The following is a 57,671-nucleotide window of genomic DNA, read 5'->3' as shown; positions in this document are numbered from 1 at the left end:
GAGTCTACAGCTGTATTTAAACATGTATCAACACCAATTGCCATATCTGTATCAGGTATATCGTTATCAATAGAAGCAGGAATTCCAACAATTGGTATTTCATGTTCTTCATATAATAATTTAGCACCTGTTAAACTTCCTTCACCACCAATTACAATTAATGCATCTATACCCAGTTCTTTTAAATTTCTTGCTGCTTCTGCTCTAATATTAGGATCTTTAAATCCCGGTACCCTCGCAGTTCTTAAAATAGTTCCGCCTTTTTCCATTATTCCTCCAACAGATGCATAAGTCAATTCAGTATATTCCTTATCAAGAATTCCTGCATAACCTTTGTAGAATCCTATTACTTCCAATCCATTTGAAGTTGCTGTTCTTGTTACAGCACGTACTGCTGCATTCATCCCCGGAGCATCTCCACCACTTGTTATAATACCTATTTTCTTAATTTGAGGCATTTTGTCTCTCCCTCCTTAAAAGTTATTAAACATGAAAATCTATGAATATATGAAATTTTTTTCAATTATCGCCGTTTATTGATATTATACCATGTTTTTTATAAAATTTCTTTTCTTTATAAAAACAAATTTTAGATGTATAATAGAATTTGAAAGAAGGTGTGAAAATGTGGAAAATTTTAAAATCTCACATTAATGACTTTGAAGCTCAAATGATAAAACAATTGCTCGAATCAAATGGAATAAATGTATTATTAAAAGCTCCTAAAGAAATTGGTATTGGGAGCGAATTTTTTGGTAATGGCACAATAATGAATCTTTATGTAAATGAAGAAGATTATAATGTTGCAAAACAAATTCTTGAAAATAGGGAGGCAGAGTAATGGAAAATTTAAAAAGAACACCTTTGTATGACGAACACGTAAGGTTAGGAGCAAAGATGGTTCCATTTGGTGGTTGGGAAATGCCAGTATGGTATTCTTCACTTAAGGAAGAACATAATGCTGTAAGAAATAACGTTGGAATTTTTGATGTTTCTCATATGGGTGAAATTGATATAAAAGGTAAAGATGCTGTTAAGTTTGTAAATTATTTAATAACCAATAATGTTGAAAAAATAAAACCAGAAGAAATCGTATATTCTCCAATGCTTAACGAAAATGGTGGAGTTATAGATGATTTATTAGCTTATAAGTATTCTGATGAACATATATTGTTGGTTGTAAATGCCTCTAACATTGAAAAAGATTATAATTGGATTGCTGAAAAAGCAAAAGATTTTGAAGTAGAAGTTAAAAATATTTCTGATAATATTGCACAAATTGCTGTTCAAGGACCAAAAGCTGAAGAAATGTTACAAGAAATTTCAGGGGTTGATTTGAAAAATATTTCATATTATAATTTCACTGAAGGAAGAATTAACGGAATTGAATGTTTAATTTCAAGAACAGGTTATACAGGCGAAGATGGTTTTGAAATTTATCTTGATAAAGAGGCAGCAGTTCCAATGTGGAGAAAATTATTGGAATTACTTCCTAAATACGATGGAAAACCAGCAGGACTTGGTGCAAGAGATACTTTAAGATTAGAAGCAACATATTTATTATACGGAAATGATATGAATGAAGAAATAACAGCTTTAGAAGCTGGATTAAAATGGGCTGTTGACTTCGAAAAGGATTTTATTGGAAAAGAAGGTTTATTGAAGGAAAAAGAAGTTGGCATTAGAAGAAGATTAAAAGGAATAGAAATGCTTGAAAAAGGAATTCCAAGACATGGTTATAAAGTTTTTGTTGGTGATGAAGAAGTTGGATTTATTACCAGTGGAACAGTTTCTCCTACATTAAATAAGCCAATCGCATTAGCAATGTTAAATAAACCATATTATAAGAAAGATACAGAAATTGAAGTTGAAATAAGAAATAAAAGGGTTAAGGCAAAAGTAATAAAAATACCATTTTACAGAGGTAGTGTAAAAACAAGAAAATAACTTTAGGAGGGTATGAGAATGAAAAAGTATACAAAAACACATGAATGGGTAGAAGTAGAAGGTAACATTGCAACAATTGGTATAACAGCACATGCAGCAGAAGAACTTGGAGATATAACATATGTTGATTTACCAGAAGAAGGAAAAGAAATCAAAAAAGGCGAAGCTCTTTGTGCTGTTGAATCAGTAAAATCTGCAAGTGATGTTTACTCTCCTGTTTCAGGAAAAGTAATTGAAGTAAATTCAGAACTTGATGCTTCTCCTGAACTAATAAATGATGATGCAGAAAATGCTGGTTGGATTGTAAAAATGGAAATCAGTGATGAAAGCGAATTAGACGAATTATTATCTGAAGAAGAATATAAGAATTCTCTATAATTTCAGGCCCGGTTTTCCGGGTCTTTTGAAATTTTAAAAGTGAGGTGACATTGGTGAAAAAATATCCATACATTCCACATACAGAAGAAGATATTAAAGAAATGATGGAAGTTATTGGAATTAAAAATATTAAGGAATTATATTCAGATATTCCCAAACTTTTTGAAGGTGATTTAAATATTCCTGAATCAAAATCAGAAATTGAAGTAAGAAGAGAAATTATGGAATTGGCTAATAGAACAATAAATCTTGATGAATATGCAATGTTTAGGGGCGCCGGAATTTATAAACATTATATTCCTTCAGCTGTATATCAACTTGCAACCAAAAGAAATTTTTTAACTGCTTATACTCCTTATCAAGCTGAAGTTTCTCAAGGTACATTACAAGCATTATATGAATTTCAAACTGCTATTTGTGAATTAACAGGTATGGAAGTTGCAAACTCTTCAATGTATGACGGAGGAAGTGCTGTAGCAGAAGCTATTTTAATGGCTTCAAGAATAAATAAAAAATATAAAACTTTAGTAGCTTCTTCCTTACATCCTGAATATATTGAGGTTTCAAGAACATACATAGAATCACAGAATCTGGAATTAGAAACTGTAAAATATGATGAAAAAACAGGAAGAATTGATATAGAAGATTTAAAATCAAAATTAACAGAAGATATAAGTTCCGTAGTAATCTCATATCCTAATTTCTTTGGTGTTGTGGAAAATATAAAAGCTATAAAAGAAGTATTACCAGAAAAAGTATTACTTATAGTTAATGCATATCCTATTGCACTTGGATTATTAGAAGCACCCGGAAAACTTGGTGCTGATATTGTAGTTGGCGAAGGACAATCTATTGGAAATTATATGTCTTTTGGCGGTCCAACATTTGGATTTTTTGCTTCTAAAAAGCAATACATAAGACAGATGCCTGGAAGAATTATAGGTGAAACTGTAGATGCTGATGGAAATAGAGGTTTTGTTATGGTTCTTCAAACAAGAGAGCAACACATCAGAAGAGCAAAAGCCACTTCAAATATATGTTCTAACCATGCTTTAATGGCTGTTTTATCTTCCGTTTATCTAAGTGTTGTTGGAAAAGAAGGTTTAGCTGAAATCGCATATCAAAACTATCAAAAAGCACATTATCTTGCTAAAAAATTAATGGAAACAGAAAAGTTTGAACCTGTATTTGAAGGACCTTTCTTTAATGAATTTGTTTTAAAACCAAAATTCGATCTTGATGAATTTAATAAGAAATTATATGAAGAAAAATTTGTTGGTCCATTAAATCTTGGAAAATTCTATAATGAATTAAATAATTATGGTTTATTCTGCGCAACTGAATTAAATACAAAAGAAGAAATTGACTACTTGATTTCTAAGGTAGGTGAAATCGATGAAATTAATCTTTGAAAAGTCAAAAGAAGGAAGAACATCATTTTCATTGCCTAAATTAGATGTACCAGAACAAAAAATCGAAATGGAAGATGAATTAATTAGAAAAGAAAAACCAAATCTTCCACAGGTTTTTGAACTTGAAGTCGTAAGACATTACAATGATTTAGAAAGAAAGAATCATTCTGTTGATAGTGGATTTTATCCATTAGGTTCATGTACAATGAAATATAATCCTATGATTAACGAAGAAATGGCTGGATTATTTAACAACATACATCCATATATAGATGAAGAATATACTCAAGGTGCTCTTGAATTAATGTACAATCTTCAGAATTACCTTGGCGAAATCACTGGTATGGATGCTGTTACATTACAACCTGCAGCAGGTGCTCATGGTGAACTTACAGGAATGCTTATTGTAAGAAAATACATCGATGATAATGGATATACAAATAAAACAAAGGTTATTTTGCCTGACTCAGCTCACGGAACAAACCCTGCATCAGCTAAAATGGCTGGTTTTGATGTTATTGAAGTAAAATCAGGTCCTGATGGAAGGGTTGACCTTGAAGAATTTAAAGAAAAAATGGATGATACTGTAGCAGCTATCATGCTTACAAATCCAAATACTCTTGGTTTATTTGAAAAGGATATTCTTGAAATTGCAAAATTAGCTCATGAACATAATGCCCTTCTTTACTATGATGGAGCTAACTTAAATGCAATAATGGGTAAGGTTAGACCTGGAGATATGGGATTTGATATAGTTCATGTTAACCTTCATAAAACTTTCTCAACTCCACATGGAATGGGTGGACCTGGAAGTGGGCCTGTTGGAGTAAAAGCTAAATTAAAAGATTATTTGCCTAAACCAGTTGTAGACTTAAATGAAGATGGAAAATATTATTTAAACTATGATATCCCTAAAAGTATCGGAAGATTAAGAACATTCTATGGAAATTTCTCTGTAATGGTAAGAGCTTATACTTATATTCTTTCAATGGGTCATGATGGATTAAAATTCGCAAGTGAAATGGCTGTATTAAATGCAAATTATTTAAGAAAGAAATTGGAAAAAGAATTTAAAATTGCTTATGATGAAGTATGCAAACACGAATTTATCATCGATGGAACATTCTTAAAAGAATATGGAGTAAAAACTCTTGATTTTGCTAAAAGGTTGCTTGATTATGGCATTCATCCACCAACAATTTATTTCCCATTGATTGTGCATGAAGCTATGATGATTGAGCCAACAGAAACAGAATCTAAAGAAGAATTAGACCATTTTGTAGATGTTATGCATAAAATATTAGAAGAAGCAAAATCAGATGCAGAAATTCTAAAAGGTGCCCCTCGAAATACACCTGTTAGGAGATTAGATGAAAAGGTTGCTAATAAAGAGTTAAAAGTAAGATTTTAATATAAAATATAGGGAATAGTCAAATGGCTATTCCCTATATTTTATAACAACTAAATTTTTTATTTTTTATTTTTATGGTATAAGTTTATTATAAGTTTTATCTCACCTGATCCTTTATCAAGCATTTTTGCAATTTCCTGTATGCTCATTCCTTTATCATAATATTCAATTATTTTTTCTTTTAAAATTTGTTCCGGACTTTTTTCTTCTTCAATTTCTTTTTCAATTACATGTGTTTTATAATTTTTTTCAATATTTTCTCTGTTGTATCTAATTGATATTTCACGTTGCTGATAATCTATTTTTGGGATATGTTTCTCTTTCATAGGCGAAGACGATTCCGCTAATCTTCTTTTTTCCTGTTTTATCTTTAAATTTGTTCTTTCTCTTTTTAGCTCATCTGTTTTTTTCTCAAGATCAGTAAGCATCGAAAAAGATTTCATATATGCTTCATCGGCATCTTTTATAAGTTGATCAAGAATTTCGATTTTGTTATCTAAAGCCCTTAGTCTTGACGAGGTTATTTTTTGAAAACGTGCTAATAAAGTATTTGTTTGATCCTCAATGGAAGAATCAATTGTTATAGAAAAACTATTAAATTTTTTCCATAATGAAATTAATAAGGAGAGATTAATAAGAGATATAATAGATAATCCTATTAACCATATAAAAATGATTAGCGTTATCATTTTTCAACCCTTTCTAATTTTATTGTTGGAAATTCAATTTCGCCAGCATCCTTCCATAACAAATAATCTTCAGTAATTTCTGTTGGCTGAGGATATGTTTCAATAAACTCCCAATTTTTAGGTTTATAAATATATAATGTAGAATTTGCCAGATTCATTTTTTGTGAATTAAGAGAAAATTCATATTTGTTATTACCTAAATCTTTAATAAATCCAAAAATCACAGCTTTTTCATTGACATATATTGTATAATTATTATTGTTTGTAGTCAATGATGATTCTAAAGATACTAATTTGAAATCACGCCCTGTATTTTCTGTTAATTTTGATAAAAATTGTTCATATGCCTTTCTTTTTTCTTCATCAGGTTTATCATAATTTTCAATTAATCGGTTATAAGATTTTTCATCTTCAGCCTGAATTTCAACTTTAGAAAACATTACAACGCTTTTATCGTCATTTATATAATAATAATTATCGCTTTTTATTACCTTGAAATTTGTTTTCATATTTTTAACCATAAAAATATTTACAATACTTATTGCCAGTATAAATAATAAGGCTATCAAAATAAAATTATTTGAGAAACCTCTTTTCTGTTGAGCATTTGAATCTTTCATTTAAGTTACCCCCTTGAATTTTTATTTTTCATAGTATATAATACCACAAAATGTGGTAAAATAAAAAGAGTAAACGGGAAAAAAGGAGGGTTTTATGTGAGAATTTTAAGTGGTATGCGTGCAACTGGAAAATTACATCTTGGTCATGTTTTGGTGTTAGAAGATTGGAAAAGATTGCAGGATGAAGGAAATGAAACTTTCTTTTTTGTTGCAGACTGGCATGCATTGACCACTCACAAAGAAGAAAGTCATAAGATATACCAATCTACAATTGATATAGTAAGAGGCTATCTTGCTGCTGGAATTGATCCAGAAAAATCTGTAATATTTGTTCAATCTGCGATTAAGGAACATGCCGAATTATATCTTTTATTAAATATGCTCGTTTCTGTTAGCAGATTGGAAAGAATACCAACTTATAAAGATTTAAAAGAAAATCTTGAAAATAGGGATTTATCAACTGCTGGATTTTTAACTTATCCAGTTTTGCAAACTGCTGATATTATTTTATATAAAGCAACAGGCGTTCCGGTTGGTGAAGATCAGGTTTATCATATTGAATTAAGTAGAGAAATTGTAAGGAGATTTAATAATTTATATAAAGAAGTATTTCCGGAGCCAGAACCAATTGTTACAAGAATACCAAAATTGCCTGGTACCGATGGTAGGAAGATGTCAAAGAGTTATGGAAACATTATAATGATAGATGAAGACCACGAATCATTGAAGAAAAAGATAATGCCAATGATGACAGATCCTGCAAGAATGAGAAGAACAGATCCTGGCACTCCAGAAAAATGCCCTGTTTGGGAATATCATAAAGCATTTACTTTAAATCAAGAAGAGCTGGATTGGGTTGTAAAAGGATGTACAACTGCTGATATTGGCTGTGTTCAATGTAAAAAATTATTATTAAAAAATATGGAAGAACGTTTAAAACCAATATGGGAAAAATACGAAAAAATTTCAGATGAAGATGTTTTAAATGTGATTCATGAAGGTAATAAAAAGGCCTCCGCTGTAGCGAAAAAAACTATGGAAGAAGTTAAGGAGGCTATGAACCTCAGGTGGTGATTATATGTTTTCCGACATAAATATTGAATTGGATATCTTTTCAGGCCCTTTTGAAGTTTTAGTTGACCTTATAAGAGAAAAAAAGATACCGGTGCGTATGCTACCGGTATCTTATATTGCTGACATATTTAACGAATATATAGAAAAAAATTATGACAATTTAAATGATATTGGTGAGTTCTTAAGAATTGCATCTTATCTAACTTTATTAAAATCAAAAGAATTATTACCAAAAGCCAATGAAGATAAAGAGTTTACACGTCAAAAAAATACATTATATAATATTATCGAGGATTATGATCAAATAAAGAAAGCTATGGAAAAACTTAAGGATAATTTTGGAAAAAATAATACTAAGAAACCCATTAGAGTTAAGGCTATGAGATTTGATAAAAAGAAAATTTATGAACAGTTAGACTTATATATGACAGATTATATACGGCTTCAGCATAAATTAGAAATATTACGTGAAGGTTTTACAGTAGAAGAAGCTATAGAAGAACTTGAAAAAATGGAAAGATTTACTTTACAAGAATTGTATATCCTTTCAAACAAAAATAGATTGAGATTTATAGTTTATTTTCTTGCATCATTGACACTTGTAAGAAATGGCATTCATTATATTAATGAAAATTACGAATTTATTCGTTCTAAAAAAGAGGTGACATTAGGTGCAGAATAAGCATCTTATCCCTATAGTTGAAGCTATGTTATTTTCAAAAAGTTCCGGCTTTTCTGTAAAAGAAATTTCAGAAAAATTGGAAATTTCAGAAGAAAAAGTCAATAGCATTTTAATTGAAATTTGGAAACATTATAATTCAGAATTTCATGGAATAGAACTGGAAATGTTTGAAGGAAAATATAGATTTACTATAAAAAGTGAAATAAAATCTATTTTAAAACCACGCCCAAGAACATTTTCTCTTACTGAATCACAATTTGAAATTCTTGCTATTTTACTTTTAAACGGTCCATCCTCTACAACAGAAATAGAAAAATCACGCGGAAAATCATCATACCATCAAATAAAAAAACTTATGGAAATGGGATTAATTGTTAAAAAAAGAAAAAACAATACAAAAAATAGATTTGTTTATGATCTTTCAGAGACTTTTTTTGAATTATTACCAGAAAAAACTATAGAAGAGTTAAGAGGTGCTAAAATTGATAAAACTTCAGACATTTCTCCAGAAGATAGGTGAAGGTTCTCGAAGAAAAGTTGGAGAAATGATTATCTCGGGAAAGGTAAAAGTAAATGGAAAAACTATCAAAGAACCCTGGTTTTTGCTTTCAGATAAAGATATTATTGAAATAAATAATAAAAAAATATATGTCAGAGAAAAAATAAACGATATAGATAATTATGTATATTATTTATTGCATAAACCTATAGGATATTTATCCTCTCTTTCCGATGATAGAGGAAGAAAAACTATTACTGATCTAATAAAAGGAAAAATACCTGAAAAGGTTTTTCATGTAGGAAGATTGGACTATAATACTTCCGGATTAATGCTCCTTACTAATGACGGAGAATTAGCTAATTTACTTTTACACCCCAAAAAAAAGATTTATAAAACATACAAAGTATTAATTAATAAACATATAAAAAACGAAGATATTGAAAAACTTAAAAATGGGGTAATTATAGAAAATTATAAAACTCAACCTGCCAAAATTGAAAAAATTAGAAAAAAAGGAAAATATTCAGAAGTAATTATTAGTATCCATGAAGGAAAAAAAAGACAGGTAAGATTAATGTTTAAAGTATTAGGATATAATGTACTAAAACTTAAAAGAATTAAGTTTGGTCCTTGGACTGTAAATGAAGTTCCTAATCCCGGAGATATAAAAAAAATTGATAATAAAGATATAAAAAAATTAAAAGATTATTTACAAATGAGAACGAAAAAAGATTAATAATAAATTTTAATTTCGTTTAAATAAAGTAGTTGACTAAAATCAATGTATATGATAAAATATTATGGAAATTAAATATGCTGGAGAGGTGGCCGAGCGGTCGAAGGCGCACGCCTGGAGAGCGTGTGACGGGCACAACCCGTCCGTGGGTTCAAATCCCACCCTCTCCGCCATAATATAAAAAATAGGAGCTTAAGCTCCTATTTTTTATATTAATATCTCCTATATAAGTTCACAACTTTTCCAATTATTTTCCATCTTAAATCTGGAGTTAAAATAATTGGTTCATACTTCGGATTTAAACTATATAACATTATAGTTCCATCAAATGTTTTCCTGAATACTTTAACCAATGCGTCTTCACCATCATTTAATAATGCTATTACCCTATTTCCTGAATCTATATACGATTCCGGATCAACTATTACGTAGTCACCTTCTTTTATTTCTGGTTCCATACTATCCCCAACAACTTCAACTGCAAATGTTCCTTTCCAACCTTTTGGTATATAAATTTCATCAATAGGATAATCTACTGGTTGTGCTGCACCACTCACTCCTGCAGCAACTTTTTCATATACAGGAATTTTTTTCATTTCCACTCTTACATAAGTGTCATTACCTGATATATTATCCAATCCTAGCAAATAATCTGTGCTTACATCAAAATATTTTGCCAATTCTATAATTACTTCAGCTGAAGGCTTGTTAATACCCGCTTCAATTCTATATACACTATTTCCCGCTATTCCGATAATAGCTCCAAGTTTTTCTCTTGATATTCCTTTTCTTTCCCTTAATTTTTTTATTCTTTCTCCAATTTCATTCTTCAATTTATTCACCTCACTTTTTTTATATCACTTATATTATACACCATTTTCTACCTTATAGTAGAATTGTAACATTAAAGTTACTCTTTCTTAATTGTATTAATGAAAAAAATATAGTAATATATAAATGTATTGATTATGATGTAGTAATTAAAAAGTATAAAAATACTAAAAGGAGGAAATAATATGATAAAAAGTGGTGAATTAGTAAAATGGTATGAAGAAAAAAAGCATTATTTTAAAAAATTCTTTATTAATCCAGATAATAATAAGTTTTACCTCGAATTAATTGGTCTGGAAAATGCTATCACAGAAAAAGATTTAACTTCTATTAATTCAATTGAAGAATTAGAAAGATATATTAAATATATTTTCGATATAGAAATTAAAAATATTTTTAAAAATAAAAACAAACAACCTCTTTCAGCATAAACGTAAAAAAAGCGGCTTTAAAAGCCGCCTTTATCTTATTGTGGATATTTTACAAAACCTATTAAATAATGTTGATATGGCATTATAGGATTATATGGAATAACTCTTACATTCCAGCCATACTGCCCTCTTTCATCTATTTCAAATTCACCTTCATACAAATATGTATCTTTATTTACTTCTTTTTTCAACTTCATATCAAACGATTTTAATGTAACTATTTTGTTGTCTTCCAATTTTGCTACAACAATTTGTGTAAGTACAGAATCCGGCCCAATTCCCGGTAAATAAACTTCTGCTTTTACTTCTATTTTTCCACCAGTTGAATATTCAATGTCTTCAGTTACATTTGAAAGAACTTTTATTCTAATATTTCCCCAGTTTTTCTCCAATATTTCTACCCAAGCAGAGAATTTCTTAGCTATTTCAAAATTATCTTTTACAAACTTTTCTCCTAATTCCGCTGCAGTCATATATAATTTTTGTGTATATTCTTTGAGCATTCTATGTGTATTAAAGAATGATGTAACTGATTTTATAGATTCTTTCATTATTTTTATCCATTCTCTTGAAACTCCCAATTCTTCATTATGGTCATAATAAAGAGGTACAATTTCTTTTTCAAGAGTATTATACATTGATGAACTATCTATTCTATCCTGTAATTCAAGGTCTGTGTAATCTCTTTCATCACCTATAGCCCATCCATTTTTTCCATTATAACCTTCAACCCACCAACCATCAAGAACACTAAAGTTCGGAGAACCGTTCATACCAGCTTTTTGACCACTTGTTCCACTTGCTTCTCTTGGTCTTCGTGGATTATTAAGCCATACATCAACACCGGCTACTAAATGCCTTGCAACATTCATATCATAATTTTCAATAAATACTATTTTATCTTTAAATTCAGGCATTCTTGAAATTTCGTAAATTCTTTTTATTAATTCCTGACCTGGTCTATCTGCCGGATGTGCTTTACCCGCAAAAATCAATTGAACAGGTCTTTCTGGATTATTTAAAATTTTACTGAGCCTTTCAAGGTCTTTAAAAATTAATGTAGCTCTTTTATATGTTGCAAATCTTCTTGCAAAACCTATTGTTAAAGCCTTTGGATTAAGAATATTTTCTATTTCTTCAAGTTGTTCTACTGTTTCACCATGTCTCATTCTTTGTTCTTTAGTTCTTTGATGTACAAATTCAATTAATTTTTTCTTTAAAGATTTTCTTACATTCCATAATTCTTCATCTGGAATCTCATCAATTTTTTTCCATAAATCAGGATCATCAATCTTTTCATGCCAGTCTTTTCCAAGATAATGAGCAAATAAATCCTGTAATTCTTTGGAAATCCATGTTGTTGCATGAACACCATTTGTTACATGTGTAATTGGAACCTCAACTGCTTCAAGTCCTTTCCATATGTCTTTTGCTAAATCTCGTGATACTTCACCATGTAATTTACTTACTCCGTTTGCTCTTGAGGATAAATTTAAAGCTAATGTTGTCATTGAAAATAATTCAGAACCATCAGCCCTTATTTCAGCTCCTAAGTCAAGAAATTCCCTTCTTGATGCTTTAAGTTGTGGCCAATAATCTTTGAAATATTTATCCATTAAATGAAAAGGAAATGCATCATGACCTGCTGGAACAGGAGTATGTGTTGTAAATACCGCACCAGCTTTTGCTGCTTGAACTGCTTCTCTAAATGTTAAACCGTGTTCCTGAACAAATTCTCTAATTCTTTCTAAACCTAAAAATGCAGAATGACCTTCATTCATATGCCATACCGATGGGTTATATCCAAGAGTTCTTAATGCTCTAACTCCTCCAATACCCAAAAGCATTTCCTGCCTTATTCGCATTTCCTGATCCCCGCCATATAATTGGTAGGTAATCATTCTATCTTCAGGATCATTTTGCGGAATATCTGTATCAAGATAAATTAAATTTATTCTTCCAACGGATAATTTCCATATCTTCGCATAAACTTTTCTATTATCCATTTCTACTGTTATATAAATTTCATTTCCTTCATCATCTTTTACTGGAACTACAGGAAAATTATCAAAATCATAAGGATTAAAAATAGCTTCCTGCCAGCCTTCAGAATTAATCCTTTGTTCAAAGTATCCCTGTTTATACAAAAGTCCAACAGCAACCAATGGAATTCCCAAATCACTTGCTGATTTTAAATGATCACCAGCTAATACACCTAATCCTCCAGAATAATTTGGAAATGATTCATGTAATCCATATTCAGCACAAAAATATGCAAATTCTCCACCTTTATATTGTTTATGTGTGGATTTAAACCATGTATTTTCAGCTTTCATATAATTTTCAAATTTTTCCACTACCTGAGAGTATAAACTCAATATAGCCTGATTTTGCGCTGCCTCGTTCAATTTTTTCTGGCTTACCTTTTTTAAAAATGCAACAGGATTTCTATTTACTTCAACCCATAAATCTTCATCAATTCTTTCAAAAATCTCCTGTGCATCATAATTCCAGGTCCACCAGAGATTTCTACTTAATTCTGGTAATTTTTTTAAATTTTCAGGCACTTTTGGTAATACATTTATCCTTGAAATAAATTCCATGGAAAGGCCTCCCTCCAATTTTTAATTTTAACAATACATATTATACCAAAAAAAGGTGTCTCAATTCAATATCTAAAGAAAAATTAAAATAATCAGGTTTATTTACTGTTTTTCAACTTTAAAAACGCAAAATTTTCTATATGAAAAGTATTTGGGAACATATCGAAAGGCTTTATTTTTTCTATATTATAGAATTCTTGCATTTTTGATAGATCTCTTGCCAGAGTGCTTGGATCACAGGATAAATAAAAGATATATTTAGGTTTCAATTCTGTTATCTTTGTTAAGATTTTCTTACTCAATCCACTTCTTGGCGGATCAAGAATGATTAAATCCAATTTTTTATCATAATTTTCTATAAATTTTTCCACATCTTCTTTTACGAAACTAACATTTTTTATGTTATTTATGTTCGCATTTGCTTTGGCGGCTTTTACAGACACATTATTACTTTCAACACCTGTAATGTGTTTTAATAGTGGGGCAAGATATATTGAAAATAGTCCAACTCCAGAATATAAATCTAATGCTGTTCCAGAAATTTTTTCAGATTTTACTATTTCAACAAACTCCTCTAAAATTTTCTTCGTTATAAAATAATTATTTTGAAAGAATGCTGTTGGTGGAATTTGATATTCAAAACCATCAAAATCCTCTTTTATTACTCCTTCACCTCTTAATGTTTTATATGGTCCTCTTAAAACAACAGAATCAGAACCATTCATGACATGGATAAAAGAATCTGCTTTTATATTTTTTAATATTAATTCCTTAAACTTCTTATAATTAGAAATGTATTCTGTTTTTGTTATAAAGATAGCCATAATCTCATTTTTTGAAAATGATTTTCTTAATACAAGATGTTTAAACTCTCCTTTTCTTCTTTTTGGATTATATATTTTCATATTTAAAGCTTCAAATATTTTTTTTACCTCTGTAATTATTCTATTAAATTCTTTTGGAGCTAATAAACAATTTTTTATATCTATAATTTCATTACTATTTCGTTGTTTTAATCCTAATTTTACTTCACCATTTTTATAAGCAAATGCAAATTCCATTTTGCTTCTATAATGGTTTATTTCATCAGATGGCACTACATTTTCTACAAGAGATTCATCGATTTTACCAATTCTTTTCATTTGTTCTTTTACAATGCTTTTTTTTATTTCCAATTGTTTTGAATAATCCATATCCAATAATTGACAACCACCACATTCATAAAAATGCGGACATACCGGTCTATTCCTATATGGTGCCTTTTCAAGATATTCAACAACTTCTGCAAAATACACATCTTTTTTATTATATTTTGTTTTTATCCTTACAAACTCACCAGGATATGCATGTTCAACCATATAAATTTTATTGTCATATCTGGCAAACCCATATCCTCCATATACCATTTTTTCTATAACAAGATCAATATAATCCATATCTCTCACCTCATTTTTATTTTTTATATTTAAATTATTATTTTTATTTCATTTTTACGCCTTTTTTTGATAAAATATAGTAGGTAGTTTATTGAGAATAAGTTTTGATATTCTACTATAATAAAATTTTATACTAATATATGCACCAGCTCCAATTAACGGCCAAAGATATCTGAATATTACTACATTAAAAAAAGATTTATACATAAAATAGGAAGACGCCACTGGTACGAGAAAAAATAAAATGTGGAGTATTTTCTTTTTTTTATCAACTACCAACCCCAAAACCGGCGGAAGTAAAAATGTGGTAAAAAATATCATTCCAAAAAGATCATTTATCATTAAAATTAAAAAACCCGTAGTTATTACAGAAATAATAAAATATTTCATATCCGTCAATTCATATACCAATACAAGCGGAATTAAACTAAAAAAAGAAATTAAAATACCAAATACAGGTATAAACATTTGAGCTGAAAATAATAATACCGCCAAAACGCTTAGTATAGCTGAGTAACTTATACTTTTCCCCATTTTAATACCTCTCTTTCTAAATATATATTATGAAATTATTAATAAAACAAAATAAGATAGGAGGAACATTATGGAAAAAACAAGAGTTCAAAACTTCGAAAAAATTATACGCGATATATGTTTCAAAGTTAAAGTTGAAGGAAGAAAAATTATAAAAAACAGTGATATTTCCCCTGCACAATTTGATTTACTCCAAATTTTATATTTCAGAGGTCCAAAAAGAGTCACAGATATCAGCCTTATTTTAGGAATTACTAAAAGTACTACAACAGGTCTTATTAATAGATTAGAAGCTTCTGGCTATTTAGAAAAAGTAAAAGATAAAAGAGATAAAAGAGTTACTACAATAACTATAACAGAAAAAGGTAAAAATGTTATTGATGAGGTTATAAAAGCTCGTGTTGAATTTATGCAAAAGGTTTTAGATAAAATGAAAAAACCAGAAGAAGTTATGGATCGTCTCGAGTGTCTTGATAAAATGATAAATGAGGTGAGGGAAAATGAAAAAGAATAAAATATTCCTGCTTTTATTTTTTATTGTCTTTAGTATATTATCCTTTTCATATCAATTAAAAATTTTTGCTCCAAAAGGTGCTTTAATCTATATCGATGGTCAGTATATTAAAGCTGTAAAAAATACTTTTGAATCCATCGATATTTCATCTGGAACTCATACAGTTACTATAAAAAAGTTTGGATATGAAGATTACATCAAAACCATGGATATTTCTTCTGATACCGAACTTAGGGTCTCTTTAATTCCTCTTGCCTCATTAAAAATTATATCAAATATTGAGCAATTTTATGTACAATATAACAATAAAAAATTCCTGGTAAATAATCATGATACGATAACAGTTCCAGTTAATATTAAAGATTTTTATTTTACTTTTGACAATTATAAACCTCAAAAATTACAAATTGACTTAAAACCTTTCGAAACCAGAGAATTATATTTAACCTTTATACCTGAAGGCATGATAAAAATAACTTCCAATCCAACATCAATATTATATATTAACAATGTAAAGATTGGTGAAACACCTTATTCTACAGTTTTAAATAAAGGAGTAAACTATAAACTAAAATTTGAGCGTAAAGATTATATCACTATTGAAAAAAACATTAATATTACTGAAAAAGTTAAAGATATATCTGTTCAATTAAAAAAGGGAATTAATTTATATGTGGACTCTTCACCAAGAAATGCTCTTGTTGTTATTAATAATAAAAAATACGGATATACACCTGGTAATTTCGTAGTCCCAGAAGGAACATTAAATATTGTAGTTTCTAAAATTGGATATATTTCAAAAAGACTAACCATAAACCTTGATAAAAAAACAAAATCCAAACAGTTATTTTTCGAATTATACGAAAATAGCAGAACTGTATTCTTTAAGGATGTCAAAAATTTAGAATTTTATCTTGATGGAAAATATATTGGCAAAGAAGTTGAGGAATTAGAATTAGATGGGATGCCGCATATTATAGAAATTGTATCTAAAAACGATAAAAATCTCTTTTTTAGATATATTATACATAAAGACGATCCAAAACAAATTGTTTTAAATCCAAAATTATATACATCTATAGAAGTTTTATCTTCAATTGATAAAGTCTTAACCTACATAGGTGATAAATTCGCATTTACTCCTTCAACAATATTGATAGATACAATGCAGGAAACCAAAAAAATTGATATTTATTATTTAAACGCAAAAAAAATGACAACTATTAGAAAAAATAGATCACAAACTGTATTTTTAACAGAAGATAAAAATGTTGGGGCGCTTTCATTATTTACAACATCTTCCAGAGCTTTAATATATATAGACGGAAATTATGAAAATACTGGATATCTAATAGGAAAAGTTTTAAAAACTGGAACACATAACATCACTTTTAAATTTCCTGATGGAAATATATATAATATAGATGTTTCTATTTCACAATATAATCATAAGGTTGTTTTCTTCTCGAGAGCAAATCTTGTACCCGTAAAAATATACAATAGAAAAGGATATGATTTATTTGTTGATGATGTAAAATATACAGGTTCAGAAGTAAATTTAAGGTTGGAATACGGTGTCCATAAAATTGCATTATATAAAGGAAATTTAAAAATCAAAGAAAAATACATTTATTTCACCGACGAAGGAAAATTTATTAACGTCGATAATTGGTATTAAGGGGGCTTTTATATGAAAAAAAGTTTTGTTATAGCATTAATTATTTTATTATTAAATACTTTAATTTTCGCTGAACTTGTTGATGTAAAACCTGCATCTCCTGTTTATCCACATGTACTAAAAGTAATAAATGCTGGTATTATGGATACGGACACTCAGGGAAAATTTAATGGTGCAATATCTGTTTCAAGATATGATCTTGCTATTTTTGGTTCTAAATTTCTTGATTATTTAGATGAAAATTATAAATTAAAAATTGAAACTATGGATGCTTCATTATCCAAGTTATTAAACGAAAAATTACCCGACAGAGTATACACTCTTGAAAATTTTATTTTTTCTCTTGATACTGATTATAAAAATACAAAAAATACAGTTTCAGAACTCAGTAAAGATGTATATTATTTAAAGCAGGCTATATCTATTAACTCTACTGAAACTAATAATCCAATTTTTAAAGCTATAGCTCAAAACGCTTCTATGATAGCCCAAAAAAAATCAGAAGAAACAATTAAGCAGTTATATGAAACAACACTTGCTACAATGATTACTTTTAGCAACAGAATGGATGAATTTGAAAAAAGCGTTGAACAGCTGGCAGAAGAATTTTCAAAAACCAAAGAATATATGATTAATACTCTTGATGATTATTTAAACAAAGAAAAAAATTATTATAAGTCATATATAGATGAACTATTTGAAAAAGAAAAAACCGGTCTAAAAGTTTATATTACAAATGAAATTTCTTCTCAAATTAGATGGAAGGGTAATACCGATGAAGCCACAATAACGCAATTGATGAATGAAATCAATACATTAAAAAATCAAATTGCCTCTTCAAATACATATGTAGATGATATTATCCAACAAAAATTTGATTTTGAAGTAAAACCTTTAATGGAGCTTACTTCAAAAATTCCAGAACTTGATAATCAAATTAAAATATTAAACGATAAAATAACAAAACTTGAAACTTCTGGAGTAAACATTTCAAATTCAGCAACTCTTTCAAATGATACGTTGTTATATAAAAAATTAAGAGATATTGATATGAAAGTAAATTCTTTACAGTCCTTACAAATAAAAGTTGAAGAACTTGAAAAAGCTGTAAATTCTTATTCCGCTATTTTAACTGATACAACTAATAGACTTAATAATATTGATAATAGAATCTTAGATATTCAAAAAAATATGAGTTCTTTAAAATCTGGAAATGGTGGAACTGTTCCTTCAGAAATTATCGATAGAATTGCTGTATTGGAAAATAGAGTATCCAATATAGAACGTCTTGAAAATGCGGCAGATGAAATTGATAAATTTAGTAAACAATTACAAAATTTCGATCAGAGAATAGGGTTACTTGAAGGTGCTGCTTTTGGTAAAGAAAATGAAAGCCTTTCAAATTTATTCACACGTCTTGACCAGATTGAATCAAGAATTAACACAAATGATTATGCTGTTTCTAATTTAACAGCTCAAGTTTTGAATATGTCAAAAGATCTCGATGCTTTCAGAGAAGCAGTAAAGGCAAGTGGCGTTAAAGACTCCTCTGAACTTTTAAAACAAATTGCTGAAGCTTTACCAAAAATAAATAATATTGAGGAATTGAGCAATAAAAATTATCAGGATATTCAGAAAATCAATGCTGATTTAAAATTAGTCTCTGAATTATCAGAACAGGTAAGAAATTTAAATAATATTGTTCAGTCATTGGCAATACAACCACCAACACAAAAATTACAAAATGAGGTTATTGCGAATTCAAAAACACTTTTTGAATTAAAAAGCGATTTCGATAAAAAATCAACAAAAATCGATACATTAGAAAACAGATTAAAATCATTAGAAAAATCCATCTATACACTTGAAAATCTTCCTTCAAACAATCAAGATGCTTTAATAAATATAATAGATGATATGGTTTCACAGGAATTAATGAAAAAATCTGACGACATAAAAAATTATATTTATATGCAAATAAAAGATGATTTAATTAAGGAAAACATGAAATCATTAGAAGCTATAGTAACAAGATTAAACAACTTAGAAAATAAAGTAAACATGTCTGTTGATTCTTCTTATCTTGGCGATAAAATCTATAAAATAGAAGATGATATAACTGCTTTAAAAACTAAAAATAATCAGCTGGAAAATGAAATTCTTGAAATGAAAAAGAGCGAAATGTCTAATGATGCTTTAAATAGACGTCTTCAAAACCTTGAAGAACAATTACATTCACAAAATTTAATGTCTAACGTAATATATGCATTAATAGGTGGTGTAGTAGGCGGAATTGCAGTTTATATCCTATTAGGAGGGTTCTAATGAAAAAAGAATACGGATTAGCGCTTGGAAGCGGCGGAATAAGGGGAATGGCACATATAGCATTAATTGAATATCTTGAAAATAAATATGAAACGCACCCAGTTGTAATAACTGGGTGTAGTGCTGGTTCATTAATAGGTGGATTATATGCTTTAGAACCAGATATAAATTCAGTATATAAAAAACTTTCTTATTCATTAAAAAATTTTGATACTGAAATAAAATCTATGAAAAAAAGTCTTGATTCAAAAATTTCTGGATTTACAAAATTGCTTTCCTCCATGGGAATTATGAAAAATGAAGTTCTATTTAGAATGTTAAAACCTTTGTTTTATAAGAAAAAATTTTCTGATTGTAAGATACCTTTTGGTGTTGTTGCTCTAAATATTGAAGAAGAAAAAACAGAAGAAATCACAGAAGGATATCTATTAGATGCCATTATGGCATCTTCAAATGTTCCTGGTGCTTTTACACCTACATTATTAGGGGGAATGGAATTATTAGATGGCGGAGTGCTTGAAGAAGTCCCAATACAACTTTGCAGAAAAATGGGAGCGAATTATGTTGTAGCTTCACATATTCCTTCTACGAATAAAAGTTTAAGTAGTGGATTTAATTATATAAATTATATTTCATCATTGAGTATAGATTTAGTTACAGATTTAAAACTTTCAGATGCTGATGAACCATATATATTTGAATCACAATATTCATGGTATGAGTTTGATAAATACGAGGAAATTTACAACGAGGCAAAGGCCAAACTAGCCCAACAAAAGAGTGGTGAAATAAATGTCGCAAATTAAAATTGCTTCTGGTGATTTTAAATACGGATTGTACTGGAATGCTGGAGTTGTTTCTTCTTTTTATGAAAAAAAATTAAATCCATTCTTAAAATTATCCGGTATAAGCGTTTTAATGCCGTTCTTTATTTCGAAATATAAAAGAAATTTTTTTGGAAAAATGATTGAATTCATTGAAAATACAAAAATTTTAAATAAGTTTGTGTTTAAAGACAGAATATATGAAAATTTATATAATCAAGCAACTGCGTTATTAAAATTAAACAAAAAAAAGCAATTTGAGTTCGAATCACATACAGAACTCACTAAAGAATTAAAAGCATATTTTGGAAATACAAAATTATCAGATTTAGGAGATTTTTTTCTAATCGAAGCATATGATATAAAAGATAATACAATATATTATTTTCAAAGAGAAGAATTATTTGTTGATGCATTAGTAGCCTCATTATCTTCACCTCCATATTTCAAATACTATGAATATAATGACAAATTTTTAATACCCAGTGCAGAAATTTCACTATCGCCATTAAATATAGAAAATTATGACATAATAACCTCTTATGAATGTTCAATAAAATTACCAAAACCAAGAAATGGTGCTGAAATATTACTTTATTCGTTCTTTTTGAGAAAAAAGGAATTATTTGGTATAATTACTAAAGATAAAGATGTAATCTGCCCTCAAAAAGTAGAATTCTCTGCTTTAAATGCAAAAACTTATATGTACGCAAAAAGATTAGCTGACAAATGGATTAGCGATAAATTGGAGGGAAACAAATGAAAAAATGGTTGTTTTTATTAATCAGTGTTCTTTTATTTTCCATTGCACTTGCTGATACTATTCATGTAAGTGCAATAACCGTTAATGGTGGAGATGATTTTTATGTACTAAAAAATGATGTAAAGGTTATTAAAAATGATTTAGAAGTATTAACAGACCTCGCTACCGTAACTTTAGTAAATGAAGAATGGCGAAACCTCGAATCTTCAGGTGATATTTTTATTAAAACAGATACTATGGAAGCAACTTCTAATCTTTTAAAATATGATTTAAAAAAGGATATAGGTACTCTTTCAGGCGATGTTGAAACTACAATAAAATTAAAAGAAGACAATAAAATTATATATATTTTTTGTGATAAAATTGAATTTAATAATAAAGATAAAACATATTCTGGAAATATGAAAAGTGATGATGGTTTAGTAAAAATTTTAAAAGATGATTATGTAATTTTCGCAAAAAGTTTTGAATACGATGAAAATACAAAAATTCTTGTATTAAAGGATAATGTAACAATAAAAAATGATGTAAAAAAGATAAATATGAAAACATCAAAAGCTACCTTTAAAACAGATAAAAACGAAATATCTGCACAAAGAGTACAATTAACTCTTGAAATAAAAAATGATAATGAAAAAGAAGAGGAGGAAAATAAATGATAGATATAAAATTAATAAGAAGAAGTCCTGAAATTATCATTGAAGCTTTAGAAAAGAGAAATCATGAAACCGATTTAATCAATCGTATAAGAGAATTAGATGAAGAAAAACGTGAATATCAAAGAGAAGTTGAAGCTTTAAGAGCTGAAAGAAATACATATTCTAAACAACTTGCTAAATTAAAAGCAGAAGGAAAAATGGAAGAATTTGAAGAATTATCAAAAAAATCCAAAAGAATTGCTGATAAAATCAAAGAACTTGAATCAAAAATGAATGAAATTGAAGATAAAATACATATAAAATTACTATACATTCCTAATATTCCTGACGAAAGTGTTCCCGTGGGAAAAGATGAAAAAGATAATGTCGAGATAAGAAAATGGGGAACCCCTACAACATTTGACTTTAAACCAAAAGCACATTGGGATTTAGGTCCTGATTTAAAAATGCTTGATTTTGAAAGAGCTTCAAAATTAAGTGGTTCAAGATTTTCAATTATAAAGTCTCAACTTGCAAGATTAAATAGAGCTTTAATCAACTTTATGCTTGATGTCCATACACAGCAACACGGTTACACTGAAATTGTTCCACCACATCTTGTAAAACGAGATACAATGCTTGGAACAGGCCAATTGCCAAAATTCGAGGAAGATGCATACAATACAAAAGATGACGATTTATTCTTAATTCCAACAGCAGAAGTTGCTCTTGCTGGAATGCATCAAAATGAGATTTTAAGCTTTAAAGAACTCCCTTTAAAATATGTTGCATATACACCATGTTATAGAAGAGAAGCAGGAAGTTATGGTAAAGACGTTAGAGGAATGATCAGGCAACATCAATTTGATAAAGTTGAATTATTCTGGTACTCAGAACCAGAAAAATCCGAAGAAGCCCTTGAAGAATTAACTTCACATGCTGAAAAAATATTACAATTATTGAAATTACCATATAGAGTAATTACCTTATGTACAGGTGATTTAGGATTTGCAGCAGCAAAAACATATGATTTAGAAGTATGGCTTCCAAGTTATAATGCATACAAAGAAATCTCTTCATGTAGTAATGTAAAAGATTTCCAGGCAAGAAGAGGAAATACACGTTATAGAATGAAAAATAACAAAATGGCATATGTTCATACATTAAATGGTTCAGGATTAGCTATTGGAAGAACTTTAGTGGCTATTATGGAAAATTATCAGTTACCAGATGGAAGAATAAAGGTTCCTGAAGTATTGGTTCCATATATGAATGGCCTGGAGGTTATAGGCTAATGCCCAATGCCTTTTATGGTATTCTTTCTGATGAAAATTCAATTATACTTGATAAAAATGAAACTGCTCATCTTAAAATAGTGAGAATAAATATCGGCGAAGAAATCACCGTATATGATGGCACAGGAAATATTTATACATGCATAGTAGAAAAAATCTCAAAAAATCAAACAAAATGCAGAGTTTTAAATATACAAAATTACAATAAAGAATATAAACCAGAAATTGATTTTTACATTGGTGCCAGTAAATTCGATAGAATGAAAATTTTAATTGAAAAACTCGTTGAATTAAGAGTAAATAGAATACATATATTCCACGGTAAAAAATCTCAATTAACATTTAAAAATCTGGAAAAATTTAAAAAAGTAATAATAGAAAGTTCTAAACAATCTGAAAATCCAAAATTTCCTGAGATTTCATTTACTGACTTTAAAAAGATAAACAAGTTAGAAAATGCTATATTACTGGATTTAAAATCTTCTTTATCATTAAATGAAGCACTTTCATTAGAATATTTTAAAAAAAATAAAAAGATTTCTGTTATACTTGGTCCTGATATGGGATTTTCAAATGATGAACTGGAAAATGTTTCAAATAACATTATAAAGGTTAATCTCGGAAAAACTACTATGAGATTTGAAACAGCTGGAATATATGTAATGAGTATTCTTAATTATTTTTATAATAGACTTTATTAAGAACTTTTATCCCCTTTTATAAGTCATATTTAATGACTACATAATCACAAGGGGGGATTTGATGAAGTCATACGTAAAGTTTTATGAAGAAACAAAGAGGGAATATCATGAAATGCTTAACAAAGCAAAAAGACCTCAAGATGTCGTAGATGTTTTCGCAAAATATACACTCAATTTTTTAAAAAGCGCTTTCCCGGAAAAAATTACAGACGAACATTTAAATTATATTGTCTTTGATGAAGAGTTAGAAGATGGCTATTATTTTGAAGAACCATTAATGGAATTATTAAAAGAAGAATTTGAAAATTCCGATTTACCTTCTATCCTAAAGAAAAAAGCCAAAGAGGCTAAAGATAGATATCTTCACATTATAAATGATAATGATAGAACAGAAACTTTTAGACTTTCAAATAACGCAAAAAGCTATTAATAATTAATAAAGCCGGCTCAAAAGCCGGCTTTTATATATAAAAACCATTACTAATGAATTTACTTAACTTTTCTGCAAATTTTTTACTTTCAGCATTAAAATTTACCTCCAATAATATTTCAATTAATTGGTTATTTATGTTATGCAAATGTCAAGTAACTCTGGAAAGGACCATTTTATTTTACCATTTACAATCATCTGGTTTTAATATTCCAAGCAATAATTTTATTGTTGTTGATTTCCCAGCTCCATTTGGCCCGAGATAAAAACAGATATCTCCCTTTTCTATTTCAAATGAAATTCCTTTAAGTGCTGTTACTACCTTGTCTTTTTTTAATTTATATTCTTTTACAACATTTTCAAATTTTATCATTTTTTTCACTCCTGTTTATTAATATTATATAATTTGAGAAATTTTTATCTTTATTTCTATAATATTATATATTAATTTTCATTTTCACTAAAATATGGAATTATATAAAACACCGTTATCAATATCCCTGTTATTCCTAAAAATATTAAATAATATCCACTGTGGATTTTATCTATTATTTTTCCTCCTATATATATTCCTACTATTGTTACTATTTGCATTATTACCATTTTTAATGATCCTATTCTACCTCTTATTTCATTATCTATACTCATTTGAAATTTCGAATTTATTATTACATTGGTAATTACAAGAGCTATATTAAATAAAAATAGCATTGTTGCTATTGATAAAAATTTGATAATTTCATTTGAATAATTCCAAAATATTATTATTCCTAAAAATAGAACCGCTATATTCATTATAATATTTGATAATTTAAAATATAATGTTTTTTTGTCATTTACCATTATAAAGGTTATTAGCGATGCACCTGCTAAAGAACCAACTGTCATAGCAGTTTCTGCTAATCCAACATATGTTGCAGAAAATCCTCCATCTCTTTTTATTATTACAGGTATAAATACTGCAAATATTGGTATCATCCATGCAGAATAATAGATAATTATATTCAATAGATGCTTTAACTCTTTTTTTCTTTTTAAATATTTTATTCCATCTTTTATTTCATCGTAAAAGGATATTTCTGATAATTTTTTCTTATTTTCCATATTATAATCATATTCAATATATAACTCACTTATTCCTGAAAGTAAAAAAGTTATTCCATTAATGAGCAATAGTATCTTAATTCCATATATGCTATATAATAAAGCACCTATTGGAGGACCTGACAATGAAGAAATATTTGAAACTATCAAAAGATATGAGTTTGCTTTTTCAAGATATTGATTTTCTACAAGTTCTGGCAACATTGCATAAGTTGATGTATCAAATAATGTACTCACAATAGATTGTACAATCAAATATATAAATATCGACCATATACTTATAATGTTATTGGCTATAAGATATGCCATAGTTAAACATAAAATACCACTAATAAAGTCCATTCCTACCATTATTTTTTTTCTATTATAATTATCAGCTATAACTCCTAAAAATGGTCTTATTATTATTTCAAAAACCATAATAAATATTGTTGCTAGTCCAAGTATTGTTGCCGATTGTGTAATATCCAACAATAACAACGGAAAACCTATAACCTGTATAGTATCCCCAAGATTGGAAATTAATCTTCCGAATATATATAACTTAAAATTTTTGTTCATACTTTTTCACTTCCTTAAATGAATGTATTATATATAATTAAATTATTGTTTATCCATTTATATATTAAATACTTAATCATTATCTTCTGCAAATATTATTGTTGAAAATATTATTATTCCTAAAAGTATTAATATAGTGATTTTTTCATATTTTCCACCTCCATTATTGATTTTACTATTTCTAACATGACTTTCAAGTGTTTTTTTTAAAATAAAAATCCGCTTTTTATCAGTATTTTAGAAGTTGATTTTTATTACATTTTAATTAACTCGTGTAACATCGAAAAATCCGGGATTTTATTTCGTTTTTTAAAATACTTTTATATTCATTATTTTGTCTTTTTCTTAATTCTTTATTATGTTACAAGAGAATGGTGATTTTAAAGTTTCTTACTTTCAAAAAAGATTAGTAAAAATATTTTTAACTTTTTGTAATTTGGAGGTTAAAAAAGTATTTGAAGAAAGCTGAAAGAAGATTATTGAATTCTGAAGATGTTGAAAATGCGGAATATAATATTTCACCATTTTATTTAGCAAGAAAAAAACTCATCACTGAGCTTTTTAAGAAAACAAAGAACTTTAAGGAATTTGTTTTTAATTATTTTAAGCTCAGTGATGAGGAATGAAAGTTTTTGATGTGTTTTTAAGAAATTGCGTTCGATACGATATTAAATGGCCCATTACTCCTTATCCAAAAGGAAAGGTTCGCGATTTTGCAATTAAATATGGTCTCGGTCAAAAACGTGTTGCTCTTGGTTATTACTCTTTTGAAGATGATGAAAGAGTTTTGATTGATGAGATTATTGAGAGGTTTTTATAACAAAATCCCCGTGAATAACACGGGGATTTTGTTATACTACTATTAAGCTATTATTGTTCTCATAATATCTGCTAAGTCTATAAATGATTCTTTTAATGATGCGCCTCCAACAAGACCACCATCGATATTTGGTTTTGTAAATAATCCAAAGTAATTTTCTGGTTTTACACTACCTCCATATAATATTGTTACTGATTCTGCAACATCTTCATCAAACATTTCGCTTAATAATTTTCTTATATATGCATGAACTTCTTCAGCCTGTTCTGGTGTTGCTACTTTTCCAGTTCCAATTGCCCATACTGGTTCATATGCAATAACTATTTTTTTGACATCTTCTTTTTCTATTCCATATAATCCTTCTTTAACCTGTTTTTCTATTACATTAAAAGTTAAGTCTTTTTCTCTTTCTTCTAATTTTTCGCCAATACAGAATATAGGTGTTAAATCTTTTTCAAGAGCTTTCTTGATTTTTTTGTTTATTATTTCATCTGTTTCACCAAAAATATTTCTTCTTTCTGAATGTCCAAGAATTACATAGTTTACACCTAATGACTTTAACATGTCAGCTGATACTTCTCCAGTAAATGCACCTTTATCTTCAAAGTGCATATTTTGAGCTGCAACATTTATATTTGTGCTTGCTGTTAAATCCACAGCCTTTTCTAATGCAAGGAATGTTGGAGCTATTACAACTTCAAATTTCTTTTCCTTGCCTATTTTTGCTGTTAATTTGGAAATGAATTCTGCTGCTTCAAGATTTGTTTTATTCATTTTCCAGTTTCCAGCAAGAATATATTTTCTTTTATTTATTTTTTTTTTAGATGCAATACTTGCTATACCTGGTAATTCTTTTCCTTCGAGGAATTCCAATGAAGCTCCTCCACCTGTTGAAACATGTGAAACCTTTCTTTCAAGACCGAATTTTTCTATGGCTGCTGCACTGTCTCCACCACCAATAATTGTTATTGCACCTTCATCTGTGATTTCAGCAACCATATTTGCAACTTCTTTTGTTCCTGTTGCAAAATCATCTATTTCAAATACACCCATTGGTCCATTCCATACAACAGTTTTTGCTCCAGCTAATTTTGACTTGAATAATTCTATGCTTTCAGGTCCAATGTCAAGTCCCATCCAGCCATCTTCAATGCCGTCTTCAATTTTTACTACTTTCTTTTCAACACCAGCTTCTAATTTCTGTGCAATAACTGCATCAACTGGCAATACTAATTCTACACCTTTTTCATTTGCTTTTTCCAATAATTCTTTTGCTAAGTCAACTTTATCTTCTTCAAATTTTGATGAACCTATTTCTTTACCTAATGCCTTGAGGAATGTAAACATCATAGCTCCACCAATTAATATTTTATCTGCAACTTCAAGTAAGTTTGTAATAACGCCTATTTTATCTGAAACTTTAGCTCCGCCAAGTATCACTACATATGGCTTTTCAGGATTAGCTGTAGCTTTTGAAAGGAATTTTATTTCTTTTTCCATTAAGAATCCTGCTACACTTGGTATATATTGTGCAATTCCAACATTTGAAGCATGTGCTCTATGTGCTGTTCCAAATGCATCATTAACATGAATATCTGCTAATTCTGCCCATTGTTTTGCAAGTTCAGGATCATTTTTTGTTTCGCCTTTCATATATCTTGTATTTTCAAGAACTAATACTTCACCTTCTTTTAATTCATCAACAGCTTTTTTAACTTCGTCTCCTACTACTTCTGGAACAAATTTTACTTCCTGGCCTAATAATTCTGCCAATCTTTCTGCTACTGGTTTTAATGAGAATTCTGGTTTTGGTTCTCCCTTTGGTCTTCCTAAATGTGATAATAATATCACTTTTGCACCTTCATTTAAAGCATGTTTTATTGTTGGCAATGCAGCTTTTATTCTTTTATCGTTTGTAATTACTCCATCTTTCATTGGAACGTTAAAATCAACTCTCATAATAACCTTTTTACCTTTTAATTCAATATCTTTAATTGTCATTTTATCCATTTATTCTCCCTCCCTTGTGTATAATCAGTAAAGGGGACTAATTAAAGTCCCCCTATTAAACTTATATTATATTAATTCTGCCATTCTTTCTGCTAAATCTACAACTCTTGTTGAGTAACCGTATTCGTTGTCATACCATGAAGCAACTTTAACTAATGTGCCGTCCATAACCTTTGTTAATGTTGCATCAAAGATTCCTGAGAATGTTGTTCCGATTATATCTGAAGAAACAATCATATCTTCATTGTATCCTAAAATGCCTTTTAAATATGTTTCTGCTGCTTCTTTCATAACAGCATTTACTTCTTCTGCAGTTGTAGCTTTTTCAACAACAACTGTTAAGTCTGTAATTGATCCATCTGGTGTTGGAACTCTCATTGCAATACCATCTAATTTACCTTTTAATTCAGGAATAACTACCCCAACAGCTTTTGCAGCACCTGTTGTTGTTGGAATAATATTAACTGCAGCTGCTCTTGCCCTTCTTAAATCGCTATGTGGTAAGTCTAATACTCTCTGGTCATTTGTAAATGAATGTACAGTTGTTAATAATCCTGTTTTTACACCAAATTTATCGTTTAATACTTTAATTACTGGTGCAATTGAGTTTGTTGTACATGATGCGTTTGAAACTACAACATGTTCTTTCTTTAATAATTCATCGTTTACACCTAAAACAACTGTTAAATCAACTTCACCTTTTGCTGGTGCAGTGATTATAACCTTTTTTGCACCTGCTTCAATGTGTGGCATAGCTTTTTCTTTGCTTCTAAATACACCTGTTGATTCAATAACAATATCTACTCCTAAATCTCCCCAAGGTAAGTTTGCAGGATTCTTTTCAGCAAATACCTTTATTTTTTTACCATTTACTACAAATCCATCTTCTACAACTTCTACTGTACCGTCAAATTTTCCATGTACACTATCGTATTTTAATAAGTGAGCTAATGTTTTTGGATCTGTTAAATCGTTGATAGCAACAACTTCAAAATTATCCCTTTTCATCATTTCTCTAAATACAACTCTCCCAATTCTCCCAAAACCGTTAATAGCAATCTTAATAGCCATTAATAAACACCTCCTGATATGTAATGTGAATTTACTTTGTTATTTTTTTCTCTAATATCATTATATCCCTTATTTTTAAAATTTATATTTTGCAATTATAAATTTTTGAAGTTGATTATATTTAATTAATGTTAATTACATTCCTAAATTTAATCCACCGATGTATTTTTGAGTAATTTTTTCTGTTTCTTCTTCTTTAAATTGTTTTGCTTTATCAATAGCTTCATTTGTAGCAGCAATAATCATATCTTTTATAATTTCAAATTCTTCATCTGCTAATTCTTCTGATATTTCAATATCTTTTACCCTTAAATCTCCAGTAACTATTACTTTTACAACTCCTCCACCACTTGTTGCTTCAAATTCCTTTATAGCTAATTCATTTTCAAAATTTTTAAGTTCTTGTTCCATTAATTCCTGAGTTTTTTGAGCTTCCTGCATTAATTTCATTAAATCGTTTTTCTTTCCACCTGATGATTTTAAGCTTCTTCCACCAAGTCCTCTGATTTTTTTAGCCATAATAACCTCCTTTGTCACTCTATTATTCTTTATGCTGAATTATCAGTTATATTATACCATAAATCTCAAATTTTAATGATTATGTTTAAATAAATTAAAAATTCTCATTTTTTGTATGAAATTTTTTTCATTGTTACTTAGACTATTTTTTCAATTTTTTTAATAAATATTTATATCCATCATATTCTACTATTTTTATACTTTTTTCTAATTCCTGAAATACCTTTTCTTTTTTATCCTTAAAATGATTTATTATTTTTTCTGCTTGTTCATATCTCAAAGGATGTTTTTCTGTAATATCTAATATTGCATCTAATGAATTGTTATATCTACTTACATCAAAATCGCCATCTTCCCTATATGCAATTGAGTATGCATTTGGTATTACAGATTGAGCATATTTTATTGCTTCTTCAGAAGGTATTTTCACCCATTTTTCAACCGGTGGTCTAACAGGTGTATTTATATATACCCTTTCCGGCAATGGATTAATAGAACCTATTATTTCAGCTAATTTATCTATATCTTTTCTGCTATCGTTTATTTCTTTCATTAACATTATTTCTATCCATATTTTTCCTGTATACTCTTTTGCAAATATCCTTAATCCTTCAATAATTTTTTTATATGAAATATTTTCAATAGGCCTATTTATTAACTTAAATTTTTTTTCATCCGGGGCATCAATACTCGGCAAAATAAGGTCAGCAAGTTTTAATTCTTCTCTTACTTTTTCATCATACATCAAAAATCCATTTGTTACTACAGCTATTTTAAATTTCTCTTTATGTTGTTCCTTTATCCATTTTATTATTTCACCTAAACCAGAATGCAATGTTGGTTCTCCATCGCCAATAAAGGTAATATAGTCAATTGGCAATTCTGTATTTTCTATTGCATATTTAAGTTCTTTGATAATTTCTTCGGTTTTTATATATTCTTTCCTTTGATTTGTAAAGTTTGTCGTTTTTCCTAATTGACAATAGATACATGCATAATTGCAGGTTTTTAATGGTGTTAAATTTATTCCAAGAGAATTTCCCAATCTTCTCGAAGGTACTGGACCAAATACATTACCCATATTATCATCTCCTTGTAATTATATATATAATACATATATAATTATACCACTATTTTGTAAAAAAATCCCCGACATTTTCATGTCGGGGATTGATGTTATTTCTTAAAAAATTATTCCTCCATTATTTCCACCTTTTGGTGCTTTTTTCATCTGATCAAGCTGATTAAGCAAGTCTGCTGGTGCAACACTAATATCTGGTGTATTCATAGCTTCTTGCTGCATTAAACTCTTTAATTGTTCTTCATATTCCTGCATTTTCTTTTTCATTTCTTCTAAATCATTTTTTACCCAGTTTAATATGTCATTTGACATTTCTTTTGCTTTGTCATCTGGAAGCTCTACATTTTTACCTTCTAATTCTGTGTGTGCCTTAAATTCATCTTTAATTGCTTCTACTAAGTTTTCCTCTGTTAAGATTTCATTTTTGTATAATACCCTTAAAGCAATATTTGTTCTAAATTTTAAATCTTCCATTGACATTTCAATAGCTTCAAGTCTTGCCATAATGATGTTTATTAATTGATCTAATGATACCTGCATTTTAATACCTCCCTGATTTTCAAAAAGTTCATCTTTCTGCTAATAAATTATATAAATTCTTTTTTAAATTATTATTTCTTTTTATTTCAAAAGAAATAATTTTATATATCATTTTAGGTTGTATCCAAGCCCTGTCATTTTTTCTGGATTTATCATTTTTTTTAGTTCTTTAATATTTTTGTTGTATTTTTCAGAGAGGTATTTAATGACGTTTTCAACTTCATAATCGTTTTTTTCAAGTGCTTCTGATACTATTTCATATCCAAATAATTCTATTAATGGAGTAATAAAGGTATATGAATTAATCAAATTTTTCTGACATTGCTTTTCATTGGCTTCTATTAGTTCTATATATCCTTTCAAAGCTGTAAGAGAATTATTAAGATATTCCATTGACTTCAATGTATAATGAATTATTAAAGGAGCAAGGTGGTTTAATTCAAGATTACCATTATAAGTTGCTGTTGTAATGAGGTTGTCAAACGAGATAACGCTTAGTGATAATTGAATTACATATTCTGGAATTACTGGATTAACTTTACCTGGCATTATTGAGCTTCCAGCTTGAATTTTGGGTAAAATTAATTCGTTATACCCTGATCTTCCTGATCCCAATATTCTTATATCATTTGATATTTTTATTAAATTTACAGCTAATGATTTTAATAATCCACTAATTTCCGAAAATACATCCCAATTTTGAGTGGCGTCAATAAGGTTTTCCGCTTTTGCAATTCCTATTTTTGTTATTTCTCTTACTACATTTACTATTTTTAAAACATACTCTTTTGGTGCCGCTATTCCTGTTCCTATTGCGGTTCCTCCAATGTTGACACTTCTTATTCTCTCTTCAACTTTGTACAATCGCCACCTGTCTCTACTCAATGCATCAGCCCATGCACCAAATTCCTGTCCAAGCATTATTGGTACAGCATCCATTAATTGAGTTCTCCCTATTTTTTTTATTTTCATAAACTCTTTTTCTTTATTTTGAATTATATCCTGTAATTTTATTACATTACTTACAACTTCTCTCAATTCTTTAATTATAGCTATTTTCCCTGCTGTTGGAAACACATCATTGGTTGATTGATGTAGATTTACATGATTCAATGGATTTACTATATATTCTCCCTTTTTTCCATTTAATATCTCTGTTGCTCGATTAGCAATTACTTCATTAAAATTCATATTAATAGATGTTCCAGCTCCTCCGGATAGAGGTTCAACAACTATATAATTTTTAAGGTTTTTCCATTCATCGCAGGCTTTTACAATTGCCTTTGCAATATCTTTTTCTAAATATCCAAGTTCATAATTTAAAATTGCAGCGGCTTTTTTTATCATGAAAAAACCCCAGATAAAATTCTCATTGTATTTTTCACCTGTAAGTGGAAAATTTTTTAATGCTCTTGCTGTGTGTATACCATAATAAACATTATCAGGTATTTCCAACTCGCCAATAAAATCTCTTTCAACACGCATTTGACCACCTCATATTAATCCAATAACAATGATTCATATCCTTTATGTTTATTTCTTGATATTTCGGGGAATATTTCCAACGCTCTATCTATTGCTCCATGTAAATATGAAATTAATACACCATAATTTACTATTGGTATATTATACATAGTGGCAATATTTATACGTCTTAACATTGCTTTTCTCGTTAATGTACAACCTCCACAATGAATAATAAGCTTTGCATTTTTAACTTTTTCATATTCAGGAAATTCTGTTCCAGCAATAAATTCAAAATTTATATTTATACCAAGATGATTTGTAAGCCAACGTGGAATTTTCACTCTTCCTATATCCTCTGTAAGTGGTCTATGAGAACAACCTTCCATTATTATCACAGTATCTCCATCTTTTAATTTTTCAATGGCTTCCACGCTTTTTGATAATATTTCAAGATCTCCTTTATGACGAGCTTCTAAAATGGAAAATGTTGTAAGAGGAATATCGCTATCTATATTCGAAACAACTTTCATTACACTTTGAGAATCTGTAACTACAAGATCAGGTTTCCTTTGCAAATTTTCTAAGGTATGTTTTAATTCTCTTTCTTTTGTTACTATAGCTATTGCTTCACGATCAAGAATTTCTCTAATGGCTGTAACCTGTGGCATTATTAAGCGTCCTTTTGGTGCGCCAAGATCTATGGGAACAACTAAAACTATTAATTGTCCTGGTTCTATTAAATCTGCTATTAAAGGTATTTCCTCTTCTTTCGGTAATACTTTCGCTATTAATTCTTTTAAATCTTCAATCCCTTCTTTTTTTAATGCTGAAATTGAAATTACATTTTTTGTGTATTGTTTATAACTATTTTCTATTTCTATTATATTTTTTATTATATCCTTTTTGTTTATTACAACGATAAATGGAATTTTTAAATCTTTAAATATCTCAATAAGTTTTTTTTCATATTTGCTAACTTTATCATTTGTTACTATTAATCCAATGTCCGCTTTATATAATGCTTTATACGCTTTTTTTACCCTAAATTCTCCTATTTTACCTTCATCATCTATTCCAGGTGTATCAATAATAGTAACAGGACCTATTGGCTGCAATTCCATTGTTTTGAATACAGGATCAGTAGTGGTACCGGGAATATCGCTCGTAATAGCAATTTCTTGATCAAAAAGTGCATTAATAAGCGTAGACTTACCAGCATTTCTTCTACCAGCAATTGCTATATATTTTCTATATCCTTTCATAGGAGTAGCCATTTCTTTTCGCCTCCAAAATCCTTCTATATGTATACGGACTTAATTTTAAACCTTCTTCAAGAATTCTTTCCGCAGTTTCATAAAACTCAACTTTTATTTTTTCATCATATATATTGTAATTTTTCCTATATTTATCAGGAGTAATGTTTACCATTATTACATTACAACCACTTCTCAAAGCCTTAAATTGATAATCTCTTTTTAAAGTTCCCAAAGCTGTTGTTGCAGGCATTAATGCATATGGAATTGTTAATCTTGTTGCTGCATATGCATTTAACGTTAAATCAGCAGAACCATCTGGATATCCTTCTAATGGCGTATTATGCGTTGATATAAATGGTCCCATGCCAATCATTTTTATTCTATGATCTCTCATAAATATGATGTCATCAGCTATGTCTTTTTCTGTTTGCCCTGGAAGACCAATTATATTACCTGAACCTGTAATATATCCCAGGTATACAAGATAATCTAACAATTCTATTCTATATTCATAATCTTTATCTGGATGTATCTCATTAAATATTTTTTTGTTTATTGTTTCATGTTTTAGTAAAACCTTTGAAGCACCAGCTTCTTTAAATCTTTTATATGCTTCCTTGCTTCTTTCACCAATTGAAAGGGAAACAGATGTTTTATATTCATGATGAATTTTATATATTATTCTTTCCAATGTTTCATCAGAAAAATACTCATCTTCTCCTCCTTGTAAGATAATGGTTGTTAGTCCCATCTTTACTCCGTTTTTTGCTATTTTTAATATTTCTTCTTCTGGTATTCTATATCTTTTTATACAATTATTTTGTACTCTAATTCCACAATAATTACAACTTTTATTACAATAATTGGTAAATTCAATTATTCCTTTTAATGTAATAAAGTCTGTAGTCAATGTCCTTGTTACTATATCTGCTACTTTATATATTTCTTCTTTTTTATTTTCGTTTTCTAACCTTAAAATCCATAATATTTTTTCATAATCCAATGTGAAGTATTTCAAAAAATAGTTTATTATTTCACTTACTTCTGAAGAAACATCATTTTGAATTTTTTTTAATTTCTCAATTAATCTTTCAAACCGTTTTGAAATATAAATCACCCCTTAGAAATATAAATCTCTTTCTCCAGCTTTTATTTTTTCTATTTTTTGAAGTAATTCTTTTTTTAACGGGGAATCTTGCATATTTTTAATTTCTTCTTCTATTCTTTTTGCACCAATTTTCTTTGTTGATTCTGGTGCATAGTCTTCTAAATATTCAAGAAATGTCAAAACAGCATTAGGAGTACAAAATCTCTTTACAAATCCCGGTATAGCAAATTCCATAAAATGTTCTCCTGTTCTTCCCAATCTATAGCATCCTGTACAGAATGAAGGCAAGTAACCTTCTTCACAAAGTTCTTCAATAATTTGATCTAATGTTCTATTATCTCCAAGCAGGAATTGACTTTTCTTTATCTTTTCTTCATCGGTTTCAGAATAACTTCCTACGCCTATACTTGAACCACCATCTATTTGGGAAACTCCAAACTTTAATACTTCATTTCTTATTTCCACAGGTTCTCTTGCTGTTAGTATTAATCCTGTATATGGTACTGCTAATCTTAAAATAGCTACCAGCTTTTTAAAATTTTTATCATCCAGTGCATATGGCGGTCTTTCTGCAATTGGTGTATCAAGTGCTGGTTCTATTCGAGGAAATGATATTGTATGAGGCCCAACATTAAATCTTTCTTCAAAATGTATAGTATGATATAATAATCCCATTGCTTCAAATTTCCAATCATATAATCCAAATAATGCACCAATTCCAACATCATCTAATCCTGCTTGAAATGCTCTGTCAAGACCATATAATCGCCATAAATAATTGGATTTTGGACCACTTATATGATATTTTTTATATGTTTCTCTATGATAGGTTTCCTGAAATATCTGAAAAGTTCCAATTCCAACCTCTTTAAATAATTTATAATCTTCAACAGTCTGTGGAGCTGCATTTACGTTTACTCTTCTTATTTCACCTTTTCCTTTTTTTGTATTATATATTGTTCTAATAGTTTCTGTCATAAATTTTGCATTATACTTCGGATGTTCACCAAAAACTACTATTAATCGTTTATGTCCTTTATCTTCAAGAGCTTCTACTTCTTTTTTCACTTCTTCAATACTTAAAGAACGTCTTACAATATTTTTATTAGTTACTCTAAATCCACAATACTGACAATTGTTTATACACTCATTTCCAATATACAAAGGTGCAAATAATACTATTCTATTTCCATATATTCTTCTTTTTAATTCTCTTGCACCTTCAAATATTTCTTCAAGCAACTCTTCATCTTCAACATTTAATAATGTTGCCATTTCCTCCGGATCTAATCGATTTTTATTAAGTGATTTTTGAATTATTTCACGAACTTTAAATTTGTCAGGATTTTTTGTAGTTTCTAAATATTCAAAGATTTTTTCTTCTGGAATAAAGGATTTTAAATTGTCTCTATCTTTTATATATAACATTATAAACACCTCCAGATAATTTAAATTTTTAAAGTTGTACTTTTAACCTTTACAGAATCAATTTGCCCTAATTTTCCAGATAATGCACCAAGCTCATCTGTTGTCATTTCCACCACAAGAAATATTATCGCTATTCCTTTTTCCTTCATTGGATAACCCACTCTCAAAAGAATTTTTTCACCATAATTGTGTAATAAATCACTTACTTTTTGATAAGCTAAGTCACGGTTATAAATTATTATGGACAATGTGCTTATCTTCTTTTCCATAAAAAAACACCCCTTCCTTTGGTATTTTCTATACACCAAGGAAGGGGAATATTGTATCCCTTATTTCCCCTCCCTTGATGTCAGGAATACTCCCTTCATCTCAGGAGAAAATTTTCACTTTTATATTTCGAGAAAATTATAACATACTTTTTTTACATAAATATTAACATATTAAAAAAATAAGGAGCATAAAGCTCCTTATTCTACTTCTATAACCTTTTCTGATTCCCATAAACCATGGAGGTTACAATATGAATGTGCTATTAAAGTTCCTTTTTTATCTAATTTTATATGTGTTAATACATGTGGTTCAGTTACTCCTGCACCAAATTCAAATCTTCCAAGATGAATGGTATTTGGATTATCCTCATAATGAACATATAAATCTATCCACGCAATATGATGTTCCACTGTATTTGGATGAGCTATATCTTTTCCAACCTGTACCTCAACTTTAAATGTCTCTCCTGCCTTTACCTTTTCAGGTGCATCTATAACTGGTACATGCTTTTCATTTTTGAAATCTGCTGATTTAATTACATCTCCTAATTTCATTTTTTTCCCTCCTTAAAACTCTTCAAATTGTGATGAGGTTGCACCACAAACTGGACATTTTTCTGGTATTTCATCAAATGTTGTATATCCACAAATCTTACATACATAAACCTTTTTATCTTCTAAATCTTCATTGGTTTCAAGATGCTTTTTTGCTTCTTTATAAATTTCTTCATGTATTTTTTCAGCTTCTAATGCATAATGAGCACTTCTTACAGCTTCTTTTTCTTCCTGGAATTCTGAAGCATTTTTATATACTGGATACATTTCTTCAATTTCAAAGTGTTCTCCAGCCGCTGAATCTTCTAAATTATCTCCTACGCTTCCTAAATAGCCCAATGCTTTAAAATGATTTCGAGCATGTACAAACTCTGCATATGCAATTGCTCTCCATAATCTCGCAAGATTTTTTTTGCCCTGAGCTTCAGCATCTTCAGCATAAATTGTATACTTCATATGAGCTTTTGACTCTCCAGTAAATGCATCTTCTAAAAATTTTCTTGTCATTTCTTTTTTTACCATAGTAATACCCCCTTGATTATAATTTTATAACTAAAAACAAATTTAAAATCATTACAAATATATTCTATACCGTTTATTTTACTTAAAAATTACAAAAAGTTTACAGTTCGATTAGCTAACAAAAAAGTGGGACGGTAAGCCGGATTCTGTTTTATCGGTCATTTATCTAAGCGGTCTACCTGGAAGGCGCCATAAAAGGCAAGCTGGGCAAGCTTAACCTTCCTATTTGACCTTGCTCAGGATGGGGGTTACCAGGCCATCAGGTTACCCTGATGCCGGTGAGCTCTTACCTCACCTTTCCACCCTTGCCATATTCGGCGGTTTTCGTTTCTATGGCCCTTTCCGAGGATCACTCCTCCCGGCAGTTAACCGGCATCCCGCCCTCAGAGTCCGGACTTTCCTCATGGCATGCGAGTATGCTGCCACGCGACCGATCGTCCCACTTTATAATATATTATCTATTTAAGTAATTAAATAATCTTCCCTGATAGGTATTTCTATTTTTCATTTCTTTTTCAAGTAAATTTATTATTTTAATTTTGGACATTCCCCAATTCCCATGCAAAACACCTTCTCTTGGTGGATCAGCTGCTAAACGATGAATTACAATTTCTGGATCAAGATATTCTAAAAATAATATATTTCTATTAATAAATTCTTCTAAACTTAAAGGCTTTACTTCACCATTTTTATACATTTTTCCAAGTACAGTATCTTCAGTTATATAAAGGGAATGCAATTTTACACCATCTACTTTTAATGCTGATAATATTTTTGCTCCTTCAATAATATCTTCTTCACTATCCCAGGGCAAATCCACTATCATATGCACTATCACTTCAAGGTTTCTTTGTTTTGCTCTATTAACAGCATCTATAAACTCTGCAAGTGAATGGCCTCTATTTAAAATTTTTAATGTGTTTATATTAACGCTTTGAAGTCCATATTCTATATAAACATCCATTTTTTCTTTATACGATGCAATTAAATCCAAAACATCGTCTGGCACTGTATCAGGTCGTGTTGAAATATCAAGAATTATTATTCTTTCATCTATTAACGCCGAATCATAAATTTTTTTTAAAACATGTGCCGGTGCATATGTATTTGTATTTGATTGAAAATATGCCATAAATTTGTTTGCTCTACCTTCATATCTTTTCATCATTATTTGTATCTGTTCTGCAATAGGTGTTTTAGGAGATAATGCTGCAAACCCGCTCCCACTTTCTTCACAGTAGATACATCCACCAGTTCCTCTTACACCGGTTTTATTTGGACAGGTAAAACCAGCGTTTATAGGTAAACGCTGGACTCTTTCTCCATATCTTTTTTTTAAGTAATCACTTAATTTATTGTATAACACCTTCTCTGCTCCTTTTTTATCTTTTCGTTTCTCTAATATTATAAACGTTTATTTATTCTTTTTCTTTAATTTTATTTTCGAGATTAGTGTATAATTCATGAAATTTTTCGTAATAATTATTTTCTTTTAATTTTGGAAATTCACCATTGTAATAAACCCATTCGCCATTTACCATAGTTGCATAGACTCTATTGGATGGTGCTGAATATACTATATGAGATTTTAATCTATTTAAATCTACAGGATAGAATTCTATGTTATTTATATCAATAACTGCAAAATCCGCTTTGTAACCTTCTTCTATTCTTCCAATTTTTTCGTTTAGTGCATATCCTCCATTTTCCCATACCATTCTTAATGCTTCTTCTGTTTTAAACTTTTCAGGACCATATGATTTTTGTAGTAATGCTGCTAATCTCATTTCTTCCCAAAGATTTAAAGTATTATTACTTGCTGCCCCATCTGTTCCAAGAGTTACATTGATTTCATGTTCCAGCATTTTTATTATAGGAGCAATTCCATTACCTAATTTTAAGTTGCTTGAAGGGTTATGTGCAACTGTAATCTCATTTCTTGCCAGAATTTTCATATCTTTATCATCTACATGAACACAATGTGCAGCAATTACGTTATTTTTAAATAAGCCCGTTTTTTCTAAATCTTCAAAGGAATACATATCCCTTTCATGTTTAGCCTCATATAAATGTATTGTAGCAAATGTATCGTATTTTTCCGTTAATTCAGCTATTTCTTCAAGTTTATTCATTGGACATGTATATGGAGCATGTGGTCCAAATCCCACTTTTATATTATATTTGTTATGGTATTTTTCAAAAAGCTCTATTGTTTCATCTATTCTTCTTTTCCATCCTTCATCATTATCATATCCCAATCCTCTTGTTAAATACGCTCTTACTCCTAAATCCTTTACTGCATCTGCTGTTCCATTCATAAATAAATACATATCTACAACTGTTGTTGTTCCTTTGGATAACATTTCCATTGTTGATATTAAAGAACCATAATATGTGAGTTCATCTGTTAATAATTCTTCTCGAGGAAACATAACGTCAAACAGCCATTCTTTTAAGGTTAAATCATCACCTATTCCTCTGAACAAACTCATTGCAAGATGTGTATGTGTATTTATAAATCCAGGAAGTATGAGTTTATCTTTTAAATCTATTAATTCCACAGTATTGTCTTCATTTTCTATATTTTCTTCAATTTCTATTATAATTCCATTTTCAATTAAAATGTCCATTTTTTTTATTTCTGCATCTGCACTCATTAACACATATGCATTTTTTAATATTTTTTTCATTTTTTCACCTCTATACTATTGACATTATATTTTGAAATTATCCAATTTATTGTTCAACTCTTCTACTAATTTTTTCAATTCTTCTGCTTTTTCATTTACATTGCTTATTTCTTCGCTTTCTATCTGGATATCTCTTGTTATTTCGGATATTTCTTCAGAAATTTGATTTACCATTTGTGAAGTTTTTTCAGCTGCTGCCGCCATCTCTTCTGTTGAAGCACTTTGCTCTTCAGCACTTGAGGTTAATCCTTCAACTCGTTTATTTATATTTTCTATTTTTTCAAGGATTACTCCAAATTTTTCTTTTACATCATTAGCCTGATTTTCAACTTCATTTATTACTTCTACAGTTTCCTCTGTAGCCTTATTTGCCTGAATCGTACCATTTTTTATTTCTGTTAAGATTTTAGCAATTTCTTCTGTTGCATTTTTACTTTCTTCTGCTAATTTTCTTATTTCATCTGCAACTACAGCAAATCCTTTCCCGGCTTCTCCAGCCCTTGCCGCCTCTATTGCTGCATTTAATGCAAGTAAATTGGTCTGTTCTGTAATTGTTGTTATTGTATCAACAATTTCACCAATATTTTCAGCTTTTTCTGATAAGGTTTCAACTGCTTTTTCTGTTTCAGTTGATTTTTCTACTGCTTTTTGTATTATTTCATTAATTTGAATTATTGATTTTTCACCTTTTTCAGTTATTTCTGTAGCTTCATTTACTTCTTTTGATATTTCTGATGTATCGCTTGAAACCTTTTGAGCAGCAATTGAAACTTCATTTACACCTGTAGTTAGCATTTCTGTATATGATGCTGCATTTTCAGCATTTTCTTCTATATCCATGGCTTTTGATAATGATTCTTCATTTGCTCGCATTGTTTTGTTTGATATTTCCGTTAGTGTTTCTGCTGAATTTTCAATCTTATCTCCTGCTATTAGTATCCATTTTATTGTATCTTTAAGATTATTTGCCATATTTTGCAATGATTTTGCTATTAATGCTGTTTCATCTTTACTTTTTACTTTAAAATCTACTGTAAAGTCGCCAAGTGCAAATTTATCAACTTTTTTACTCAATTCAATTAGTGGACTTGATATTTTTTGTGAAAAGAATATTGATATGACTATTGAAATTATTAATATAATTACAGAGGTTATAGATAATATATTTCTGATTTTAACTGAATCTTCATAAGCCTCTTTTAATGAAACTTCTGCCACAAATATCCAGTTTATATCTTTAAAATTAAACAATGAATAGGCTACAATCACATCTTCATTGTTTATGTTTTTAGAAATCTCCCATCCAGAATTTCCTTTTAAAGCTTCTACAATATAGTCTGTATCAACTTTTTGTTTTAATAATGTATTTTTGTCTGGCAAATTACTTCTCATTATTTTATCTTTACCTACTATGTATGTAATTCCAGTTTTCCCCATTCCACTTCTATCCATAAAGATTTTTTCAAAATTTTCCACATTTAATCTAATTATTAAATAACCTATGTTTTGATTGTCATATATTAATTTCTTACCGGCAAAAAAAGCATATTTGCTGTCGCCTATATTATATTCTTCGATATCTAAAAAATGAACTTTATTTTCTTTATCTTCACTTAAAATTTTATATATCTTCGCCAAACTGGTATTTTTTAATTTTGACGAATTAATACTTTCTGCAAAATCATCGTTTTTCTTAACGGAATATAGTACGTATCCATCTGAAGATATGTAATAAATATCATAATATAAATTTTTAGTATTTATCAATTTTCTCAACAATGGATTTATTTTCTCATGAACTGAATTATATTGATATACTTCATCTAAAACATCTGAGGATATTTTATTTTGATCAAAATTGTCATCATAAAAGAAATTGTCAAGTTTTTCTTTTTCTTTATAAGGATTATTCTCATAATATATAAGTTTTAAATCTTTTAATAATGTATCAAAGTCATCTAAGCTTTTATAAAAATCTTCTTCGTCATAAAATCCTTTTAAATTTTCAACTATAGCATTCATATCGCTAAAGTAATCTAAATCATTTGAAACTTCCATCAATGTCTTTTGTAACAACATTATTTTTGAGTCCCGGGCTACTATTAATTTATTAACAAAACTCTTTTTTAAGGAATCCTGAGATTGCGTTAAACTTATCATAAAAAATACCAGAAATGATATAAACAACAAAGAAAATGTCAAAATCAATATTTTGGATTTTATTTTCATATTATCTCCCCCCAAAAATTTTTTTAATATTTTTTATTCAATAAATTCAAAGATGGCTTCATAAAATTTATCTTTGTATTTTGGTTCATTAAATACTTCATGTTTGGCATATTTATGTTTTTTTAAGTATAAGGTATTTATTTTTTGAGATAATTTTTCAAGCTCATTGATATTCACAATTTTATCTTCTTCACCATATTGAAGTAATACTGGAATATCCAATTTTTCAGCACTATTCAAGGCTTTTTCTGCTTCAGAAAAAAGTTGTTTGGCAGTTTTCATTGAAATTCTATTGTGTACTAACGGATCATTTATATATTTTTCAACTGCTTTTTCGCTATAACATAATGCTGATGGAGATATTCCGTTACTTATTGTTAAACTTCCAAAAATACCTACTGTTGATAATAAAATTTTATGAAAAGAATTATATAATTTCCCAACTGCAGGTGAAGATAATATTAATTTTTCTGGTTTTTTCTCTGAAACTTCTGCATATCTTAAAGATATAAGCCCTCCTAAGCTATGTCCAAATAATATAAATTTATCAGGTGTTATTTCTTCTATATATTCATAAATTTTATAAAAATCCTTTATATGCCCTCTTTTACCTTCGCTTAAACCATGACCCGGTAAATCAAATGTAATTACCTGAAAATTTCTTTCTAACAACATTTCTATAAATGGTTTATACCTTCCTGAATGTTCTCCAAGTCCATGTACAATAACAAATGTAGCTTTTGGCTTAGAATCCTTTATAAATCTCTTTAAATACATATTATCCCCCCTGAAATTAAACTAATTTATAAATTTTTGTTTTTCAATTTCTTTGAACATTTTTTTATTTGTTTCATACTTTCTCATTAATCTGAATATCTCCATTATTGCTTCTTCTTTAGTAAGGTTATTTAGCCAATTTCTTAAAATCCATGAATATTTTAATTCTTCTTTTGAAAATAATAATTCTTCTTTTCTTGTTCCTGAAAGCTTTATGTCTATAGACGGGAATATTCGTTTATTTGCTAATTCTCTTGATAGAATCAATTCCATATTTCCTGTTCCCTTAAATTCTTCAAATATTACCTCATCCATTTTTGAACCTGTTTCAACTAAGGCCGTTGCAATTATTGTTAAACTTCCGCCTTCTCTAATTCTTCTAGCTGCTCCAAAGAATTTTTTAGGAAAGGTTAATGCCGATGGATCAACACCACCGCTTAATAATTTTCCGCTTGGGGGAACATACAAATTATATGCTCTGGCCAATCTTGTTAATGAATCCATTAAGATTATTACATCATGTCCAAATTCAACGAGCCTTTTTGCCATATTTAATGTCATTTCTGCAACTTTTATTTGGTTTTGCGGATCCATATCAAAAGGTGCAGCTATTACTTCTGCATCAACCGTTTCTCTAATATCTGTTACTTCTTCAGGTCTCTCATCTATTAATAAAACTATCCTTTTGGTTTCCGGATTATTTTTAGCAATTGAATTAGCCATATCTTTTAATAATGTTGTTTTACCTGCCTTAGGTGGTGCAACAATTAATCCCCTTTGACCTTTACCAATTGGTGAAAAAATATCTATTATTCTGGAACTTAAAGGACCATTTTCATATTCTAATATCAATCGTTCATTTGGATAAACTGGTGTTAAATTCTCAAATGAAACCCTATCTTTTGCTGTTTCAGGATCCTGGTAGTTTACAGCTTCAACACGTAATAATGCAAAGAATTTTTCTCCTTCTTTTGGAGGCCTAACCTGACCTGCAACTACATCACCTGTAGAAAGGTTAAATCTTCTAATTTGCGATTGTGAAACATATACATCGTCATTCCCTGTAAGCAAAGAATTATGGGTATTTCTTAAAAATCCATATCCATCTGGAAGAATTTCAAGGATTCCTTCGTGGAAGAAATATCCGAAAGATTCCGTTTGTTTGCTCAAAATTTTAAACTTTAATTCGTGATCTGTAAGAGTGGAATAATTTTCAATTCCGTATTTTCTTGCAAGATTGTATAATTGTCTCCGGCTCATTTGATTAAGTTTCCCCATATCTATTTCGACAGGGATAATTTCATCTTTTTGCTTTGATGCCTCTTTATTGTTTTCACTCATTTTCACACCTCTTTTGAAAGATTTTTGAAGTTTCTACCGAAGCTTCGATGGAGAGTTTTGAAAGAATATAACATTTAATTATATCATAATAAAACATTTTATTTTCAAAAATATAAATAATTTCCTTAGTTATTATAACATACTATAAAGATATAAAGGGCTTATAGATAAATAGCCCTTTATATTGATTATTTTATTGAATTGAGTATTATTATACTTATAACTGCTGTAAATATTGAAATTACTATATATTTAGTCAATGTTTTTTTAGTTCTATCAATTTTTATATTTATTTTCTTAGTTTGAATACCTTCTCCATTAAAAATGGTTAATGGTAAATTATATAACCCATCTTTTAATTCTTTCAAATTTATATATATAACATTTTTCCCAGGATTAATTTGTTTTATTATATTTAAAAATCCTATTTTCAAATTCGCTTTAGTATTGGAATACAGGATTATTTCTAAATCATCATTATACCAGTCATTATTTGGAGATATTTCTTTTGTATATTTATGAATAATCACTCTTGGCTGAATTTCTTTCTCAAAAGATATTTGAATGTTTTCTTTATTAAAATAGAACTCATATTCTTTTTCATGATATATTATTTTATTTTTACCAGAAGGAACTATAAATTTTTGTTCAGGAGAATATACTCTAATCTTTTCCCCGTCTATTATAACTTCTTCTGGATATTTACTTAATAAAAAAGTAATTGTGGAGATAATAGAATCTTCTATATATTTTATTTTTACTGTGTTTTCATAACTGGTTCCAGTACTTCCAATAGTAATTAAAAAACTAAAATTTATCTTTGTATATGCGAATAAAGAAATACTTAATAAAAGTATACATAATAATACTATTAATTTTCTCACTATAATCGCCTCACTTTGACCACCTTTCGGATACTGCAATATCCACTTTTAGAGGCACATCTAACTTAACAGCATTTTCCATAGTTTCCTTTACAATTAAACTAACTTCTTCAATCCTATCTTCAGGTAATTCTATTACAATTTCATCATGAACCTGAAGAATCATCTTAGCATATTCTGGCAAAACTTTATCTAATTTTATCATTGCCAATTTCATAATATCTGACGCTGTTCCTTGAATTGGAGTATTTACTGCAATTCTTCTTAAATCATTTTTGTTAAGATTCAACTTACTTAAAAATCTTTTTCTTCCAAATAATGTTTCGACATATCCATTTTTATTTAAATTGGATAATATTTCTTTCTGATATTTTTCTACATTTTTATATAGCTCAAAATACTTTTTTATGAATATTCCTGCTTCTTCTATAGAAATCCCTGTTCTTTCAGCTAAACCATATGAGGAAACACCATATATTATAGAAAAGTTTATCATTTTTCCAATTTGCCTCATTTTATTATCAACATTTTCTTCAGGAACATCAAACAATTTCGCTGCTGTAATTTTATGAATATCAAGGTTTTTATTGAATGAATCTATTAAAATTGGATCCTGACTCATATGAGCTAAAACACGTAATTCTATTTGAGAGTAATCCGCACTCATTAAAACATAATTTTCTTTTTCAGCTTTGACAGCTTTTCTTATCTTTTCCCCTTCCACTTCTCTAATTGGTAGATTTTGTAGATTTGGATCACTGCTGCTTAATCTTCCCGTGGCTGCCCCTGTTTGATTAAATGATGTATGAACTCTTCCCGTTACTGGATTTACTAATTTTGGTATTGCTTGAATATATGTTGATAAAAGCTTTTGGTATTTTCTATATTCTAATATAAGCTTAATTACAGGATGTTCATTTTTCAACTCTTCCAGAACCTGTGCATTTGTTGAATATTGACCGCCTTTTGTTTTCTTTTTCGGCTTTATTCCAAGTTTTTCAAATAACAATTCACGGATTTGTTTTGGAGAATTTGGATTAACACTATATCCTGCAATTTCCTGAATTTCATTTAAAATATTTTTGGTAATATTTTTATACTCTTTTTCAAGCTCTTTCAAATATGGAATATCAAAGAAAACTCCATTTAATTCCATTTTGGCTAGAACAGGAATTAGGGGATTTTCTATTTCTTCCATTACCTTTTCAAGTTGAAATTCATAGATTCGAGGTTTTAATACATAAAAAAGACGTAAAGTTATATCTGCATCTTCACCTGAATATTCCGCAACCTTTTCAGGATCTACATCTTTTAATGTATTGGCAAATAAGGTATCTTTTTTTACTATATCATCATATTTTATTGTTTCATAATCGAGATATTTTTTAGCTAAATCATCCATATTGAATCGTCGAGAATCTGGAGAAACAAGATATGCAGCAATCATTGTATCAAAATAAGGATTCTTTATCTCAAACCCATTAACCTTCATTATTGACAAATCGTATTTAAGATTTTGTCCAATTAAATCTTTTTCTTTGAGAATTAACCATATTTTTTTTAATATTTCAAGTTTTTCTTTTTTTTCAAGTTTTGATATATCGATGTAATACCCTGTCCCTGGTTCTGTAGATAAAGCTATACCAAGAATTTCTGCACGATACGGATCTACTGCGGTTGTCTCTAAATCAAATGATACAGGATTTGCATCCTTTATTTTCGATATTATTTCATCGATTTTATCAGGACTTATTAAATGATATTTTCCCTTTTTAGATAGATCTTCAAATTCCGGGATTTCAGGTGAGACTATTACTTTTTTTTCTTCCTTTAATCCTAATTCTCTAATTATTGATTTAAATTCAAATTCATTTAATAATTTCTCAAGTTCCTCTGTATAACCCCTATATATATAATCTTCCCAATTTATATCCAACTCAACATCTGTAATTAATTGAACCAATTTTTTACTTAAAAATGCCATATCTTTTCCTTCTGTTAATTTTTTCTGTATGGATTTAGTTGTATTTCTAACATTTTTATATATTTCTTCAAGAGTCCCATACTCTTTTATAAGCTTTGTAGCCGTTTTTTCTCCAATTCCTTTTACACCAGGAATATTATCCGCAGTGTCTCCAGTTAATGCAAGAAAATCTTGAATTTTTTTAGGTTCAAATCCATATCTCTCTTTAACTTTTTCTATATCATATTCTATTAAATCGGTAATACCTCTGCCAATTCTTAACATTTTTATTTTCTCATCTATTAACTGCATTAAATCTTTATCGGAAGAAAGAATATAAATATTTTTAAATTTTTCCTTTCCTTTTAAAGCCAATGTTGCTATAACATCATCTGCCTCAACACCTTCTTCAGCAATTGTCTTTATTCCAAGTGCATTAACCATTTCAAGTATATAAGGTATTTGTTCTTTGAATATTTTAGGTGTTTCAGGTCTGTTAGCTTTATACTGTTCTAATAATTTGTGCCTATAGGTTACAGTTTTTTTATCCATTACGAAAATAACTGCATCTTCATTTGTTTTTATATATTTTTTTAAGATTTTTATAAGCATTTTGGTAACACCATAGATTGCATTAGTTGGAATTCCTGTTGATGTTTGCAATTCCTGATCCAATGCAAAAAATGCTCTATATGCTACTCCGCTTCCATCTATAAGATATAAATTACTCATATTTTCTTTATTCCCCTCTTACATATTTTTTTGTTCCATCTGGTAATTTAAATTTCACAACAACACCTTTAGCAGGTTTTTCTTCACCTCTATATATTTTATGCACATTTTGAGGAGTTACTCCATATTGAGCTCCTTCACTGCTAATATGTACATCAAAAGGATGTTCAGAATATACGAATACTGTAATTTCAACTTCTTTCATAATAACACCTCCAAATTTTTTTTAAAATGTTTTTTCTGAATCTAATAACAAAGTTACTGGGCCGTCGTTTATTAACTCAACTTCCATTTCTGCTTGAAAAATCCCTCTTTCAACCTTTATATTATAATTGTCTTCAATATATTTCATAAACTTCTCATAATATTCATTAGCTTTATCGGGTTTCGCTGCATTTGAATACGAAGGTCTTCTGCCTTTTCTACAATCTCCATATAATGTAAATTGAGATACAACAAGTATTTCTCCCTTTATATCAAGCAAGGACAAATTCATCTTATCATTTTCATCTTCAAAAATCCTTAAATTCATTATTTTATCTGCTAACCACTTTATATCGTTTTCTGTATCGTTATGCCCTACTCCAAGTAGAACTAAAATTCCCTTTCCAATTTTTCCAACTATTTCATTTTCAACTACCACAGAAGCTTTTTTTACTCTTTGCAATACAGCTCTCAACTTTAACTCCTCCTTACACTATATACTCCCTTTATATTTTTTATTGCCGTTAAAACTCTCATTAGATGTTGTACATCTTTTACAGCTAATCGCATCTTTAGATCTATTCTATCAGTTTTTCTTGTGGTTTCATACATTTCTATATTAGCTTTTTCATTTTTTATTTTTCTTCTTATATCATCAAGAACAGATTTGTTTTCCATTTCTATTAAAAGATGTGTAACGAATTTTGTATTTTCTGCATCTTCTGTTACCCAACTAACTTTTATTACTCTATTTGGTGGAACTTCACGTATATTCATACAATTTCTTCTATGAATACCTATACCTCTTCTACTAACAATACCTATAATGTCATCACCAAGAACAGGATTACAACATTTTGCAAAATAAACATCTATACCTTCCTGACCATCTACTATAACTCCTACTCCTTTTCGCTTATAGGTAATGTGATGTACTTCTTCTTTCTTTTCTTCTATTTTTGGTTCTTCTTTCTTCTCAAATAATTTGTATATCTCCCTTGGGTTTAAATCTCCAAAACCAAGACGAATATATAATTCTTCTTCATTTTTTATCTTGTGTTTTTCACAAAAAATCTCATTATTTCTTATTTCGTGAATTAGATTATCTATGGACATATCAAGGTCTTTAGCAATTTCACGAATCTTGTCTCTTCCTTTTTCTTCAAGATTCTTTTCATTTTTTAATCTGTAATATCTTTTTATTTTATGCTTTGTTCTTGAAGATTTTGCATATTTCAACCAATCTATACTTGGACCAGAAGAGTTTCTGTTAACTATTATTTCTACAATATCTCCATTTTGAAGCTCATAACTTATAGGAACTATTCTTCCATTAACCTTTGCACCGGCAAAATGATTTCCAACGTTAGTATGAATGGCGTATGCAAAATCAATTGGAGTTGCGCCATATGGCAAATGCAAAATCTCACCTTTTGGTGTAAATACAAAAACTTCATGCGCCTGAAGTTCCTCTTCTATTTCACTCATATTAAATGCAGATTGGGCTATTTCTTTATGTAAATCCATTAATCTTTTTACGAAATACATTTTTTTAGCGTCTACACCCTGTTTGTATGCCCAATGTGCTGCAAGACCATATTCACTTTCTTCATGCATTTCCCAATCTCTAATTTGAATTTCAAGCGTTTCACCTTTATTTGTAATAACAGTAGTGTGAATTGACCTATAACCATTTGATTTTGGAACGGCTATATAATCTTTTATTCTTCCGGGCACAGGTCTCCAAACAGAATGAACAACACCTAAAGCTGCATAACATGCTGTAGGAGACTCCGTTATAATTCTTAAAGCAATAAAATCATAAATATCTTCAAAACTTTTGTTTTTTCTTAGCATTTTTTCCCATATACTATATAGATGTTTTGTTCTTCCTTGCAACGTAGCTTTTATATTGTGTTTTTCTAATTGTTCTTTTATTGTTGTTTTATATTCTTCCATCCTGTCATGAACATTTGATACACGTTCTTCCAACTTTCTTTTTAAATCTTCATAGGCTTCTGGATACAGATATTTAAAAGATAAATCCTCTAATTCTGCTTTTATTTTATGAATACCAAGTCTATGGGCAATCGGGGCATAAATTTTTAATGTTTCTTGAGACTTTATCACCTGTTTTTTATATGGAACATACTGTAAAGTTCTCATATTATGTAGTCTATCTGCTAATTTAACAATAATAACCCTTATATCATTTGACATTGCTAACAACATTTTCCTGATAGTCTCTATTTTCTCAAGCGATTTCATATCTACTTTATTTAATTTTTCATTTAATTTTAAATTACTAATTTTGGTAACTCCATCAACTATTCTACTTATTTCCGGTCCAAATTCATTGGTAATCTTTTCAATAGGAACATCACAATCTTCAACAACATCATGCAATAAGGCAGAAGCTATACTTTCAACATCCATCTTCAATTCAGCAAGAATTTTAGATACAGCTTTAGGATGTTCGAAAAAAGGCTCCCCAGAAGCTCTCATCTGACCATTATGAGCTTCCTTAGCAAGATAATATGCTTTCCTCAATATTTCGATTGATTCATCAGGTAGTTTTTTTTCAAGAATATTCTCTATTTCAGTAATATATTCCCTGAATTCCTGTTCCATTTATCCACTCCCTTTCATATGTAAATTATATCATACAATAGATTGTATTACAAAAAATATGCTATAATATAATGTGATTTGATTTTTATTAAAAAGTTCAAAGGAGGAAAAAGAATGAAATTAGAAAATAAAATATGTGTAGTAACTGGTGCAAACAGAGGTATTGGCAAAAAAATAAGTGAAGTTTTTGTAAGTGAAGGAGCTACCGTTTTGGGGTTTGCAAGAAACCTGGATGCTTTGAAAAAAGTAGAAGAAGAATTAAATGAAAAAGGGCCTGGAAAGTTCATCGGATACAAAGTCGATGTTTCAAATAGTGATGAAATTAATAATACAGTTAAGACAATTGCTAAAGAATTTAAAAGAATTGATGTTCTTGTCAATAATGCAGGTGTAACTAAAGATATGTTGTTATTATTAATGAAGGAAGAAGATTTTGATTTTGTTATCAATGTAAACTTAAAAGGTGTATTTCTTGTTACCAAAGCGGTTGCAAAAGTTATGAGAAAACAAAAAGAAGGATCTATAATAAATATTTCCAGTGTTGTTGGGCTTGAAGGTAATATTGGACAAACCAATTATTCTGCAAGTAAAGCAGGAGTTATTGGAATGACAAAAACATGGGCAAAAGAATTGACAATGAAAGGAGAACAAATTAGAGTAAATGCTGTGGCTCCAGGATTTATCGAAACAGATATGACTAAAGAATTAAATGAAGACTTTAAAAAAGCTGCTCTTGAAAGAATATTATTAAAAAGAATGGGAAGCGCAGAAGAAGTCGCAAAAGTCGTTTTATTCCTTGCATCAGATGATTCATCATATATTACAGGACAGGTTATACGAGTTGATGGAGGTATTGCACTGTAATGGCATATGTTCCTTCTTACATAAAACTTTATGAATCAGGCGAATTACAAAAGAGACGAGATATTTTATATGAAAAACTTTTTTCATGTAATTTATGTCCAAAGCAATGTCAAATAAATCGACATAAGCATGTTGGTGTATGTGGTGTAAGTAATAAGATTAAAGTTTCTGAATTTGTACTTTACAAAGGAGAAGAACCTCCTTTGGTTGGAGATACTGGTGCAGGAGGCGTTTTCTTTAGTAATTGTGTAATGAAATGTGTTTATTGTCAGAATTTTAATTTTTCTCAAAAAGGCTTTGGTAAAGAATTTAACGTTGAAGAATTGGCGGAAAAATTTCTCTGGTTACAAAACGAAAAAAAGGTTAAAAATATAGATTTGGTTACCGCCACGCCCTATCTCCCGTTTATTTTTGACGCATTAATCATCGCTATTGAAAATGGATTAAATATTCCTTTATTATGGAACACTTCGTCTTATGAAACAGTTGAAACTTTAAAATTTTTAGACGGCGTTATAGATATTTACCTTGCAGATATTAGATATACAACTGAATATGCTGCTAATCGATATTCTAAAACTCCAGATTACTGGAAATTTGCACAAGATGCTGTAAAAGAAATGTATAGACAAGTTGGAAGTAATTATATCTTTGAAAATAACCTTTTAAAAAGAGGATTGATTATAAGAATACTTGTATTACCTAATAACATTGATGAGGCACAGGGGGCTCTTAAATTTGTTGCAAAACTGGATAAAAATATATTGGTTAGTTTGATGGATCAATATGTTCCTGTATATAAAACCAAAGAATACCCGGAAATAAATCGTATATTAAAATACTCAGAATATAACAAAGTTATTGATACAATGGTTGAATTGGATTTGGACGGATGGATTCAGGAACATAAATTGTTAGAGGGGGAATTGTGACATGACTAATGCAGAGATGATTATGAGTATTTTAGAAGATATTCAAGAAGCAGTTATTTTAATTAATGATAAAGAAGAAATTATATTTTTAAATAATTCTGCTGCTAAAATACTCAGTGTTCCAAAAGAAAAGGTATTACATACAAAGGTTACTGATAGTATAACTGATACAAGACTTCATATCGTTTTAAAAACTGGCATTCCAGAACTTGATAGAATACAGAATCTCGGTAAAAAGATTATTGTTACCTCAAGATTTCCAATAAGAGATGAAAATGGGGAAATCATTGGTGCTGCAGCAGTATTTAGAGATGTAACGAGTATTCAAAAATTAGCTGAAGAAGTTACAAATTTAAGGGAATTAGATTCTTTGTTACGAGCCATAATTGATTCTACATATGATGCAATTTCTGTTGCCGATGAAGAAGGTAGAATTGTAATGGTTAATAAAGCTTATACAAAAGTAACTGGTCTTTCAGCAAAAGAAGTTATTGGAAAATTGGCTACTTACGATATTGCTGAAGGGCAGGAAAGTATGCATATTAAATGTTCAAGAGAACAAAAACCTATATTAAATGTTAGAACTAAGCTTGCTACTAATAAGAAAGAAGTTATAATAAACGTTAATCCAATTTTTGTAAAAGGAGAATTTAAAGGTAGCGTTGGTGTTATTCATGATATTTCAGAAATTGAAAGATTATTGAGAGAATTAGAAGCAACTAAGAGATTATTAAAAAAGGAAGAAGCAAGATATACCTTTGAAGATATTGTTAGCGAATCAGAAATAATGAAAAATGTAGTTACTCAAGCTAAAAAGGCTGCAAATACAAAAGTTAATGTATTATTAAACGGAGAACCAGGCGTTGGCAAAGAAATATTAGCTCAAGCTATACATAATTTCAGCGAAAGAAGAAATTATTCATTTGTTGCAACTAATCTATTATTATATGATGAAAAGAAACAATTAGAAATATTTTTCGGAAATGAAAATAACTTTTTTGAAAAGGCACACAAGGGAACTTTGTTTATAGATAATACACATTTAATGGGTCCAGATGTTCAGGAATTATTTTTCGAATTTTTAAATACTGGAAAGGTTATTTTTAACGATAAAGAGATTAAATCTGATGTAAGAATTATATTTGCTACACCGGAAAATTTAAAAGAGCTTATGTCACTTGGAAAATTTTCAAGAAGATTATACTACAAAATCTCTGTAGTGACTATTGACGTACCTCCTCTTAGAGAAAGAAAAGAAGATATTCCAAAAATGGCAAAACAGATTTTGCATATTTTAAATCAAAAACATGAAAAAGTTGTTTATGGATTGTCAGAAGATGCCGTTAATATTTTAAAAAGTTATGATTGGCCTGGAAATATTAGAGAACTTGAAAATGTGCTTGATAGAGCTTTAATGAATATGACACAAACTGAAACCATGATAACCTCCATGCATCTACCAGAATTAAAAAATGAAGACCTTGAAAAGAAATTAGATGGCACTTTAAAAGAGTTACTCTCAGAATATGAAAAATATATTATAATAGAAACATTAAAAAGTTGTCAGGGAAATAAAACAGCTGCGGCTAAAAAATTGGGTTTAACCGTGAGAAATTTATATTATAAACTTGAAAAACTCGGAATAAAGTAGTTGATTTAAATGAGGTTTAGATTTAATCTTGAAAGACTTAAAAATTTAAGAGAAAGACTTGAAGAAGATGCAAAAAGAATATTCCTTGAAGCAACTGCCAATCGAATAAAGGCAGAAGAAGATTTGATTGCTATAAATGAAAAAATAAAAAATGAAAACGAAAAATTCATAAAAATGCTTTCAGAGAAAACTTTAACTATTCAAGAGGTAATACAATGGAGAAGTTATTTAGAAGCACTTGAAGAAGAAAAAATAAAATTAGGAGAAATTTACAGACAAAAAGTTGCACTTGAAGAAGAAAAAAGACAGATTTATTTAGAAAAAAGAAAAGATAGGATAATCCTCGAAAAACTGAAAGAAAGGAAATTTGAAGAATTTAAGGTTGAATTTCAAAGGGAAGAAAATAGAATGATGGACGAAATAGGAATTCAAATGTTTTATAGAAACAGAGAAAAATAAATTTAAGTAAATTTTATGTTTTCTTCTATATAACTTAATAATATTTGTGGTATAATTATTCACGGTTAAGGCAACGTAGCCAAGGGGTCTAAGGCGGCGGTCTGCAAAATCGCTATTCGTGGGTTCAAATCCCACCGTTGCCTCCATTCTATACCCTGCAACATGAGATTGTATGTCGAAGGTATAGGCCGATTTGAAAATCCCCCGAATTAACGGGGGATTTTGTTTTATATAAAGCCTTTTAGGCTTTTGTTACGCTAAAAAATCTTCTTCATCTTTTCACATTGAGTTAAGTCATCAGGTGTAACAAATTCTGGATCAGGTTCTATTATTATACCCGCGTCTTTAAACATTCTTGCGACAAGCTCACTACATATCATTTTTTTAGGATCACTGTATGGAAGTTGTTTTTCAAAGTATCTTTCCAAAGGTTCAAATCCCAAACTGAGAATTTCAGGAAGTCCATTAAGGATCAAAGATGCGAAGTCATACGGCATATTGAAGTATTTGGCCACATTTTTTCTTATTACTTTCCTTTTTTCTTCATCCATTTTTTCATGTCTGTATATATCGAATTTACTCAGAACTTCGAGAGGATACTTTACTAAATGCACACCATTGAACCATGCTGCAAGGACATATCCATTTCCTACATATAACTCTGAATGAATGTATTCATGTTTTTCGATTTTTGCTACGAAATCAGCAAAATCTTTCCCGAGAAATTTTTTTAAGAATGTGTAAGCTCCTGGAGCATTTTCTTTTTTCAGAAGTAATACATCTCCTGCTTTAAGTTCGATCATTTCTTAACACCTTCTTTTTTCAGTCTAAAAAACCACGACTTTTTATTATCAATATAATATTCCTCAATTATCATATATCCATCGTATTTCATGGCCAAATAAGTTAGTGCCTCGTCTTTGTTTTCTAAAGGTACAATTACATCTATTATTTCCTGATCCGACATATTCTGATATTCCTGCAGCACCTCCTGACGTTGTGGTTGATAAGGATAAACAAAAGCCAGGCTAACAGCTAAGACACTTGCTATTATAACTATCCATAATTTCCAATCACTTAAGTTCATTACTTTCATCTCCTTTCTCTAAATTCATATAAAAGACCATGCTTTCAATTATTGTGTCTATTATTCCATCAGAAACATTAATATGTAAATCTTTCAGCATGTTTTTAGCAACAGTTTTGGCATATTGTTTTTTTTGATTTCCATGTAAGTCTTCAATTTTTGATACTTGTTCTACGTATTCTACTGCATGTTTTATTACCTTCCTTATAGTTTTAACTTCGCTTTCTAGTTTTTTGGATTTCAATAACGAATTTACAAGGATATACACAATACCAACAGCTACATACACAATGGTTTTTAATAAAACTTCTTCCACAAATAACACCTCCTGAAAAGTTTTCTATAAAAGGACTACAGCCGCTAAAATTCGAAGATATTAGCGCTGTTTTTATGCTTTTATGATTGTTTATATATAAATAAAAAAATAACTCCCTTAGAGAGTGTTATGCGTTTTAAGGAAAT

At 29.1% G+C, this 57,671-nt stretch carries 59 protein-coding genes, 2 tRNA genes and 1 other RNA gene (1 of these 62 cut by a window edge); 27 read left to right on the top strand and 35 right to left on the bottom strand.

The genetic code is table 11. The features are described 5' to 3' along the window. Positions 1–449, bottom strand: partial view of a 6-phosphofructokinase gene (pfkA, locus tag LN42_RS00945; protein ID WP_075780785.1) — the 5' portion only. It extends 511 nt beyond the left edge of the window; 449 of the gene's 960 nt are visible here — the first part of the coding sequence; its start codon is at positions 447–449; its stop codon lies off the left edge, out of view. 176 nt (positions 450–625) lie between these two features. On the opposite strand from pfkA, the gene LN42_RS00940 reads away from it, so the two are divergent. The 5 genes from LN42_RS00940 to gcvPB are packed head-to-tail and all read left to right on the top strand — an operon-like array spanning position 626 to position 5,148. Next, on the top strand, positions 626–841 hold the full coding sequence (locus tag LN42_RS00940; RefSeq protein ID WP_014295672.1) for a putative signal transducing protein: 216 nt from the start codon (positions 626–628) through the stop codon (positions 839–841). Beyond that, positions 841–1,947, top strand: coding sequence for a glycine cleavage system aminomethyltransferase GcvT (gene gcvT, locus LN42_RS00935; RefSeq protein WP_075780116.1), 1,107 nt, complete (start codon positions 841–843; stop codon positions 1,945–1,947). Before LN42_RS00940 ends, gcvT begins: the two co-directional genes overlap by 1 nt. A 12-nt stretch (positions 1,948–1,959) precedes the next feature. Then, complete coding sequence (gcvH, locus tag LN42_RS00930; protein WP_171814206.1) at positions 1,960–2,325, top strand: glycine cleavage system protein GcvH; 366 nt, start codon at positions 1,960–1,962, stop codon at positions 2,323–2,325. Between the two features lie 53 nt (positions 2,326–2,378). Then, positions 2,379–3,737 carry an aminomethyl-transferring glycine dehydrogenase subunit GcvPA gene (gcvPA, locus tag LN42_RS00925; protein ID WP_014295669.1) on the top strand — a complete coding sequence of 453 codons (1,359 nt, stop codon included), beginning with the start codon at positions 2,379–2,381 and terminating at the stop codon, positions 3,735–3,737. Beyond that, positions 3,721–5,148, top strand: a complete 1,428-nt coding sequence (gene gcvPB / locus LN42_RS00920; RefSeq protein WP_014295668.1) for an aminomethyl-transferring glycine dehydrogenase subunit GcvPB — start codon at positions 3,721–3,723, stop codon at positions 5,146–5,148. The genes gcvPA and gcvPB overlap by 17 nt, the downstream gene beginning before the upstream one ends. A gap of 59 nt (positions 5,149–5,207) precedes the next feature. Here gcvPB and LN42_RS00915 read toward each other — a convergent pair whose 3' ends face one another. After that, positions 5,208–5,837: a hypothetical protein gene (locus LN42_RS00915; protein WP_075780115.1), complete on the bottom strand. Its 630-nt coding sequence runs from the start codon at positions 5,835–5,837 to the stop codon at positions 5,208–5,210. Further along, positions 5,834–6,457 (bottom strand): DUF4897 domain-containing protein, encoded by a 624-nt coding sequence (locus LN42_RS00910; protein WP_014295666.1) that lies wholly within the window; start codon positions 6,455–6,457, stop codon positions 5,834–5,836. Before LN42_RS00910 ends, LN42_RS00915 begins: the two co-directional genes overlap by 4 nt. Positions 6,458–6,553: 96 nt before the next feature. Between LN42_RS00910 and trpS the strand changes: the two genes are divergently transcribed. The 5 genes from trpS (at position 6,554) to LN42_RS00885 (ending at position 9,624) form a co-directional block, all read left to right on the top strand. Beyond that, a complete protein-coding gene (gene trpS / locus LN42_RS00905) occupies positions 6,554–7,531 on the top strand; it encodes a tryptophan--tRNA ligase (protein WP_014295665.1) in 978 nt (325 codons plus the stop codon). A gap of 4 nt (positions 7,532–7,535) precedes the next feature. Then, positions 7,536–8,213 (top strand): ScpA family protein, encoded by a 678-nt coding sequence (locus LN42_RS00900; protein ID WP_014295664.1) that lies wholly within the window; start codon positions 7,536–7,538, stop codon positions 8,211–8,213. Continuing rightward, entirely contained in the window at positions 8,203–8,733 is a 531-nt protein-coding gene (locus LN42_RS00895) for an SMC-Scp complex subunit ScpB (protein ID WP_014295663.1), read from the top strand. The genes LN42_RS00900 and LN42_RS00895 overlap by 11 nt, the downstream gene beginning before the upstream one ends. Continuing rightward, positions 8,696–9,451 (top strand): pseudouridine synthase, encoded by a 756-nt coding sequence (locus tag LN42_RS00890; protein ID WP_014295662.1) that lies wholly within the window; start codon positions 8,696–8,698, stop codon positions 9,449–9,451. The genes LN42_RS00895 and LN42_RS00890 overlap by 38 nt, the downstream gene beginning before the upstream one ends. A gap of 82 nt (positions 9,452–9,533) precedes the next feature. After that, positions 9,534–9,624, top strand: a tRNA-Ser gene (locus tag LN42_RS00885). 39 nt (positions 9,625–9,663) lie between these two features. Here LN42_RS00885 and LN42_RS00880 read toward each other — a convergent pair. Then, a complete protein-coding gene (locus tag LN42_RS00880) occupies positions 9,664–10,284 on the bottom strand; it encodes a LexA family transcriptional regulator (protein WP_014295661.1) in 621 nt (206 codons plus the stop codon). Positions 10,285–10,467: 183 nt separating this feature from the next. Here LN42_RS00880 and LN42_RS00875 point away from each other — a divergent pair, with 183 nt between their 5' ends. Beyond that, positions 10,468–10,713 (top strand): hypothetical protein, encoded by a 246-nt coding sequence (locus tag LN42_RS00875; RefSeq protein WP_014295660.1) that lies wholly within the window; start codon positions 10,468–10,470, stop codon positions 10,711–10,713. 35 nt (positions 10,714–10,748) lie between these two features. Here the strand turns inward: LN42_RS00875 and glgP are convergent, their stop codons facing one another. From glgP to LN42_RS00860, 3 genes are all read right to left on the bottom strand, one after another. After that, positions 10,749–13,316 (bottom strand): alpha-glucan family phosphorylase, encoded by a 2,568-nt coding sequence (gene glgP, locus LN42_RS00870; RefSeq protein ID WP_014295659.1) that lies wholly within the window; start codon positions 13,314–13,316, stop codon positions 10,749–10,751. Between the two features lie 98 nt (positions 13,317–13,414). Beyond that, positions 13,415–14,752: a 23S rRNA (uracil(1939)-C(5))-methyltransferase RlmD gene (gene rlmD / locus LN42_RS00865; protein WP_075780114.1), complete on the bottom strand. Its 1,338-nt coding sequence runs from the start codon at positions 14,750–14,752 to the stop codon at positions 13,415–13,417. Between the two features lie 54 nt (positions 14,753–14,806). Further along, positions 14,807–15,286, bottom strand: a complete 480-nt coding sequence (locus tag LN42_RS00860) for a DUF2232 domain-containing protein (RefSeq protein ID WP_014295657.1) — start codon at positions 15,284–15,286, stop codon at positions 14,807–14,809. Between the two features lie 70 nt (positions 15,287–15,356). Between LN42_RS00860 and LN42_RS00855 the strand changes: the two genes are divergently transcribed. From LN42_RS00855 to LN42_RS00815, 9 genes are all read left to right on the top strand, one after another. Continuing rightward, complete coding sequence (locus LN42_RS00855; protein ID WP_014295656.1) at positions 15,357–15,800, top strand: MarR family winged helix-turn-helix transcriptional regulator; 444 nt, start codon at positions 15,357–15,359, stop codon at positions 15,798–15,800. Beyond that, positions 15,787–17,478, top strand: a complete 1,692-nt coding sequence (locus LN42_RS00850; protein ID WP_014295655.1) for a PEGA domain-containing protein — start codon at positions 15,787–15,789, stop codon at positions 17,476–17,478. The genes LN42_RS00855 and LN42_RS00850 overlap by 14 nt, the downstream gene beginning before the upstream one ends. Before the next feature lie 12 nt (positions 17,479–17,490). Beyond that, positions 17,491–19,803 carry a hypothetical protein gene (locus LN42_RS00845; protein ID WP_075780113.1) on the top strand — a complete coding sequence of 771 codons (2,313 nt, stop codon included), beginning with the start codon at positions 17,491–17,493 and terminating at the stop codon, positions 19,801–19,803. Then, the gene (locus LN42_RS00840; protein ID WP_075780112.1) at positions 19,803–20,609 is read left to right on the top strand and encodes a patatin-like phospholipase family protein; all 807 of its coding nucleotides are present in this window, start codon (positions 19,803–19,805) and stop codon (positions 20,607–20,609) included. Before LN42_RS00845 ends, LN42_RS00840 begins: the two co-directional genes overlap by 1 nt. After that, the gene (locus LN42_RS00835; RefSeq protein WP_014295652.1) at positions 20,596–21,390 is read left to right on the top strand and encodes a patatin-like phospholipase family protein; all 795 of its coding nucleotides are present in this window, start codon (positions 20,596–20,598) and stop codon (positions 21,388–21,390) included. Before LN42_RS00840 ends, LN42_RS00835 begins: the two co-directional genes overlap by 14 nt. After that, a complete protein-coding gene (locus LN42_RS00830) occupies positions 21,387–22,049 on the top strand; it encodes an LptA/OstA family protein (RefSeq protein ID WP_014295651.1) in 663 nt (220 codons plus the stop codon). Before LN42_RS00835 ends, LN42_RS00830 begins: the two co-directional genes overlap by 4 nt. Next, positions 22,046–23,323 (top strand): serine--tRNA ligase, encoded by a 1,278-nt coding sequence (gene serS / locus LN42_RS00825; RefSeq protein ID WP_014295650.1) that lies wholly within the window; start codon positions 22,046–22,048, stop codon positions 23,321–23,323. The genes LN42_RS00830 and serS overlap by 4 nt, the downstream gene beginning before the upstream one ends. Continuing rightward, positions 23,323–24,024, top strand: a complete 702-nt coding sequence (locus LN42_RS00820) for a 16S rRNA (uracil(1498)-N(3))-methyltransferase (protein ID WP_014295649.1) — start codon at positions 23,323–23,325, stop codon at positions 24,022–24,024. The genes serS and LN42_RS00820 overlap by 1 nt, the downstream gene beginning before the upstream one ends. 61 nt (positions 24,025–24,085) lie before the next feature. After that, positions 24,086–24,454 (top strand): hypothetical protein, encoded by a 369-nt coding sequence (locus LN42_RS00815; RefSeq protein WP_014295648.1) that lies wholly within the window; start codon positions 24,086–24,088, stop codon positions 24,452–24,454. A gap of 181 nt (positions 24,455–24,635) precedes the next feature. On the opposite strand, the gene LN42_RS00810 is transcribed toward LN42_RS00815, so the two are convergent. Continuing rightward, complete coding sequence (locus tag LN42_RS00810) at positions 24,636–24,827, bottom strand: ATP-binding cassette domain-containing protein (RefSeq protein WP_075780110.1); 192 nt, start codon at positions 24,825–24,827, stop codon at positions 24,636–24,638. Between the two features lie 71 nt (positions 24,828–24,898). Further along, positions 24,899–26,119 carry an MFS transporter gene (locus tag LN42_RS00805; protein WP_075780109.1) on the bottom strand — a complete coding sequence of 407 codons (1,221 nt, stop codon included), beginning with the start codon at positions 26,117–26,119 and terminating at the stop codon, positions 24,899–24,901. 455 nt (positions 26,120–26,574) lie between these two features. Here LN42_RS00805 and LN42_RS11090 point away from each other — a divergent pair, with 455 nt between their 5' ends. Together LN42_RS11090 and LN42_RS11085 are read left to right on the top strand one after the other, a co-directional pair. Next, a complete protein-coding gene (locus tag LN42_RS11090) occupies positions 26,575–26,745 on the top strand; it encodes a hypothetical protein (protein WP_232223910.1) in 171 nt (56 codons plus the stop codon). Then, a complete protein-coding gene (locus LN42_RS11085) occupies positions 26,742–26,939 on the top strand; it encodes a hypothetical protein (RefSeq protein ID WP_232223907.1) in 198 nt (65 codons plus the stop codon). Before LN42_RS11090 ends, LN42_RS11085 begins: the two co-directional genes overlap by 4 nt. Positions 26,940–26,981: 42 nt before the next feature. On the opposite strand, the gene tpiA is transcribed toward LN42_RS11085, so the two are convergent. The 23 genes from tpiA to LN42_RS00685 form a co-directional block, all read right to left on the bottom strand. Further along, positions 26,982–28,949, bottom strand: a complete 1,968-nt coding sequence (gene tpiA, locus LN42_RS00795; protein WP_075780108.1) for a triose-phosphate isomerase — start codon at positions 28,947–28,949, stop codon at positions 26,982–26,984. A 66-nt stretch (positions 28,950–29,015) separates the two neighbouring features. Continuing rightward, the gene (gene gap / locus LN42_RS00790) at positions 29,016–30,020 is read right to left on the bottom strand and encodes a type I glyceraldehyde-3-phosphate dehydrogenase (RefSeq protein WP_014295640.1); all 1,005 of its coding nucleotides are present in this window, start codon (positions 30,018–30,020) and stop codon (positions 29,016–29,018) included. Between the two features lie 135 nt (positions 30,021–30,155). Beyond that, the gene (locus LN42_RS00785; protein WP_014295639.1) at positions 30,156–30,539 is read right to left on the bottom strand and encodes a YbaB/EbfC family nucleoid-associated protein; all 384 of its coding nucleotides are present in this window, start codon (positions 30,537–30,539) and stop codon (positions 30,156–30,158) included. A 142-nt stretch (positions 30,540–30,681) separates the two neighbouring features. Further along, entirely contained in the window at positions 30,682–31,620 is a 939-nt protein-coding gene (locus LN42_RS00780; protein WP_075780107.1) for a radical SAM protein, read from the bottom strand. Positions 31,621–31,722: 102 nt separating this feature from the next. Beyond that, positions 31,723–32,160, bottom strand: coding sequence for a hypothetical protein (locus LN42_RS00775; protein ID WP_075780106.1), 438 nt, complete (start codon positions 32,158–32,160; stop codon positions 31,723–31,725). Positions 32,161–32,268: 108 nt separating this feature from the next. After that, on the bottom strand, positions 32,269–33,645 hold the full coding sequence (locus LN42_RS00770) for an aspartate ammonia-lyase (protein ID WP_075780105.1): 1,377 nt from the start codon (positions 33,643–33,645) through the stop codon (positions 32,269–32,271). Positions 33,646–33,659: 14 nt separating this feature from the next. After that, a complete protein-coding gene (hydF, locus tag LN42_RS00765) occupies positions 33,660–34,901 on the bottom strand; it encodes a [FeFe] hydrogenase H-cluster maturation GTPase HydF (protein ID WP_075780104.1) in 1,242 nt (413 codons plus the stop codon). Next, on the bottom strand, positions 34,876–36,000 hold the full coding sequence (gene hydE, locus LN42_RS00760; RefSeq protein ID WP_075780103.1) for a [FeFe] hydrogenase H-cluster radical SAM maturase HydE: 1,125 nt from the start codon (positions 35,998–36,000) through the stop codon (positions 34,876–34,878). Before hydE ends, hydF begins: the two co-directional genes overlap by 26 nt. A gap of 3 nt (positions 36,001–36,003) precedes the next feature. After that, positions 36,004–37,419: a [FeFe] hydrogenase H-cluster radical SAM maturase HydG gene (gene hydG, locus LN42_RS00755; RefSeq protein WP_014295633.1), complete on the bottom strand. Its 1,416-nt coding sequence runs from the start codon at positions 37,417–37,419 to the stop codon at positions 36,004–36,006. Positions 37,420–37,439: 20 nt separating this feature from the next. Continuing rightward, positions 37,440–37,688: a TM1266 family iron-only hydrogenase system putative regulator gene (locus LN42_RS00750; RefSeq protein ID WP_014295632.1), complete on the bottom strand. Its 249-nt coding sequence runs from the start codon at positions 37,686–37,688 to the stop codon at positions 37,440–37,442. A 198-nt stretch (positions 37,689–37,886) separates the two neighbouring features. Continuing rightward, entirely contained in the window at positions 37,887–38,243 is a 357-nt protein-coding gene (locus LN42_RS00745; RefSeq protein WP_014295631.1) for a class II SORL domain-containing protein, read from the bottom strand. Positions 38,244–38,255: 12 nt separating this feature from the next. Continuing rightward, positions 38,256–38,765, bottom strand: a complete 510-nt coding sequence (locus LN42_RS00740) for a rubrerythrin family protein (protein WP_075780102.1) — start codon at positions 38,763–38,765, stop codon at positions 38,256–38,258. Positions 38,766–38,884: 119 nt separating this feature from the next. Continuing rightward, positions 38,885–39,211: RNase P RNA component class A (gene rnpB, locus LN42_RS00735), an RNA gene on the bottom strand. Positions 39,212–39,219: 8 nt separating this feature from the next. Further along, positions 39,220–40,131, bottom strand: coding sequence for a TIGR01212 family radical SAM protein (locus tag LN42_RS00730; protein ID WP_014295629.1), 912 nt, complete (start codon positions 40,129–40,131; stop codon positions 39,220–39,222). A 52-nt stretch (positions 40,132–40,183) separates the two neighbouring features. Then, positions 40,184–41,455, bottom strand: coding sequence for an amidohydrolase (locus tag LN42_RS00725; protein WP_075780101.1), 1,272 nt, complete (start codon positions 41,453–41,455; stop codon positions 40,184–40,186). A 24-nt stretch (positions 41,456–41,479) separates the two neighbouring features. After that, positions 41,480–43,684, bottom strand: a complete 2,205-nt coding sequence (locus LN42_RS00720; RefSeq protein WP_075780100.1) for a methyl-accepting chemotaxis protein — start codon at positions 43,682–43,684, stop codon at positions 41,480–41,482. Between the two features lie 33 nt (positions 43,685–43,717). After that, positions 43,718–44,461, bottom strand: coding sequence for an alpha/beta fold hydrolase (locus LN42_RS00715; RefSeq protein ID WP_075780099.1), 744 nt, complete (start codon positions 44,459–44,461; stop codon positions 43,718–43,720). 21 nt (positions 44,462–44,482) lie between these two features. Then, positions 44,483–45,802: a transcription termination factor Rho gene (gene rho / locus LN42_RS00710; protein ID WP_014295625.1), complete on the bottom strand. Its 1,320-nt coding sequence runs from the start codon at positions 45,800–45,802 to the stop codon at positions 44,483–44,485. 188 nt (positions 45,803–45,990) lie between these two features. After that, positions 45,991–46,686: a hypothetical protein gene (locus tag LN42_RS00705; RefSeq protein ID WP_075780098.1), complete on the bottom strand. Its 696-nt coding sequence runs from the start codon at positions 46,684–46,686 to the stop codon at positions 45,991–45,993. A 10-nt stretch (positions 46,687–46,696) separates the two neighbouring features. Next, a complete protein-coding gene (polA, locus tag LN42_RS00700; RefSeq protein WP_075780097.1) occupies positions 46,697–49,381 on the bottom strand; it encodes a DNA polymerase I in 2,685 nt (894 codons plus the stop codon). Between the two features lie 7 nt (positions 49,382–49,388). After that, complete coding sequence (locus tag LN42_RS00695; protein ID WP_075780096.1) at positions 49,389–49,586, bottom strand: hypothetical protein; 198 nt, start codon at positions 49,584–49,586, stop codon at positions 49,389–49,391. A 21-nt stretch (positions 49,587–49,607) separates the two neighbouring features. Further along, complete coding sequence (gene dtd, locus LN42_RS00690; protein WP_014295621.1) at positions 49,608–50,060, bottom strand: D-aminoacyl-tRNA deacylase; 453 nt, start codon at positions 50,058–50,060, stop codon at positions 49,608–49,610. 2 nt (positions 50,061–50,062) lie between these two features. Next, complete coding sequence (locus LN42_RS00685; RefSeq protein ID WP_075780095.1) at positions 50,063–52,216, bottom strand: bifunctional (p)ppGpp synthetase/guanosine-3',5'-bis(diphosphate) 3'-pyrophosphohydrolase; 2,154 nt, start codon at positions 52,214–52,216, stop codon at positions 50,063–50,065. A gap of 114 nt (positions 52,217–52,330) precedes the next feature. Between LN42_RS00685 and fabG the strand changes: the two genes are divergently transcribed. The 5 genes from fabG to LN42_RS00660 all read left to right on the top strand — a co-directional run bounded on the left by fabG (position 52,331) and on the right by LN42_RS00660 (position 56,268). Next, positions 52,331–53,080: a 3-oxoacyl-[acyl-carrier-protein] reductase gene (fabG, locus tag LN42_RS00680; RefSeq protein ID WP_014295619.1), complete on the top strand. Its 750-nt coding sequence runs from the start codon at positions 52,331–52,333 to the stop codon at positions 53,078–53,080. Then, positions 53,080–54,012: a radical SAM protein gene (locus tag LN42_RS00675; RefSeq protein ID WP_014295618.1), complete on the top strand. Its 933-nt coding sequence runs from the start codon at positions 53,080–53,082 to the stop codon at positions 54,010–54,012. The genes fabG and LN42_RS00675 overlap by 1 nt, the downstream gene beginning before the upstream one ends. A 1-nt stretch (position 54,013) precedes the next feature. Next, a complete protein-coding gene (locus tag LN42_RS00670; protein WP_014295617.1) occupies positions 54,014–55,663 on the top strand; it encodes a sigma-54-dependent Fis family transcriptional regulator in 1,650 nt (549 codons plus the stop codon). 9 nt (positions 55,664–55,672) lie between these two features. After that, positions 55,673–56,122: a flagellar export protein FliJ gene (gene fliJ / locus LN42_RS00665; protein WP_014295616.1), complete on the top strand. Its 450-nt coding sequence runs from the start codon at positions 55,673–55,675 to the stop codon at positions 56,120–56,122. Positions 56,123–56,191: 69 nt separating this feature from the next. Continuing rightward, positions 56,192–56,268, top strand: a tRNA-Cys gene (locus tag LN42_RS00660). A 111-nt stretch (positions 56,269–56,379) separates the two neighbouring features. Here LN42_RS00660 and LN42_RS00655 read toward each other — a convergent pair. Genes LN42_RS00655 through LN42_RS00645 form a run of 3 tightly spaced genes read right to left on the bottom strand, consistent with a single transcriptional unit; the run spans position 56,380 to position 57,525 of the window. Then, a complete protein-coding gene (locus tag LN42_RS00655) occupies positions 56,380–56,925 on the bottom strand; it encodes a hypothetical protein (RefSeq protein WP_075780094.1) in 546 nt (181 codons plus the stop codon). Then, on the bottom strand, positions 56,922–57,209 hold the full coding sequence (locus LN42_RS00650) for a hypothetical protein (RefSeq protein WP_075780093.1): 288 nt from the start codon (positions 57,207–57,209) through the stop codon (positions 56,922–56,924). Before LN42_RS00650 ends, LN42_RS00655 begins: the two co-directional genes overlap by 4 nt. Continuing rightward, the gene (locus LN42_RS00645; protein WP_075780092.1) at positions 57,196–57,525 is read right to left on the bottom strand and encodes a phage holin, LLH family; all 330 of its coding nucleotides are present in this window, start codon (positions 57,523–57,525) and stop codon (positions 57,196–57,198) included. Before LN42_RS00645 ends, LN42_RS00650 begins: the two co-directional genes overlap by 14 nt. Positions 57,526–57,671: the final 146 nt, after the last annotated feature.

This window comes from Marinitoga sp. 1137 (assembly GCF_001941525.1).
Classification (GTDB): Bacteria; Thermotogota; Thermotogae; order Petrotogales; family Petrotogaceae; genus Marinitoga; species Marinitoga piezophila.
This window is presented reverse-complemented; position numbering and strand designations above follow the sequence as displayed.

Coding starts and splice junctions, on each gene's coding strand:
- LN42_RS00940 (WP_014295672.1), top strand. CDS start 626: ATGTGGAAAATTTTAAAATCTCACATTAATGACTTTGAAGCTCAAATG.
- gcvT (WP_075780116.1), top strand. CDS start 841: ATGGAAAATTTAAAAAGAACACCTTTGTATGACGAACACGTAAGGTTA.
- gcvH (WP_171814206.1), top strand. CDS start 1,960: ATGAGAATGAAAAAGTATACAAAAACACATGAATGGGTAGAAGTAGAA.
- gcvPB (WP_014295668.1), top strand. CDS start 3,721: ATGAAATTAATCTTTGAAAAGTCAAAAGAAGGAAGAACATCATTTTCA.
- LN42_RS00915 (WP_075780115.1), bottom strand. CDS start 5,837: ATGATAACGCTAATCATTTTTATATGGTTAATAGGATTATCTATTATA.
- LN42_RS00910 (WP_014295666.1), bottom strand. CDS start 6,457: ATGAAAGATTCAAATGCTCAACAGAAAAGAGGTTTCTCAAATAATTTT.
- LN42_RS00900 (WP_014295664.1), top strand. CDS start 7,536: ATGTTTTCCGACATAAATATTGAATTGGATATCTTTTCAGGCCCTTTT.
- LN42_RS00875 (WP_014295660.1), top strand. CDS start 10,468: ATGATAAAAAGTGGTGAATTAGTAAAATGGTATGAAGAAAAAAAGCAT.
- glgP (WP_014295659.1), bottom strand. CDS start 13,316: ATGGAATTTATTTCAAGGATAAATGTATTACCAAAAGTGCCTGAAAAT.
- rlmD (WP_075780114.1), bottom strand. CDS start 14,752: ATGGATTATATTGATCTTGTTATAGAAAAAATGGTATATGGAGGATAT.
- LN42_RS00860 (WP_014295657.1), bottom strand. CDS start 15,286: ATGGGGAAAAGTATAAGTTACTCAGCTATACTAAGCGTTTTGGCGGTA.
- LN42_RS00855 (WP_014295656.1), top strand. CDS start 15,357: ATGGAAAAAACAAGAGTTCAAAACTTCGAAAAAATTATACGCGATATA.
- LN42_RS00850 (WP_014295655.1), top strand. CDS start 15,787: ATGAAAAAGAATAAAATATTCCTGCTTTTATTTTTTATTGTCTTTAGT.
- LN42_RS00845 (WP_075780113.1), top strand. CDS start 17,491: ATGAAAAAAAGTTTTGTTATAGCATTAATTATTTTATTATTAAATACT.
- LN42_RS00840 (WP_075780112.1), top strand. CDS start 19,803: ATGAAAAAAGAATACGGATTAGCGCTTGGAAGCGGCGGAATAAGGGGA.
- LN42_RS00835 (WP_014295652.1), top strand. CDS start 20,596: ATGTCGCAAATTAAAATTGCTTCTGGTGATTTTAAATACGGATTGTAC.
- LN42_RS00830 (WP_014295651.1), top strand. CDS start 21,387: ATGAAAAAATGGTTGTTTTTATTAATCAGTGTTCTTTTATTTTCCATT.
- serS (WP_014295650.1), top strand. CDS start 22,046: ATGATAGATATAAAATTAATAAGAAGAAGTCCTGAAATTATCATTGAA.
- LN42_RS00820 (WP_014295649.1), top strand. CDS start 23,323: ATGCCCAATGCCTTTTATGGTATTCTTTCTGATGAAAATTCAATTATA.
- LN42_RS00815 (WP_014295648.1), top strand. CDS start 24,086: ATGAAGTCATACGTAAAGTTTTATGAAGAAACAAAGAGGGAATATCAT.
- LN42_RS00810 (WP_075780110.1), bottom strand. CDS start 24,827: ATGATAAAATTTGAAAATGTTGTAAAAGAATATAAATTAAAAAAAGAC.
- LN42_RS00805 (WP_075780109.1), bottom strand. CDS start 26,119: ATGAACAAAAATTTTAAGTTATATATATTCGGAAGATTAATTTCCAAT.
- LN42_RS11085 (WP_232223907.1), top strand. CDS start 26,742: ATGAAAGTTTTTGATGTGTTTTTAAGAAATTGCGTTCGATACGATATT.
- tpiA (WP_075780108.1), bottom strand. CDS start 28,949: ATGGATAAAATGACAATTAAAGATATTGAATTAAAAGGTAAAAAGGTT.
- gap (WP_014295640.1), bottom strand. CDS start 30,020: ATGGCTATTAAGATTGCTATTAACGGTTTTGGGAGAATTGGGAGAGTT.
- LN42_RS00785 (WP_014295639.1), bottom strand. CDS start 30,539: ATGGCTAAAAAAATCAGAGGACTTGGTGGAAGAAGCTTAAAATCATCA.
- LN42_RS00780 (WP_075780107.1), bottom strand. CDS start 31,620: ATGGGTAATGTATTTGGTCCAGTACCTTCGAGAAGATTGGGAAATTCT.
- LN42_RS00775 (WP_075780106.1), bottom strand. CDS start 32,160: ATGCAGGTATCATTAGATCAATTAATAAACATCATTATGGCAAGACTT.
- LN42_RS00770 (WP_075780105.1), bottom strand. CDS start 33,645: ATGCGTGTTGAAAGAGATTTTATTGGCGAGTTGGAAATACCTGATAAT.
- hydF (WP_075780104.1), bottom strand. CDS start 34,901: ATGGCTACTCCTATGAAAGGATATAGAAAATATATAGCAATTGCTGGT.
- hydG (WP_014295633.1), bottom strand. CDS start 37,419: ATGTTATATATAAAAGATAGAGACAATTTAAAATCCTTTATTCCAGAA.
- LN42_RS00750 (WP_014295632.1), bottom strand. CDS start 37,688: ATGGAAAAGAAGATAAGCACATTGTCCATAATAATTTATAACCGTGAC.
- LN42_RS00745 (WP_014295631.1), bottom strand. CDS start 38,243: ATGAAATTAGGAGATGTAATTAAATCAGCAGATTTCAAAAATGAAAAG.
- LN42_RS00740 (WP_075780102.1), bottom strand. CDS start 38,765: ATGGTAAAAAAAGAAATGACAAGAAAATTTTTAGAAGATGCATTTACT.
- LN42_RS00725 (WP_075780101.1), bottom strand. CDS start 41,455: ATGAAAAAAATATTAAAAAATGCATATGTGTTAATGAGTGCAGATGCA.
- LN42_RS00720 (WP_075780100.1), bottom strand. CDS start 43,684: ATGAAAATAAAATCCAAAATATTGATTTTGACATTTTCTTTGTTGTTT.
- LN42_RS00715 (WP_075780099.1), bottom strand. CDS start 44,461: ATGTATTTAAAGAGATTTATAAAGGATTCTAAGCCAAAAGCTACATTT.
- rho (WP_014295625.1), bottom strand. CDS start 45,802: ATGAGTGAAAACAATAAAGAGGCATCAAAGCAAAAAGATGAAATTATC.
- polA (WP_075780097.1), bottom strand. CDS start 49,381: ATGAGTAATTTATATCTTATAGATGGAAGCGGAGTAGCATATAGAGCA.
- LN42_RS00695 (WP_075780096.1), bottom strand. CDS start 49,586: ATGAAAGAAGTTGAAATTACAGTATTCGTATATTCTGAACATCCTTTT.
- LN42_RS00685 (WP_075780095.1), bottom strand. CDS start 52,216: ATGGAACAGGAATTCAGGGAATATATTACTGAAATAGAGAATATTCTT.
- fabG (WP_014295619.1), top strand. CDS start 52,331: ATGAAATTAGAAAATAAAATATGTGTAGTAACTGGTGCAAACAGAGGT.
- LN42_RS00675 (WP_014295618.1), top strand. CDS start 53,080: ATGGCATATGTTCCTTCTTACATAAAACTTTATGAATCAGGCGAATTA.
- LN42_RS00670 (WP_014295617.1), top strand. CDS start 54,014: ATGACTAATGCAGAGATGATTATGAGTATTTTAGAAGATATTCAAGAA.
- fliJ (WP_014295616.1), top strand. CDS start 55,673: ATGAGGTTTAGATTTAATCTTGAAAGACTTAAAAATTTAAGAGAAAGA.
- LN42_RS00655 (WP_075780094.1), bottom strand. CDS start 56,925: ATGATCGAACTTAAAGCAGGAGATGTATTACTTCTGAAAAAAGAAAAT.
- LN42_RS00650 (WP_075780093.1), bottom strand. CDS start 57,209: ATGAACTTAAGTGATTGGAAATTATGGATAGTTATAATAGCAAGTGTC.